General features: G+C 70.8%; 48 protein-coding genes (2 of these 48 only partly in view). 27 read left to right on the plus strand and 21 right to left on the minus strand.

What is annotated here, in order from left to right; all coding sequences use genetic code 11:
* From ACQQ2N_RS08830 to ACQQ2N_RS08845, 4 genes are all read left to right on the plus strand, one after another.
* Window positions 1-181: the 3' portion of an acyl-CoA dehydrogenase gene (locus ACQQ2N_RS08830; protein WP_440225344.1), read on the plus strand. It extends 2,234 nt beyond the left edge of the window; only the last 181 of its 2,415 coding nucleotides appear in the window; its start codon lies beyond the left edge, outside the window; it ends in the stop codon at window positions 179-181.
* Window positions 181-828, plus strand: a complete 648-nt coding sequence (locus ACQQ2N_RS08835) for a 2-hydroxychromene-2-carboxylate isomerase (protein ID WP_440225345.1) — start codon at window positions 181-183, stop codon at window positions 826-828. The genes ACQQ2N_RS08830 and ACQQ2N_RS08835 overlap by 1 nt, the downstream gene beginning before the upstream one ends.
* Window positions 829-941: 113 nt before the next feature.
* Entirely contained in the window at window positions 942-1,454 is a 513-nt protein-coding gene (locus ACQQ2N_RS08840) for a hypothetical protein (RefSeq protein ID WP_440225346.1), read from the plus strand.
* A gap of 175 nt (window positions 1,455-1,629) precedes the next feature.
* Entirely contained in the window at window positions 1,630-2,274 is a 645-nt protein-coding gene (locus tag ACQQ2N_RS08845) for a DUF4124 domain-containing protein (RefSeq protein ID WP_440225347.1), read from the plus strand.
* A gap of 3 nt (window positions 2,275-2,277) precedes the next feature.
* Here ACQQ2N_RS08845 and ACQQ2N_RS08850 read toward each other — a convergent pair whose 3' ends face one another.
* The 3 genes from ACQQ2N_RS08850 to ACQQ2N_RS08860 all read right to left on the minus strand — a co-directional run bounded on the left by ACQQ2N_RS08850 (window position 2,278) and on the right by ACQQ2N_RS08860 (window position 5,090).
* Window positions 2,278-2,775, minus strand: coding sequence for a methylated-DNA--[protein]-cysteine S-methyltransferase (locus tag ACQQ2N_RS08850; RefSeq protein WP_440225348.1), 498 nt, complete (start codon window positions 2,773-2,775; stop codon window positions 2,278-2,280).
* 8 nt (window positions 2,776-2,783) lie between these two features.
* Complete coding sequence (locus tag ACQQ2N_RS08855; RefSeq protein ID WP_440225349.1) at window positions 2,784-4,247, minus strand: DNA-3-methyladenine glycosylase 2 family protein; 1,464 nt, start codon at window positions 4,245-4,247, stop codon at window positions 2,784-2,786.
* Between the two features lie 66 nt (window positions 4,248-4,313).
* The gene (locus ACQQ2N_RS08860; protein ID WP_440225350.1) at window positions 4,314-5,090 is read right to left on the minus strand and encodes an SDR family oxidoreductase; all 777 of its coding nucleotides are present in this window, start codon (window positions 5,088-5,090) and stop codon (window positions 4,314-4,316) included.
* A 74-nt stretch (window positions 5,091-5,164) separates the two neighbouring features.
* Between ACQQ2N_RS08860 and ACQQ2N_RS08865 the strand changes: the two genes are divergently transcribed.
* Window positions 5,165-5,383 (plus strand): hypothetical protein, encoded by a 219-nt coding sequence (locus ACQQ2N_RS08865; protein ID WP_440225351.1) that lies wholly within the window; start codon window positions 5,165-5,167, stop codon window positions 5,381-5,383.
* A gap of 25 nt (window positions 5,384-5,408) precedes the next feature.
* Here the strand turns inward: ACQQ2N_RS08865 and sppA are convergent, their stop codons facing one another.
* Window positions 5,409-7,259 carry a signal peptide peptidase SppA gene (gene sppA, locus ACQQ2N_RS08870; RefSeq protein WP_440225352.1) on the minus strand — a complete coding sequence of 617 codons (1,851 nt, stop codon included), beginning with the start codon at window positions 7,257-7,259 and terminating at the stop codon, window positions 5,409-5,411.
* A 97-nt stretch (window positions 7,260-7,356) separates the two neighbouring features.
* On the minus strand, window positions 7,357-8,724 hold the full coding sequence (locus tag ACQQ2N_RS08875; protein WP_440225353.1) for an MATE family efflux transporter: 1,368 nt from the start codon (window positions 8,722-8,724) through the stop codon (window positions 7,357-7,359).
* A 48-nt stretch (window positions 8,725-8,772) separates the two neighbouring features.
* Here ACQQ2N_RS08875 and ACQQ2N_RS08880 point away from each other — a divergent pair, with 48 nt between their 5' ends.
* Both ACQQ2N_RS08880 and ACQQ2N_RS08885 read left to right on the plus strand, forming a co-directional pair.
* Window positions 8,773-9,783 carry an NAD-dependent epimerase/dehydratase family protein gene (locus ACQQ2N_RS08880; RefSeq protein ID WP_440225354.1) on the plus strand — a complete coding sequence of 337 codons (1,011 nt, stop codon included), beginning with the start codon at window positions 8,773-8,775 and terminating at the stop codon, window positions 9,781-9,783.
* Window positions 9,780-11,000 (plus strand): DUF3667 domain-containing protein, encoded by a 1,221-nt coding sequence (locus ACQQ2N_RS08885; RefSeq protein WP_440225355.1) that lies wholly within the window; start codon window positions 9,780-9,782, stop codon window positions 10,998-11,000. The genes ACQQ2N_RS08880 and ACQQ2N_RS08885 overlap by 4 nt, the downstream gene beginning before the upstream one ends.
* Here the strand turns inward: ACQQ2N_RS08885 and ACQQ2N_RS08890 are convergent.
* From ACQQ2N_RS08890 to ACQQ2N_RS08900, 3 genes are read right to left on the minus strand one after another with little or no spacing between them, the layout of a single operon-like run.
* Window positions 10,981-11,454 carry a DUF3106 domain-containing protein gene (locus ACQQ2N_RS08890; protein WP_440225356.1) on the minus strand — a complete coding sequence of 158 codons (474 nt, stop codon included), beginning with the start codon at window positions 11,452-11,454 and terminating at the stop codon, window positions 10,981-10,983. The genes ACQQ2N_RS08885 and ACQQ2N_RS08890 overlap by 20 nt on opposite strands.
* A gap of 8 nt (window positions 11,455-11,462) precedes the next feature.
* Window positions 11,463-11,837, minus strand: a complete 375-nt coding sequence (locus ACQQ2N_RS08895) for a DUF3619 family protein (RefSeq protein WP_440225357.1) — start codon at window positions 11,835-11,837, stop codon at window positions 11,463-11,465.
* Entirely contained in the window at window positions 11,834-12,400 is a 567-nt protein-coding gene (locus tag ACQQ2N_RS08900; protein ID WP_440225358.1) for an RNA polymerase sigma factor, read from the minus strand. The genes ACQQ2N_RS08895 and ACQQ2N_RS08900 overlap by 4 nt, the downstream gene beginning before the upstream one ends.
* A 468-nt stretch (window positions 12,401-12,868) precedes the next feature.
* Between ACQQ2N_RS08900 and ACQQ2N_RS08905 the strand changes: the two genes are divergently transcribed.
* The 4 genes from ACQQ2N_RS08905 to ACQQ2N_RS08920 all read left to right on the plus strand — a co-directional run bounded on the left by ACQQ2N_RS08905 (window position 12,869) and on the right by ACQQ2N_RS08920 (window position 17,647).
* A complete protein-coding gene (locus tag ACQQ2N_RS08905) occupies window positions 12,869-15,052 on the plus strand; it encodes a primosomal protein N' (protein WP_440225359.1) in 2,184 nt (727 codons plus the stop codon).
* 169 nt (window positions 15,053-15,221) lie between these two features.
* Entirely contained in the window at window positions 15,222-15,509 is a 288-nt protein-coding gene (gene groES, locus ACQQ2N_RS08910; RefSeq protein WP_440225360.1) for a co-chaperone GroES, read from the plus strand.
* A 117-nt stretch (window positions 15,510-15,626) separates the two neighbouring features.
* A complete protein-coding gene (groL, locus tag ACQQ2N_RS08915) occupies window positions 15,627-17,273 on the plus strand; it encodes a chaperonin GroEL (protein ID WP_440225361.1) in 1,647 nt (548 codons plus the stop codon).
* A gap of 146 nt (window positions 17,274-17,419) precedes the next feature.
* The gene (locus ACQQ2N_RS08920) at window positions 17,420-17,647 is read left to right on the plus strand and encodes a hypothetical protein (protein ID WP_440225362.1); all 228 of its coding nucleotides are present in this window, start codon (window positions 17,420-17,422) and stop codon (window positions 17,645-17,647) included.
* A 40-nt stretch (window positions 17,648-17,687) separates the two neighbouring features.
* On the opposite strand, the gene ACQQ2N_RS08925 is transcribed toward ACQQ2N_RS08920, so the two are convergent.
* Window positions 17,688-19,085 (minus strand): delta-60 repeat domain-containing protein, encoded by a 1,398-nt coding sequence (locus tag ACQQ2N_RS08925; protein ID WP_440225363.1) that lies wholly within the window; start codon window positions 19,083-19,085, stop codon window positions 17,688-17,690.
* A 127-nt stretch (window positions 19,086-19,212) separates the two neighbouring features.
* Here ACQQ2N_RS08925 and ACQQ2N_RS08930 point away from each other — a divergent pair, with 127 nt between their 5' ends.
* Both ACQQ2N_RS08930 and ACQQ2N_RS08935 read left to right on the plus strand, forming a co-directional pair.
* Entirely contained in the window at window positions 19,213-19,542 is a 330-nt protein-coding gene (locus ACQQ2N_RS08930; protein ID WP_440225364.1) for a hypothetical protein, read from the plus strand.
* 308 nt (window positions 19,543-19,850) lie between these two features.
* On the plus strand, window positions 19,851-21,161 hold the full coding sequence (locus ACQQ2N_RS08935; protein ID WP_440225365.1) for a choice-of-anchor Q domain-containing protein: 1,311 nt from the start codon (window positions 19,851-19,853) through the stop codon (window positions 21,159-21,161).
* A 55-nt stretch (window positions 21,162-21,216) separates the two neighbouring features.
* Here the strand turns inward: ACQQ2N_RS08935 and ACQQ2N_RS08940 are convergent, their stop codons facing one another.
* Window positions 21,217-22,515, minus strand: coding sequence for a M36 family metallopeptidase (locus ACQQ2N_RS08940; RefSeq protein ID WP_440225366.1), 1,299 nt, complete (start codon window positions 22,513-22,515; stop codon window positions 21,217-21,219).
* Between the two features lie 263 nt (window positions 22,516-22,778).
* Here ACQQ2N_RS08940 and ACQQ2N_RS08945 point away from each other — a divergent pair, with 263 nt between their 5' ends.
* The 5 genes from ACQQ2N_RS08945 to ACQQ2N_RS08965 all read left to right on the plus strand — a co-directional run bounded on the left by ACQQ2N_RS08945 (window position 22,779) and on the right by ACQQ2N_RS08965 (window position 32,901).
* Entirely contained in the window at window positions 22,779-24,407 is a 1,629-nt protein-coding gene (locus tag ACQQ2N_RS08945) for a flavin monoamine oxidase family protein (RefSeq protein WP_440225367.1), read from the plus strand.
* A gap of 115 nt (window positions 24,408-24,522) precedes the next feature.
* Window positions 24,523-27,111, plus strand: a complete 2,589-nt coding sequence (mprF, locus tag ACQQ2N_RS08950; protein ID WP_440225368.1) for a bifunctional lysylphosphatidylglycerol flippase/synthetase MprF — start codon at window positions 24,523-24,525, stop codon at window positions 27,109-27,111.
* Entirely contained in the window at window positions 27,108-28,601 is a 1,494-nt protein-coding gene (locus tag ACQQ2N_RS08955; RefSeq protein WP_440225369.1) for an AcvB/VirJ family lysyl-phosphatidylglycerol hydrolase, read from the plus strand. Before mprF ends, ACQQ2N_RS08955 begins: the two co-directional genes overlap by 4 nt.
* Before the next feature lie 56 nt (window positions 28,602-28,657).
* Window positions 28,658-30,811 carry a hypothetical protein gene (locus ACQQ2N_RS08960; RefSeq protein WP_440225370.1) on the plus strand — a complete coding sequence of 718 codons (2,154 nt, stop codon included), beginning with the start codon at window positions 28,658-28,660 and terminating at the stop codon, window positions 30,809-30,811.
* 65 nt (window positions 30,812-30,876) lie between these two features.
* Window positions 30,877-32,901 carry a prolyl oligopeptidase family serine peptidase gene (locus tag ACQQ2N_RS08965; protein ID WP_440225371.1) on the plus strand — a complete coding sequence of 675 codons (2,025 nt, stop codon included), beginning with the start codon at window positions 30,877-30,879 and terminating at the stop codon, window positions 32,899-32,901.
* 233 nt (window positions 32,902-33,134) lie between these two features.
* Here ACQQ2N_RS08965 and ACQQ2N_RS08970 read toward each other — a convergent pair whose 3' ends face one another.
* The gene (locus tag ACQQ2N_RS08970) at window positions 33,135-33,623 is read right to left on the minus strand and encodes a MarR family winged helix-turn-helix transcriptional regulator (RefSeq protein ID WP_440225372.1); all 489 of its coding nucleotides are present in this window, start codon (window positions 33,621-33,623) and stop codon (window positions 33,135-33,137) included.
* 95 nt (window positions 33,624-33,718) lie between these two features.
* On the opposite strand from ACQQ2N_RS08970, the gene ACQQ2N_RS08975 reads away from it, so the two are divergent.
* Complete coding sequence (locus tag ACQQ2N_RS08975; protein ID WP_440225373.1) at window positions 33,719-35,089, plus strand: alpha/beta hydrolase family protein; 1,371 nt, start codon at window positions 33,719-33,721, stop codon at window positions 35,087-35,089.
* Between the two features lie 70 nt (window positions 35,090-35,159).
* Here the strand turns inward: ACQQ2N_RS08975 and ACQQ2N_RS08980 are convergent, their stop codons facing one another.
* A complete protein-coding gene (locus tag ACQQ2N_RS08980; protein ID WP_440225374.1) occupies window positions 35,160-37,007 on the minus strand; it encodes an LTA synthase family protein in 1,848 nt (615 codons plus the stop codon).
* Window positions 37,008-37,144: 137 nt separating this feature from the next.
* Between ACQQ2N_RS08980 and glnE the strand changes: the two genes are divergently transcribed.
* On the plus strand, window positions 37,145-40,003 hold the full coding sequence (glnE, locus tag ACQQ2N_RS08985; RefSeq protein WP_440225375.1) for a bifunctional [glutamate--ammonia ligase]-adenylyl-L-tyrosine phosphorylase/[glutamate--ammonia-ligase] adenylyltransferase: 2,859 nt from the start codon (window positions 37,145-37,147) through the stop codon (window positions 40,001-40,003).
* Window positions 40,004-40,009: 6 nt separating this feature from the next.
* Here the strand turns inward: glnE and ACQQ2N_RS08990 are convergent, their stop codons facing one another.
* A complete protein-coding gene (locus ACQQ2N_RS08990) occupies window positions 40,010-41,023 on the minus strand; it encodes a mitochondrial fission ELM1 family protein (protein ID WP_440225376.1) in 1,014 nt (337 codons plus the stop codon).
* 153 nt (window positions 41,024-41,176) lie between these two features.
* Between ACQQ2N_RS08990 and ACQQ2N_RS08995 the strand changes: the two genes are divergently transcribed.
* The 3 genes from ACQQ2N_RS08995 (at window position 41,177) to ACQQ2N_RS09005 (ending at window position 43,150) form a co-directional block, all read left to right on the plus strand.
* Entirely contained in the window at window positions 41,177-41,779 is a 603-nt protein-coding gene (locus ACQQ2N_RS08995; RefSeq protein WP_440225377.1) for a malonic semialdehyde reductase, read from the plus strand.
* Window positions 41,780-41,802: 23 nt separating this feature from the next.
* The gene (locus ACQQ2N_RS09000) at window positions 41,803-42,390 is read left to right on the plus strand and encodes a YceI family protein (protein ID WP_440225378.1); all 588 of its coding nucleotides are present in this window, start codon (window positions 41,803-41,805) and stop codon (window positions 42,388-42,390) included.
* Window positions 42,391-42,457: 67 nt separating this feature from the next.
* Window positions 42,458-43,150 (plus strand): pirin family protein, encoded by a 693-nt coding sequence (locus ACQQ2N_RS09005; RefSeq protein ID WP_440225379.1) that lies wholly within the window; start codon window positions 42,458-42,460, stop codon window positions 43,148-43,150.
* Between the two features lie 33 nt (window positions 43,151-43,183).
* Here the strand turns inward: ACQQ2N_RS09005 and ACQQ2N_RS09010 are convergent, their stop codons facing one another.
* Window positions 43,184-44,437: a Yip1 family protein gene (locus ACQQ2N_RS09010; protein WP_440225380.1), complete on the minus strand. Its 1,254-nt coding sequence runs from the start codon at window positions 44,435-44,437 to the stop codon at window positions 43,184-43,186.
* Between the two features lie 185 nt (window positions 44,438-44,622).
* On the opposite strand from ACQQ2N_RS09010, the gene ACQQ2N_RS09015 reads away from it, so the two are divergent.
* From ACQQ2N_RS09015 to ACQQ2N_RS09025, 3 genes are all read left to right on the plus strand, one after another.
* The gene (locus ACQQ2N_RS09015; protein WP_440225381.1) at window positions 44,623-44,832 is read left to right on the plus strand and encodes a zinc-finger domain-containing protein; all 210 of its coding nucleotides are present in this window, start codon (window positions 44,623-44,625) and stop codon (window positions 44,830-44,832) included.
* Between the two features lie 66 nt (window positions 44,833-44,898).
* Complete coding sequence (locus ACQQ2N_RS09020; protein ID WP_440225382.1) at window positions 44,899-46,014, plus strand: glycosyltransferase; 1,116 nt, start codon at window positions 44,899-44,901, stop codon at window positions 46,012-46,014.
* Entirely contained in the window at window positions 46,011-47,273 is a 1,263-nt protein-coding gene (locus ACQQ2N_RS09025; RefSeq protein WP_440225383.1) for an O-antigen ligase family protein, read from the plus strand. The genes ACQQ2N_RS09020 and ACQQ2N_RS09025 overlap by 4 nt, the downstream gene beginning before the upstream one ends.
* Here ACQQ2N_RS09025 and ACQQ2N_RS09030 read toward each other — a convergent pair.
* Genes ACQQ2N_RS09030 through lpxL form a run of 3 tightly spaced genes read right to left on the minus strand, consistent with a single transcriptional unit; the run spans window position 47,270 to window position 52,404 of the window.
* Complete coding sequence (locus ACQQ2N_RS09030; RefSeq protein ID WP_440225384.1) at window positions 47,270-48,721, minus strand: DUF3999 family protein; 1,452 nt, start codon at window positions 48,719-48,721, stop codon at window positions 47,270-47,272. The genes ACQQ2N_RS09025 and ACQQ2N_RS09030 overlap by 4 nt on opposite strands.
* On the minus strand, window positions 48,718-51,456 hold the full coding sequence (locus tag ACQQ2N_RS09035) for a DUF2339 domain-containing protein (protein ID WP_440225385.1): 2,739 nt from the start codon (window positions 51,454-51,456) through the stop codon (window positions 48,718-48,720). Before ACQQ2N_RS09035 ends, ACQQ2N_RS09030 begins: the two co-directional genes overlap by 4 nt.
* A 21-nt stretch (window positions 51,457-51,477) precedes the next feature.
* Window positions 51,478-52,404 carry an LpxL/LpxP family Kdo(2)-lipid IV(A) lauroyl/palmitoleoyl acyltransferase gene (gene lpxL, locus ACQQ2N_RS09040; RefSeq protein WP_440225386.1) on the minus strand — a complete coding sequence of 309 codons (927 nt, stop codon included), beginning with the start codon at window positions 52,402-52,404 and terminating at the stop codon, window positions 51,478-51,480.
* Window positions 52,405-52,490: 86 nt separating this feature from the next.
* On the opposite strand from lpxL, the gene waaA reads away from it, so the two are divergent.
* Entirely contained in the window at window positions 52,491-53,774 is a 1,284-nt protein-coding gene (gene waaA / locus ACQQ2N_RS09045; protein WP_440225387.1) for a lipid IV(A) 3-deoxy-D-manno-octulosonic acid transferase, read from the plus strand.
* Between the two features lie 22 nt (window positions 53,775-53,796).
* Here the strand turns inward: waaA and ACQQ2N_RS09050 are convergent, their stop codons facing one another.
* The 4 genes from ACQQ2N_RS09050 to ACQQ2N_RS09065 all read right to left on the minus strand — a co-directional run.
* Window positions 53,797-55,182 carry a TolC family outer membrane protein gene (locus tag ACQQ2N_RS09050; protein WP_440225388.1) on the minus strand — a complete coding sequence of 462 codons (1,386 nt, stop codon included), beginning with the start codon at window positions 55,180-55,182 and terminating at the stop codon, window positions 53,797-53,799.
* 45 nt (window positions 55,183-55,227) lie between these two features.
* Window positions 55,228-55,887, minus strand: coding sequence for a protein-L-isoaspartate O-methyltransferase family protein (locus tag ACQQ2N_RS09055; RefSeq protein WP_440225389.1), 660 nt, complete (start codon window positions 55,885-55,887; stop codon window positions 55,228-55,230).
* Between the two features lie 120 nt (window positions 55,888-56,007).
* Window positions 56,008-56,313 carry a hypothetical protein gene (locus ACQQ2N_RS09060; protein ID WP_440225390.1) on the minus strand — a complete coding sequence of 102 codons (306 nt, stop codon included), beginning with the start codon at window positions 56,311-56,313 and terminating at the stop codon, window positions 56,008-56,010.
* 127 nt (window positions 56,314-56,440) lie between these two features.
* Window positions 56,441-56,511 carry the end of an efflux RND transporter permease subunit gene (locus tag ACQQ2N_RS09065; protein WP_440225391.1) on the minus strand. The gene runs 3,106 nt beyond the window's last position, so only the last 71 of its 3,177 coding nucleotides appear in the window; the start codon falls outside the window, past its right edge — the gene reads right to left on this strand; the stop codon is at window positions 56,441-56,443.

Below are 56,511 nucleotides of genomic sequence, written 5' to 3' on the forward strand. Positions count from 1 at the left end.
CGACGCGGTGCGCGAAGGTCGCCTCGACCGCGCGCCGGGCCACGTGCTCGACGATCACGGCCTCGCTGCGGGTGTCATCTCGCAGGCCGAGTACGACCTGCTCAACGATGCACGCGACGCACGCGACGAGGTGATCCAGGTCGACGCCTTCGATGCCGCCACGTACCGGACGCTGCACTGATGGACGCGACCTGGCATTTCGACGTGGTCTCGCCGTTCGCGTACCTGCAGCTGCAGCGTCTCGGTCCTTTGCGCGAACGCACCGCCCTGCGGCCGCGCCCGATCGTGTTCGGTGCGGTGCTCGCCCATCTCGGCCAGCGTGGTCCGGCCGAGATCGACGCGAAGCGCGGTTTCACGTACCTCAGCGCGCAGTGGCGTGCCGAACGCGACGGCATCGCACTGCGCTTCCCGCCCGCGCATCCGTTCAACCCGCTCGCGGCGTTGCGCCTGATCGTGGCCAGCGGCTCGTCGTGGGAATCGGTCGAGGCGGTGTTCGCGCACGTCTGGCGCGACGGTCGTCCCGGTGACACACCGGCGTCACTCGCCGACGTCGGCGCACGGCTCGGCGTCGCCGACATCGAGGCCGCGCTCGCTTCGGCGTCGGTCAAGGAGGAACTGCGCGCCAACACGGAAGAGGCGATCGCGGCCGGCGTGTTCGGCGTGCCGACGCTGCGTTTCGGCGAGGCCTTGTTCTGGGGTGACGATGCGACGTCGCTCGCGGGAGCCTGGGTCAAGGATCCAGCGCGCTTCGAGCGCGGCGAATACGCGCGCCTCCGCACGCTTCCGGTCGGTATCTCGCGCGCGACGCCGAAAGCGTCCGGCGCCTGAACGGGCTTCGCGGCGATCACAACGCGTTCATGAACGCGGCGCTCCAATGCGCGCAGTGATCGCCAGTGCCGTTGCGGACCCGCAGGCGTCACACCCTCATCAGGAGAGACCGAATGAAGAACACGTTGCTCGTGGCCGCGCTCGCGGCCGTTCTGGGGCTCAGCGCGTGCAGTCAGCAGGGTGATGTCGAACAGGCGCGCCAGAAGGCCGCCGAAGATGTCGCCAAGGCCCAGGCCAAGGCCGCCGAAGAGGCTGCGGAAGCGAGCCGCAAGCTCGACGCCGCCCGCGAAGAGGCGAATGCCAAGGTCGCGAGTGCCGAAGCCAGCGCGAACGAGAAGATCAACGCCGCGACCAGCGACGCGATGGACGTCGCCAAGGACGCCAATGCCGATGTCGCTTCGGTCGAGGCCGACACGATCCGCAAGCAGGCGCAGGCCGATCACGATCTCGCGATCGCCAAGGCCGATGCCGACCTCAAGGTCGCCAAGGAGCGTTGCGAGGCGCTGCCTGCGGGCCAGTCGGGTCCGTGCAAGGATCAGGCGGATGCTGCACACGAAGCCGCGAAGGCGGCCGCCAAGCGCGCGCTCGACGACGCCGAGACGGCGGCGAAGGACGCCAAGCGCTGATCGTCGCCTCCCGGCGGCAATCCTTGGGGGCGGCCGCGAGGCCGCCCTTTTTTTGTGGCCGCGCGCGACACGTGCAACGGACGTGCGATCGTGACACCGTGGCGGGATGGGAAGTGCGAAGAATGAACCCGGCGGCGTCACGCTATCGAGCATCGACACATGCGGAGTCGTCGGCATGGCGCTGGCACTCGGACTGGCGTGGAGCACGACCGCCCACGCCGCGGAGGCATGGCGCTGCACCGCGTCCGACGGCAGCGTGAGTTTCCAGGACAGGCCGTGTGCGTCCGACCAACGCAGCACGCGCATCGCGATCGCGCAGGATCCTGCGCCGCCGCCACGATCGGCCGATGCCGATCGTGGCGATGGTGACGCCGACGATACCGCGCGATCGGCTGCGGCACCGCCTGCATCATCCGCGCGCGAACCTTCGTCGTCGTGGCTGTGCACGCGTGGCGAGGACGGTGCGCGTTACCTCAGTGACGACGGCATCGGCCAGCAGCGAGCGGTACCGCTCGCGATGCTCGGCGCACCGTCGCGATCGCTGGCCGACACCTACGGCCGTGGCGGCGTCGGTATCTCGGCACCCGGTGCGGGAAGACCGCCTCCGGTGCTGTCCGGTGGTGCCGATGGACTCGGTGCGGCCTACGTCTGGGTGCAGGACACGTGCGAGCCCGTGCGCGGTGCGGCGCTGTGTGCATTCCTCGGCCAGGAGCTCGAGGCATCGGAGCAACGTCTGCGCTACGCGTTCAGCGACATCCAGGCGCAGGCACGCCGCGAACGCGACGCGTGGCGCGCGCGCCTCGACACCTGCGTGCGCTGAGGCTCACGCGCTCAGCGCGAACGGCTTGTGGCGCTGCTCGAGATCGAGCAGGTGGCGCTTCGCGTCGAGCCCGCCGCCGTAACCGGTGAGACTGCCGTTCGCGCCGATCACGCGATGGCAGGGCACGATGATCGCGATCGGATTCGCGCCGTTGGCGAGGCCGACCGCGCGGCTCGCCTTCGGGTTGCCGATGCGCCGCGAGAGTTCGGCGTAGCTGATCGTCTCGCCATACGGGATGTCGAGCAGGGCCTCCCACACGCCGCGCTGGAACGGCGTGCCGCGCGGTGCGAGCGGCAACTCGAAGCACGTGCGCGTGCCGGCGAAATAGGCGAGCAGCTGCGTGCGTGCCTCGGCGAGTGCATCGGCGTCACGGCGCCAGTCCGGTGCGATCGCGAGCGGGCGGCGCGCCTCGGGCAGGTCGATGTGGACGACGGCATCGTCGTCGCCGACGACGAGCATGCGTCCGATCGGGGTGTCGAAACGGTCATAGAACATGGTCATCTCCAGGGTCAGTCCGCGCTGTGCCAGAGCAGGAACACGGTGTAGGCGCGCCACGGGCGCCAGGCTTCGGCGCGTTCGCGCAGCGCGCGCTCGGTGAGGGTCGTGCCCGCGCCGGCCTGGCGACGCAGGATGAGATCGCCCGCGGGGAACGCATCGGGGTGCGAGAGCGCGCGCATCGCGATGTAGTGCGCCGTCCACGGCCCGATCCCGGGCAGGGCGCAGAGCCGGTCGACGAACGTGTCGAGGCCTTCGTGCACGCCGAAACCGATGTCGCCGGCTGCGCATGCGGCGGCATAGGCGCGGATCGTCGCGGCGCGCGCGCGCGTGATGCCGAGCGCCTCGAGCGGCGCATCGACGAGGCGTTGCGGCGACGGGAAGCGCCGACCGAGGCCGATCGCGGCGCTGGCCGGATCCTCGTCACCGTGGTGTTCGACGACGCGCGCAGCGAGCGTGCGTGCCGCGGCGACGCTGACCTGCTGGCCGAGCACCGCGCGCACGCCGAGTTCGAAACCGTCCCAGGCGCCGGGCAGACGCTGTCCGGGCCAGCGTGCGGCGAGCGGCGCGAGTGCCGCGTCGGCACCGAGCGTGCGCATGATCGCGAGCGGATCGGCATCCACATCGAACATGCGCCGCACGCGTGCGACGACCGGCCCGAGCGCCTGCGCGCGCACGCCGTGCACGCGCAGCGCGAGGGCGTCGTCGCCGTCGATCGGCGTGACCGACAGCCAGCCCGGTTCGCCGTCGACGACGATCGTGCGGCGGTAGCCCGATGCGTCGGCGTGCTCGACGCCCGGGATCGCGCGGCGCGCGTAGAACGCGGCCAGCGCGGCGAAGTCGTAGGGCGGGCGGTACGGCAGGCGCAGCACGAGCGGCTCATCGGCCGCGATCGCGCCGCGCGCACGCCGGAACGTGCGCGGCGCCTTGCCGTAGGCCTCGAGGAACGCCGCGTTGAAGCGACGCAGGCTCGCGTAGCCCGCAGCCTCGGCGACCTGCGTGACCGGCAGCGTGGTCTCGGTGAGCAGCTGCTTGGCGAACAGCAGGCGGCGCGTCGCCGCGACGTCGAGCGGGCTCGCGCCCAGTTCACTCGCGAACAGGCGGCGCAGGTGGCGCTCGCCGACACCGACCGATTCGGCGAGCGCGGCGAGCGGTCGGCGATCGAGCGCGCCCTGTTCGATGAGGCGCAGCGCGCCCGCGACGAGGCCGCTCGCGGCATGGTGCAGCGGCGAGCCGGGCGCGGCTTCGGGACGGCAGCGCAGGCAGGGGCGGAAACCCGCCGCCGCTGCCGCCGCGGCGCTCGCGTAGTAGACGATGTTGCGCGGCTTCGGCGTCGGTGCCGGGCACAGCGGCCGGCAGTAGATGCCGGTCGTGCGCACCGCGGTGTAGAACACGCCGTCGAAGCGCGCGTCGCGCGTCAGGCGGGCCTGTTCGCAGACCGCGGGATCGAGCGTCGAGAGGGCGGAGGTGTCGTCCATGGCGTCAATCTAGCAGCCTGCCGCCCACGAGACTCGCCGTTTCCGGACCTCGATGCCGGGCGTGCCTCAAGCGCCGTGGCGCAGGATGCCGCCGTCTGCGGCCACGCACTGGCCGGTCACGTAGGACGCGGCCGGCAGGCACAGGAACGCGACAAGCGCGGCAATCTCCTCGGGCTCGCCGACGCGGCCCATCGGCGTGCGCTCGAGCACGTCGTCGAGCAATTCGGGATCGGCCAGGATCGATTCGGCGCCGCGCGTGCGCGCATGCCACGGCGCGACAGCGTTGATGCGGATGCCGTCGGCGGCCCATTCGGCCGCGAGTTCGCGCGTGAGCTGGTGCAGCGCGGCGCGGCTCACGCCGAGCGCGATGCCCGCGCGTGTCGATGCCATGCCGGCGACCGTACCGACGTTGACGATCGCCGCGTGGGCGTGGCGCGCGAGCTGCGGGTGGGCGAGGCGGCACATCTCGTAGGTGCCGACGAGGCTGGTCTCGAGCAGGCTGCGCAGGTCGTCGGGGGCGAGGTCGAGTGCGGGGCGTGCATCGTGCACGCCGACCGCGTTGACGAGCAGCGACACGCCGAGCTCGAGGTCGGCGATCCAGTCGAACACCTCGAGGCGCTGCTCGGAGTCGGCGAGGTCGGCCGCGAACGCGCGCACGTCGCGGTCCGGGAATTCGTCGCCGAGATCTGCGGCGGCGTGCTGCAGGTGCTCCTCGTCGCGTGCGACGAGCAGGACATCCGCGCCGAGGCCGGCGAGTTCGCGTGCGATCGCGAGGCCGATGCCGCGGCTCGCCCCCGTCACGAGGGCGCGATGGCCGTCGAGTCGCCAGCGTGATGCCTGCATGCCCGTCTCCTGCGCTTGCCCGGTGCGTCGCGCGCGGCGCAGACTGCGGCATCCCCGCCACGCGAGCACGTGCCATGGTACGCCAACCCCGCGCGCTGTCCCTGCTGGTGCTGTGTGTCGCGATCGCGGCGTGCTCGAAGCCCGAGCCCGATCCGCCGACGACACCGCCTGCACCGACCTCGACCGTGCTCGACGATCAGCTCAAGGCGCTCGACAAGGCCAGGGCCGCGCAGGCCGAGGTCGAGAAGAAGGCGCAGGAGACGAAGAAGGCGATCGACGACGCCGGCGGCTGAGCCGGCGCCGCGATCGCGTGGCCGCTCAGCGGCCGATCGTGCAGAAGCAGTGCGCGACGACGCCGTAGCGTTCGCTGCCGAGCGTGCGCAGCAGGCCGAGGGTCTGCTCGAGTTCGGCCTTCGGCAGCAGATGCACGGGCAAGCCGGTGAAGCCGCCCATCGCGGCGAGCGAGGCCGTCGCGCTGCTGTTGCTGAGGTTGAGCGCGAAGCGTTCCCACGCGGTCATCTCGCGTTCGACGTAACGCGTGCGCCAGGTGTCGCCGAGGCCGGCCAGCGCGGCGGCCGATGCGGCCGCCTGGGTCAGCCCGCCGAGCTTGTCGACGAGGCCGCGCTCCTTGGCCTGCGCGCCGCTCCACACGCGGCCGCGCGCGATCTCGTCGATCTGCTCGCTGCTGCGGCCACGCGCCTTGGCGACCTTGCCGATGAAGTCGCGGTAGCCCTTCTCGATCACGCTCGTGATGACGCTCTCGAGCTGCGGATTGAACGGACGACGGATGTCGAGCGCGCCGGCGATCGGCGTCGTGCCGACGCCGTCGGTATGGATGCCGAGCCGCTCGAGTGTCTGCGGGATCGTCACGAACAGGCCGAAGATGCCGATCGAGCCCGTGATCGTGGTCGGCTGCGCCCAGATCTCGTTCGCGTTCATCGAGATCCAGTAGCCGCCGCTCGCGGCGACGTCGCCCATCGACACGACGACCGGCTTGCCGGCCGCCTGGGTCTGCTCGATCTCGCGGCGGATCACCTCGGAGGCGTAGACGTCGCCGCCGGGCGAGTCGACGCGCAGCACCAGCGCCTTGACGTTGTCGTCCTCGCGCGCGCTGCGGATCAGGCGCGCGGTCGTGACCGCGCCGACCGAACCCGGCGTCTGCTCGCCCTGCACGATCGCGCCCTGGGCAACGACGACCGCGACCTGCGGGCGCGGATCGAGCGCCTCGGGCGGCTGCGTGCCGAGGTAGTCGCTCCAGTTGACCTGGCGGAACGTCTCGCCGGTCGTATCGGCAACGCCGCGTGCCTTGAGCAGTTCGCGCACCTGCGAACGCGTGGCGAGCTTGTCGACGAGCTTGCGCTCGAGCGCGAGCTTGCCGAAATCGCCCTTGTAGGACGCGACGAGGCGGTCGATGCCGGCGATGTCGGCGTTGATCGTGGCGACGTCGAGCTTACGCAGTGCGGCGATCTCGCCGAGCATCTCGTTCCAGATGCCGTCCATCCAGAACTGCTCGGCCTGCTTGGCCTCGTCCGACGCACGGTTGAGGATCAGCGGCTCGGCCGCCGACTTGTACTCGCCGACCTTGATCAGGTGCACGTTCACGCCGAGCTTGTCGAGCGCGTCGCGGTAATAGCTGCGGTAGCTCGACAGGCCTTCGAGCAGCACCGCGCCGTCTGGATCGAGCAGGATCTCGTTGGCGTGCGCGGCGAGGTAGTAGCCGCCCTGGCCCATGCCTTCGGAGACCGCGACGACTTCCTTGCCGGCCGCACGGAAGCGGTCGAGCGCCTGGCCGAGTTCGCGCAGCGTCGAGATGCCCGCGCCGAGGCCGTCCGGGATCAGCACGATGCGCTCGATACGTGCGTCCTGTGCGGCCGCGTCGATGACGCGCAGCAGGTCGCGCAGCTGGATCTCGCGCACGTTGTCGCCGCTGAGGTTGGCGAATGCGCGCTGGGTCGGGTCGGCGCTGAACTGCTCGACGACCACGCCTTGCGGGTCGAGCACGAGCGCCGTGCGCGACTCGATGCCGAGGCCGGGCTTGAGCATCGCGGCGACGATCGCGATCACGATCACAACGAACACGACGTTCAGCACGAGCCGTCGCGTGAAGTTGAGCGTGTTCCAGATCGCGAGGAAGAAGCGGCGGATCACGCCGGGCCTGTTGTCCGACATCGGAAAGCTCCTGGGGGAACGGGTGGGCCGCGGCGGCCGGCCATTGCAGTGCAGCGTAGCCGAACGCGCGTGCACGGGCACGCGCCGGAAGTCCCTGTCAGGCGACGGCGCGGCGCACCGTGGCGTGGCGCCAGAAGCGCCAGTTCAGCAGCACCGCGGCCACGCTGAGGCCGGCGATGAGGCCGATCCACATGCCGTGCGCGCCCATGCCGGCGCGGAACGCGAGCCACGCGCCGACCGGCATGCCGACGCCCCAGTACGCGACCATCGTGTAGAGCATCGGCACGCGCGTGTCCTTGATGCCGCGCAGCGCGCCGTTGCCGGCCGCCTGCAGGCCGTCGGAGACCTGGAAGATCGCCGCGAGCACGAGCAACTGCGCGGCCAGCGCGATGATCGCCTCGTCGCCCGTATAGAGCGCGGCGATGCCGTGCGGCACGCCGGCCAGCAGCGAGGCCGAGACGATCTGCATCGCGAACACGAGGATCAGGCCCGCGCGCGCGGCGAGGCGCACGCCGTCGCGGTCGCCGCGTCCGGCGGCGTGGCCGACGCGCACGGTGGTCGCCATCGCGATGCCGAGCGGAATCATGAACGCGACCGACGACACGTTGATCGCGATCTGGTGGCTGGCCATCGTCGCGGTGCCGAGGCGGCCTATCGCGAGCGCGACCGCGACGAACAGGCCCGCCTCCATGAGCAGGGTCACCGCGATCGGCGCACCGACGCGCAGCAGTTCGCCGATCGCGTGGCGGTCGGGGCGTTCGAGGCGCGCGAACAGGTGCAGCCCGCGGTAGGCCGGCCGCGTGCGCAGCCACACCGCGAACGCCGCGCACTGCAGCCACAGCACGAGCGCGGTCGCGAGGCCGCAGCCGAACGCGCCGAGGCGCGGCAGGCCGAACGGGCCGTACATGAAGACGTAGCCGAGCGGCGCGAGCACGGCGAGGCCGAGCAGGCCGAAGTACATCGTCGGTTTCGTCAGGCCGATGCCTTCGCTGACGCCGCGCATCGCGAACGTCGTCGCGAGCGCCGGCGCGCCGAACGCGACCGCATGCAGGAAGCCCGTCGCGTCGCCGACCAGCTCGGGCTCGACGCCGATCAGCGGGTAGAGCAGCGGCCCGGCCAGCGCGACGAGCAGGCCGAGGACGATGCCCAGCGGCAGCGCGATCCACAGCGACTGGCGGAACAGCGAGCCGATGTCGCCGTCGCGGCCGGCGCCGTGCAGCTGTGCGACCGACGGCTGCATCGCCATCATCGTGCCGATGATCGCGACGAGCGCGAGCACCCACACGTTCGTGCCGACCGCGACCGCGCCGAGCGTGTGGCGGTCGAGGTGGCCGGCCAGCACGGTGTCGATCACGTTCATGCCGACCGCGGACAGCTGGCCGAGCACGAGCGGAGCCGCCAGCCACGCGGTGGCGGACAGCTCGCGTGCAAGCGGCGAGCGTTCGGTGGGTAGAATGGCGGGCATCGGGGGTGTTCCTGCGGGCGCGGAGTATAGCGGCGCCGGACGGACGTCATGGGCGAAGGAGGGAAGGACGACATGCGGGTCATGCTGACCGGTGCGAGCGGGTTCCTCGGCGCGCACCTGCTCGCGCAGCTGCGCGCGGCGGGCGTGCCTGTCGTCGCGCTCGTGCGCTCGCCCGACGCGGCGTCGCGCCTCGCCGGACCCGGCGTCGAGACGATCGTCGGCGCGCTCGACGATGCCCAGGCGCTGCGCCGTGCGCTGGCCACGCCGACCGACGCGATCTTCCACCTCGCCGCCGACACGAGTCCGTGGCGCGGCCACGCCGCGCGCCAGTTGCGCACCAACGTCGACGGCACGCGCGCCGTGCTCGAGGCTGCGCTGCGTCATGGCGTGCGCCGTTTCGTGCACACCTCGTCGGTCGCGGCCTACGGCGGGCAGGAGGGCGTCATCGACGAGACCTCGCCGCTGCTCGGCCGCGACTCGTGGATCAGCTACGAGCGCACCAAGGCGGCCGCCGAGGACCTCGTGCGCGAGGCCGGTTCGGGGCATGGCCTCGAAACCGTCGTGCTCAATCCGGCCCACATCCTCGGTCCCGGCGACACCCACAACTGGGCGCGCCTGTTCCTGCTCGTCGACAGCGGCCGCCTGCCCGGCGCACCACCGGGCTCGGGCGCGTTCGCCGACGTGCGCGAGGTCGCGCGTGCGCACGTGAACGCGTGGCGCTACGCGATCCCGGGCAGCCGCTACCTGCTCGGCGGCGAGCACGCCACGTTCCTCGAGCTCGTGCAGGCGATCGCGCGCGTGCTCGGGCGCGAGGCGCCGCAGCGTGCGCTGTCGGCCTCGCTGCTGCGCATGTACGCGCGCACGCTCGACATGGTCTCGTCGGTGACGCGCCGCGAACCCGACGTCACGCCGCAATCGGTCGCGCTGACCTGCCACCACCTGCGCGTGGATTCCTCGCTCGCGATGCGCGAGCTCGACTACCGCGTCACGCCGCTTGAGGTGCTCGTCGACGACACCTGTGCATGGCTGCGCGCCCAAGGACACCTGCAGGCCGCATGACGATCGGGATCGACCTTCCGCCGCCGCCCCCGCCGCCCTCGGGCGGCGCGATCGCCACGCCCGCGGCACGCCCCGACGCGACCTTCGAGGCGCCGCCGCCGCGCGCCTGCCCGAACTGCGGTGCGCCGATCCAGGGGCCGTACTGCTACGCCTGCGGCCAGTCCGAGAAAGGCATGATCCGCCACCTCTCGGCGGTCACGTCGGATCTCGCCGACATCGTCTTCAACGTCGATTCGCGCATCTTCCGTTCGCTGCGCGACGTGTACTTCCGCCCCGGCTTCATGACCACGGAGTACATCGCGGGCCGGCGCGCGCGTTACGTGACGCCGTTCCGGCTGTTCTTCTTCCTGTGCGTGTTCTCGTTCCTCGCGATGCAGATGAGCATGGACATGCCCGCGGCCGACCGCGCGATGGCCGGCAGCAACTTCGACATCGATACCGCGCCGACTCCCGAAGAGGTCAAGCGTCAGGTCGACGAGGCCCTTGCGCTCGTCAACATCAAGCGCAAGGAGAAGGCCGGAGACGTCGCGCAGATCGCCAAGCTCGAAGGCCGGGAAGCAGCCTTGCGCGAACGTGCCGACGAGCGCCTCAAGGAACTCGCCGAGGCACAGGCCAAGGGCGAGACCGGACCGGTACCGTCGAAGCACAACAACATCACGATGTTCGACGTGAACGGCAAGCCCTGGGACGCGGAGACCAACCCTCTCGTGGTGGGCTGGCTGCCCGATGCGCTCAACGCCAAGCTCAACGAGGCCATCGGCCGGACCAAGGAGAACCTGCGAGCGGGCATGAAGCAGCCGTCGCGCCTGCTCGCGGGCTTCATGAGCCTGCTGCCGCAGACCCTGTTCGTGATGATGCCGTTGTTCGCGGTGCTGCTTAAGCTCACCTACCTGTTCAAGCGCAGGCTCTACATGGAGCACCTGCTCGTCGCGCTGCACAGCCACGCCTTCATCTTCCTGTCGCTGCTCGTGCTGCTTGTCCTCGCGTGGATCGGCTCGTGGGCGGGGCCCGGCAGCGTCACTGCGGGCGTCACGGGGATCCTCTCGGCGGCGGCATGGATCTGGCTCTTCGTGTCGCTGTTCATCACGCAGAAGCGCGTCTACCGCCAAGGCTGGTTCTTCACGACGGTGAAGTACGTCTGGGTCGGCGTCTGCTACACGATCATGCTCAGCATCGCGATCACGTTCGCGGCGATCATCAGTCTCGCTGTGACCTGAGCTCGCGGTAGCGCTCGCGCAGCGCCTCGCGCTGCTGCGGCGGCAGGTTGCGGTAGCGGTCATAGGCCTCGATGAGGCGTTGCTGCTTCTCGGGCGGCAGGTCGCGGAACTCGCGCAGGCGCTCGCGTGCCTGGGCACGCTCGGCCGGCGTCATCTGCGCCCAGCGCGCGAGGCGCGCGCCGAAGCGTTCGCGATCCTCGGCCGGTGACGTCGCGTGGCGCGCGGCGGCGCGTGCGAAGCGGCGCTGCTGCAGCGGGCCGAGGTCGTTCCATTGCGAGGCCAGCGGTGCGAGCAGGGTCTGCTGGTCGGCGTCGAGGCTCGCCCACGGCGTCGCACGCGCGAGGCGCCCCTCGCCGGCGGGCGGGACCGGCTGCGCGAAGGCCTGCGGCGGCGGCAGCACGGCGGATGCCGCGGCCAGCGCGAACGCGGCGAGCAGGTGACGGAACGTGGTCATGACGGGCCTCACAAGTGTCCTGCCGGATTCGACGCGACCGCGTCCTGATCGCTGAGCCAGGCGTAGAAGTCGAGATCGGTGTAGAGGTCGGCGCGCGCGTCCTCGGCGAAGTCGTCGTCGAGGGTCGCGGCGAGTTCGGTCGATGGTGCAGGCGCCGGCGGCGCGACGCGCAGGTGCAGGCCGAGCGCGAACGCGATCGCGAAGCCGCCGGCCATCGTCGCGGCAAGCCCGCCCCACAGCCAGGTCCGCGCGGGTCGACGTCGCGAGGCGAGTGCGGCGTGGCGGGCCTGGGCGAGACGCGAGCGCGTGCCCGCATCGAGGCCGCCGACCGAGGCATCGAGCCGTCGCGTGACGGCGCGCGTGAAATCGTCGTGGTCGCTCATTGGAACGCTCCGAGGCGCTGGCGCAACGTGGCCAGCGCGCGTGAAAGATGGGTCTTGACGCTGCCCTCGCTGCAGCGCATCGCCCGGGCGGTCGCGGCGACGTCGAGGCCTTCCCACAGGCGCAGCAGGAACGCCTGGCGCTGGCGCGCAGGCAGCGCGCGCAACGCGGCGTCGAGCGCGCGCGTGGCCTCATCGTCCGAGGCGCGGCCGCCCGGTCCCGGTTCGGCCGGATCCGGCACGGCGGCGAGCAGGTCGGCCTCGTCGTCGTCCGCACCGCCGAAACCTAGCCGCGTGAACCAGCGCCCACGCACGCGCTGGCGGCGCTGCCAGTCGGTGATGCGGCTGTCGAGCACGCGGTGGAACAGGGGCGCCCAGTCCGCCGCAGGTTTGGTGGCGTAGCTGCGCACGAAGCCGAACATCGCGTCCTGGACGATGTCCAGCGCGACATCGCGGCTGCCGCAGCCGAGCTCGGCGATGCGCAGCGCGCGCCGTTCGACGTCACGCAGGAAGCGGTCCAGCGCGGCCTCCGTCGAGGATGTCGCGGGTTCGAGGGACGACGTCATCGTCGGCGCAGGGTCCATCAGGGCTAGGGCGGGCGCTCGCGGGGTCATGGGCACCACAACGCGCTCGTGGGCGAACGGTTGACGCAGGGCCTCGATGGCATCCCGGGTACGCCCTGTCAAGCGGTTTGTGCACAGCTACGGCGTCGCCGCACCAGACGGCTCCGTATGCTGCCGCCTGTTTGAACCGTGCCTTAAGCGGGTTTGCAGGTCATTGAAAATGAAAGTCTTTTCCGGGTGGTCAAAGTTTCACCAACGTGACAGAACGGGCTTTTGCAGGCGTTGCGGATGCCGATGCCGATGCGTGATCCACAAACTTATCCACAGCTTCTGTGGATAAAGCCAAATCTTCCCGGGTGGCAGTCACTTGGGGTGTTTTCCTCACCCCAGGGTTAGAAACGTGACGCAAGTCGACCGGCTGTCACATGGCGCGCCGGCGTACACTGCGGGCCGCGCTCCCGACTCGCTGCGATGACCGCCCTGATCCGCGTCGCGGTCCCCGTGCCGCTGCCCCGCCTGTTCGACTACGCCCTCGCCGACGCGGCCGTTCCGCCGGCGCCCGGATGCCGCGTGCTCGTGCCGTTCGGAAAGCGCGAGCTGGTCGGCGTCGTGGTCGGCCCCGGTGACGGCGGCGGCATGGACCTGTCGGCGATCAAGCCGGTGCTGCGCGTGCTCGACGACACGCCCTGGCTCACCGACGAGCTCGTCGCGACGCTGCACTGGGCCGCGCGCTACTACCAGCACCCGGTCGGCGAGGTGTTCGATGCGGCCTGGCCGTCGCTGCTGCGCACCGCGCGCGAGCTGCCCGATACCGGCGAACCCGGTCTCGCACTGACGCCCGATGGACAGGTGGGACTCGACGCACCGCGGAAGCGTGGCACCCACATCGACCACCTGCTCGAGCGCCTCGCCGCGGGGCCGGTCGCGAACGCGCTGCTCGACGACGATCTGCCGGGCTGGCGCAGCGCGGCGCGTACCTTGCGCAGCCGCGGCTGGCTGGCCGCCTGCGTGCTGCCGCGCGCCGAGGTGCGTGCGCCGACGCGACCCGGTCCGCCCCTGCACGACGAGCAGGCCGCCGCGGTCGCCGCGATCGAGGCCGCGGCGGGCACGTTCGCGCCGTTCCTGCTCGAAGGCGTCACCGGCAGCGGCAAGACCGAGGTCTACCTCGGCGCGATCGCGGCCACGATCGCACGTGGCCGCCAGGCGCTCGTGCTCGTGCCCGAGATCGCGCTGACGCCGCAGACGATGCAGCGCTTCCGCGAGCGCCTCGGCATCGACGTCGCGATCCTGCACTCGGGGCTCGGCGACGCCGAACGCGCCAAGGCCTGGGCCACGGCCGCGCGCGGCGAGGCGAAGGTCGTGCTCGGCACGCGCTCGGCGGTGTTCACGCCGCTGCCCGCGGCGGGCCTCGTCATCGTCGATGAGGAGCACGACGCCTCGTACAAGCAGCAGGACGGTTTCCGCTATCACGCGCGCGACCTCGCCGTCGTGCGCGCCCGCGCGCTCGGCGTGCCCGTGGTGCTCGGTTCGGCGACGCCGTCGCTCGAGAGCCTCGCCAACGTCGAGGCGGGACGCTACACGCGCCTGCGCCTGTCGCAGCGTGCGGGCGGCGCACAGCCGCCGTCGCTCAAGGTGCTCGACGTGCGGCGCAAGCGCGTCGACAACGGCCTCGCGGTCGAGACGCTGCAGGCGATCCGTGCCTGCGTCGACGACGGCGGCCAGGTGCTCGTGTTCCGCAACCGTCGCGGCTACGCGCCCGTACTGTTCTGCCAGGGCTGCGGCTGGACGGCGGCGTGCACGCGCTGCGACCGCCCGATGACCGTGCATCGCGGCGCGGCACGCCTGCGCTGCCACCATTGCGGTGCCGAGGAGCGCATGCCCGCGGCCTGTCCCGCCTGCGCGAGTCCGGCGCTCGCGCCGCAGGGGCAGGGCACCGAGCGCCTCGAGGAAACCCTGTCCGAGCGTTTCCCCGACGTGCCCGTCGTGCGCATCGACCGCGACAGCACCCGCAGCCGCAGCGGTCGCGACGCGCTGTTCGAGACGCTGCACGCCCCCGGTGCACGCATCCTCGTCGGCACCCAGATGCTGGCCAAGGGGCACGATCTTGCCGAGCTCGCGCTGGTCGTCGTGGTCGGTGTCGACGAAGGCCTCTACAGCGTCGACTTCCGCGCACCCGAGCGGCTCGGCCAGCTCATCGTGCAGGTGGCCGGTCGCGCCGGCCGCGCACGTCGCGCGGGTGCGGTACTGCTGCAGACGCACCATCCGCAGCACCCGCTGCTGGGCGCCCTGCTCGAGGGCGGCTACGCGAAGCTCGCCGCCGCCCTGCTCGAGGAGCGTCGCGCCGCGGCGCTGCCGCCGTTCGCACAGGTCGCGCTGCTGCGCGCCGAAGCGACGTCGCTGGCCGAGGCGCGCGCCTTCCTCGAGGCGGCCGTGGCCGCCGCGGCGCCTTACGCCGAAGAGGCGCAGGCACACGGCCCGATGCCGGCACCGATGCCGCGCCGTGCCGGCTACCAGCGCATGCAGGTGCTGGTCGAGGCGTCGAACCGCAGCGCGATGCAGCGTGTCCTGCCCGCGTGGCTCGACGCGGTGCGCGCGCTGCCCGGTGCGCGCCGCGTACGCTGGTCGATCGACGTCGATCCGGTCGAGATGGGCTGAAGCGGTACCGCGGGCCTTGAACCCCGGGGAGCGCCCCCCACTTGTCGGGTCACGCCCGAGGCCTCTTCCGCGTGTCATCATGCGCGGCTAGAATTGGCACTCACATGGCCCGAGTGCTAGCAGCTCGGAAGAATCCGTTCCCCATCAACCTGTTGAAGGAAGCATCATCATGGCACTTCGCCCGTTGCACGACCGCGTGATCATCAAGCGCCTCGAGGCCGAGACCAAGTCGGCCGGTGGCATCGTCATCCCCGACGCCGCGGCCGAGAAGCCGATCAAGGGCGAAGTCGTGGCCGTCGGCACCGGCAAGATCCTCGAGGACGGCAAGGTCCGCCCGCTCGCCGTCAAGGTCGGCGACAAGGTCCTGTTCGGCAAGTACTCGGGCACCGAGGTCAAGGTCGATGGTGACGAGCTGCTCGTCATGCGCGAAGAAGACCTCGTCGCCGTCATCGAGTAAAGCGACCCCCGCGCCGACGCGCGGACCGTCGAAGCCACGCGCTCCGGTCCGCCACGTCGACAGCGTGACGCACCGATCCGCCACCCCATTCCCGCATCACATCCTGGAGCTCCACACATGGCAGCCAAAGACATCCGTTTCTCCGAAGACGCGCGCGCGCGCATCCTGCGCGGCGTCAACACCCTGGCCAACGCGGTCAAGGCCACGCTCGGCCCGAAGGGCCGCAACGTCGTGCTCGAGAAGAGCTTCGGCGCGCCGACGATCACCAAGGACGGCGTGTCCGTCGCCAAGGAGATCGAACTCGCCGACAAGTTCGAGAACATGGGCGCGCAGATGGTCAAGGAAGTCGCTTCCAAGACCTCCGACGTCGCCGGTGACGGCACCACGACCGCGACCGTGCTCGCGCAGGCGCTGATCCGCGAAGGCCTCAAGGCCGTCGCCGCGGGCATGAACCCGATGGACCTCAAGCGCGGCATCGACAAGGCCGTCATCGCGGCCGTCGAGGAGCTCAAGAAGCTCTCCAAGCCGTCGGCCGATTCGAAGTCGATCGCGCAGGTCGGCACGATCTCGGCGAACGGCGACGAGCTGATCGGCAAGCTCATCGCCGAGGCGATGGACAAGGTCGGCAAGGAAGGCGTCATCACGGTCGAGGAAGGCTCGGGCCTGGACAACGAGCTCGACGTCGTCGAGGGCATGCAGTTCGACCGCGGCTACCTGTCGCCGTACTTCATCAACAACCAGCAGAGCCAGCAGGTCGAGCTGGAAGACCCGTACATCCTCCTGTACGACAAGAAGATCTCGAACGTGCGTGAGCTGCTGCCGGTGCTCGAGGGCGTCGCCAAGGCGGGCAAGCCGCTGCTGATCGTCGCCGAGGAAGTCGAGGGCGAGGCGCTCGCCACGCTCGTCGTCAACACGATCCGCGGCATCGTCAAGGTCGCCGCCGTCAAGGCGCCGGGCTTCGGTGACCGCCGCAAGGCGATGCTCGAGGACATGGCGATCCTGACGGGTGGCCAGGTCATCTCCGAGGAAGTCGGCCTGCAGCTCGAGAAGGCGACGCTGAAGGACCTCGGCCGCGCGAAGAAGGTCGTCATCTCCAAGGAGAACACGACGATCATCGACGGCGCCGGCGAGGCCGCCAACATCCAGTCGCGCATCAAGCAGATCAAGGCGCAGATCGAGGAGACCTCCTCGGACTACGACCGCGAGAAGCTGCAGGAGCGCGTGGCCAAGCTGGCCGGCGGCGTGGCCGTCATCAAGGTCGGCGCGGCGACGGAAGTCGAGATGAAGGAAAAGAAGGCGCGCGTCGAAGACGCCCTGCACGCCACGCGTGCGGCGGTCGAGGAAGGCGTGGTCCCGGGCGGCGGCGTCGCGCTGATCCGTGCGCTGTCGAACATCGGCAAGCTCAAGGGCGACAACGAAGACCAGAACCACGGCATCCAGATCGCCAAGCGCTCGATGGAAGCGCCGCTGCGCGAGATCGTCACGAACGCCGGTGAAGAAGCGTCCGTGATCCTCAACAAGGTCGCCGACGGCAAGGGCAACTTCGGCTACAACGCCGCGACGGGCGAGTACGGCGACATGGTCGAGCTCGGCATCCTGGACCCGACCAAGGTTACGCGCACCGCGCTGCAGAACGCCGCGTCGATCGCCGGCCTCGTCATCACGACGGAAGCCATGGTCGCCGAAGCGCCGAAGAAGGAAGAAGCCCACAGCCACGGCCCGGCCGGCGGCGGCATGGGTGGCATGGGCGGCATGGATTTCTGATCCTGCTTTCCAGCGTCGTGTTTCGAGAAAGGCCTGCGAAAGCAGGCCTTTCTTTTTATGGCGCGGTGGCGGGCCGGAGCGTGGTGCATGCGGCCAGCGGTCGACGCGTTGACGTGCCCGGCAGTAGCCAAGATGAAGGCTGCCTTGTGCAAGGCATCCTCGACGAGAACGCGATGCCGGCGCCGACGCTGCATCTCGTATCGGCGTTCACGAAGGCCAACAAGGACGTCGACCTGCTCTACCTCGCCAACCAGGACAACGAGCTGTTCCGCAACGACGCCTACTTCACGCGGCGCCTGTGGGACTACTTCGTCCAGCACCTCATGGGTGCGACGCCGCCGGCGTACCGCATCGCGCCGCCGCCCGGGCGCTGAGCGCGGCGCGCATGCCTGCGGTCGACCTCGTGGAACACCGTCACTCGAGCCCGTCGGCGAACACGAGGTCCGACTGCATGCGCACGACACCGATGTTCCGCCCCGGCGTATAGGCGTAGCCGGCGGCGACGGGCTTGCCGGCGACCAGCATCATCGCCTCGACACCGTCCTGGCCGGGCGCCGTGACCTGCACGCGCACGACGCCGTTGGCATCGAACGAGGTATCGAGTGCACCGTCGCGCATCACGCGTGCGAAGAAGAAGTCCTGCCCATTCGTGCCGTTCGGATCGATCCAGCCGGCCGCGATCACACGTCCGTCGCTGCGCAGCTCGAGCGCGAGCAGGCGCGTGCCTTCCTCGCGCGTGAGGTTGCGCAGACCCGTGCCGGCGTACGTCATGTCGCGCACGCCGTTTGCGCCGAGACGCACGAGCGCGCCGCGGTTCGGTGATCCCGCCTCCCAGTTGCCGACGGCGAGCACGAGGGAGCCGTCCGTGTCGGGCGCGACCGCGCGCGCCGCCCAGCCACCCTCGTTGGCGCTCGGCAGGTCGAGCAGGGTCACCACGCCTCCCGTGCCGAACGACGTGTCGGCGTTGCCGTTGGGCAGGACGCGCACGACGACGGGTCGCGGCGAACTTCCCGAATCCACGCCGGCCAGCACGATGCGGCCCTGGTGATCCAGCTTCATCGCCTCGATACGTGGCTGGCCGGTGACCGGGATCGAGGTCCAGCCGCCGGACCCGAACGTCGTGTCGACCGCGCCAGCGGCGGTCATGCGCAGCACGAACACGCGGTAGGTGCCCGGACAGTTCAGGCAGTAGCCGCCGAACAGCAGCTTGCCGTCGCGCTGCGCGATCGCGGCGGACAGGTAGAGCCTTCCGTTCGGCCACGGACTGCCGTCGACGACGATGCGCCCCTCCTCGCCGAACGTCGGATCCGCGTTGCCGGCGGCGGTGAGCCGCACGATCGCAGGCGGCGACGCGGCGACGATCTCGTCGGCGACTTCCGCGTATCCAAGCAGAAGCACCTTGCCGTCCGCCTGCGGAACGATGCCGTGGAGCTTGTCGTGGCCGAGCGGCACGGCGTCGACGCCGATCGTGCGCAGGCCCTGGAAGCCGAAGCCCGGATCGGGCGTGCCGTCGGGCCTGAGCTTGGCGATCGCGTAGTCGATGTTGTCGTCGGAACGGCGGATCGTGCCGCCGACGAAGGTGTTGCCTCGAGCGTCGGCGGCGATGCGTACGTCGTCGACGCCGCCGCCCGAGAACGTGACGGTGGTGATGCCGTCTGCCGAGAACGTCGGGTCAGGATCGCCGTCCGCAGCATGGACGCTTCCGGTCGCGAGGCAGGCGGCGGCGAGCATCATGCCGATGCGATGCGGGATGCGCCGGGTCCGCGGTGGCGCCGCATCGTCGGCGGTGATCGGGTTCGGCGTGATCGTCATGGCGGGTTGGTCATCGAGGGATTCACGACCCTCCACGTCGTGCCGCCGTGCGCGGGGCCATGATTCCGCACGGATGTGGGACGATGCGGCTCCATCGAGCGGGTTCGCCCCGCGACAGGCAGGATCCGTGCGCAGGAACGCAGCAGCGAAGCCCGATCTCGATGTCTCGGCCGACCGTCTGTCGCGCCTGTCGACGCGCGCGCTCGGTGCACGCTACGCCGAGCTGCATGCCGCGGTTTTCGCATGCTACGAGGACGAACCTTCGAAGCACGATCCGGCCGCGCGCCGCGCCGCGGCCGAGCAGCGTGCCGCGCCGATGATCGAGGCGGCGCGCGTCGTCCACGCCGAGCTTGTCCGACGGTTGCGGCGGCGCGCGCGCATCTGGTGGGGCGTGACGGTCTCGATCAGCTTGATCGGCGTCGCCGTGATCGCCTGGGTGCTCCTCGCCGCGCGCTGACGCGGGAGACAAGGACATGGACGGGCGTCTTTTCCCCGCGTGGCCCGCGCGCGGACCGTCCTGCGTGGACGTGGCGAACAGGGACACGCCATGCACACGACGCTCCGCACCATCCTGCCGCTCGGCCTTGCCTTCGTCATGCCCGCGCACGCGGCGACCTTCGTGGTCACGCGCGGCGATGATCCGGTCCCCGGTGCTTGTGCCGTGGGTGACTGCTCGCTGCGCAGGCGACGCCATCGGCCGACACGATCACGCTTGCCGCCGGCGTCTACAACGTCACGCGCGGCGCGCTCGTCACGGTCGGCGGCGTGACGATCGCCGGCGCAGGTCCCGACGCGACGCACATCGTCACGAGCACCGCGGCGAGTCGCTTCGAAGGCAGTGCCGCGCCCGATCTCGTGCTGCAGGACCTGCGCCTCACGACGGCGTCCGACGCCGTGCAACTCACCGCAGGTGCGCTCACGCTGCGCAACGTGACGATGCCGTCGGCGTCGAACTTCGTCGGCATCGGCGACGAGGATGGCAGCGTGTCGGTCACCCTCGAGGACTCGCGCATCGCGAGCGCGGTGGCGGGCAGTGGCGCCCATGTGGACGTGCGCGCGCGTGACAGCGTGCTGGCCGCGCTCGGCGTGGTCGGCGACACCGGCACGCTCGAGGTCGATCGTGTACGGCTCGAGGGCGCGGCGCCGGCCACGGCATTGACGCTGATCGGCGGCATCCGTGCGCGCGTGCGTGACAGCGTCGTGACCGGCTACGGCAAGCCGCTCGAAGTGATCGGCGTGTCGAATGCCGTGGATGCGCGCTTCACGCGCACGCGCTTCTCGGCCAACACGGGGCCGATGACCGGCAGCGGCGGGGGCATGGTGACGTTCGACGACAGCGAGTTCCGCAACCACGTCGTCGACAGCGCGCACCTCCAGCAGCCTGCCGTGCTGCGCGTGGACGACACCGTCGCCTGGCGCTTCAACCGCGTGCTGTTCGCGGGCCACCGCGGCGGCGGAGGCGGTGACGTCGACGGCGCAGTGATCGGCGTCCTGCCGGGTGGCAACCTCGCGATGACCAACGTGACCTTCGCCGACAACACGTTCCGCAGCGGCGTGTCCGGCGGCATCGGCCATGTCGTCGGCGTGCGTTCGACGGCGGCGGCTCCCGCGATCGCGTGGATCACCCACGCGACCATGCGACGCGCCACATCGTTGACCGCCGCGACGCCGGGCTCGCTCCTCACCGTCGACGGAGCGGGCTCGAGTGTGCGCCTGTTCAACACGATCCTTGACGGCACCTGTGCGTTCTCGTCGGGTGGCGGTGTGCTGCAGGCGGTCGGCAACCTCGAGTCGACCGGCAGCACCTGCGGCCTTTCCGCTGCCGACAACGACACGAGCGTGCCGGCCTCGCAGCTGCGAATCGGTTCGCTCGTCGACGTCGGCGGATTCGCGCAGGCGTTCCTGCCGGCCATCAGCAGCGTCGTGATCGACGCGGCGCATCCCACCTGGTGCCTGCTCGGCATGGGCCTGGACCAGCGGCGTCATGTGCGACCGTCCGGCGGAGCAGCCTGCGACATCGGTGCGATCGAGGCGGGCGCGCCCGCGGACACGATCTTCGCGTCCGTTTTCGACTGACGGCCGCGCCGCCTGTCCGGCGTCACGCGGCCGGGCGTTGTCGAAGCCGGCAGCCTCAGCCGGGATCGAAGCCGTTCCTGAAGATCGACACGCAGTCGACCGGCATGTCGGTGGCCGCGGTGCCGTCCGTGATGCTCGCGGGCGATCCCTCGTTCGCGCCGACGCCAAGGCCGCGCCTCGCGAAGGCCTGCCACACCAGGCAGCGGTCCTGTCCGCCATGCAGGGTCTGGTCGGCGAGGAGGATCGCGTCGCGCGCCGTGACGAAGCCGCCCGGGCACGGCATCGTGCGCATCGCTTCGATCAGGAGGCGCAGCATGCGGCTCTCGGCACGGTCGCCGACGCCGAGGTCGCCCTGCGCTCCGTGCGCGTCGGCCAGGTACAGCGTCAGGTCCCAGAGTGCGCTCGCCACGATCGCTCCCGTCGCGTGCGGTGGCGTGAGCGTCTGGCGCGAGGCGTAGCTCCTCGGGTTCATCGTCATGTCCACGGCGTAGGCCGTGCCGCGGAGTCCGCCGCCGCCCGGCGCCTGGTTCACGAGATAGGTGCCGAGTCCGCGCGGCGTCGTCGCGGTCACGCTGCGCAGGTCGGTCGTGGCGAGCAGCGCCAGCGTGTCGGCGAATCCCACATGCGGGGTTTCGGTGTGCTGGATGCAGTTCGAGGTCAGGCGTGCGTACATGAGCACGCCGTAGGCCCAGGTCGTGCCGGACGCGTCGAAGCTGCTCTCGCGGTTCGGCGTCATCGTGTTCCAGACGAACTGGCGCAACGAGGGCGACGTGCCGTCGGCCGCATAGGCGTAGCTGACGTTGTTGAACTGGCTGACCGCACTGCCGCGCGACACCTCCACGCGCAGCGGATCGCCGCCCATGCCGGCCTGGCCGTAGGTGTTGGCCTGCATGTTCCCGCGTGCCGGCGTGAAGCCGTGGCGCAGGAACACGTCGTGGAGGTGGTTGGTCCAGTAGAACGTGTTGACCGCGAGCGCGTCGTGGTACGCCGAAGGTGCCCACGAGGCGTCGTACGGCGCATCGAACGTCAGTGCCGGGCCGCCGTCGGGGCCCGGGCCGTCGGGCACGCCGTCGGCATTGGTATCGACGTAGACGTGAACGTTGTTGCCGCGCAAGGTCGTGTATTCGGGTCCGGCGATGCCGTCGGTGTCGTGCCAGCCGAAGGGCGAGGCGACGGGATCGTGCGGATCGCCGATCCACGCGCGGATGCCGTGGTTGGGGCTTTCGACCGGGGCAGGGAAGGCCCTGTAGCCTGCGGCATGGGCCGCCCCGGCGATGCACGCGAGTACCGGTGCAGCGAGCGCCATCACGGCGCGCGGCACGCCTGCGCAGGTCGGTTCGTCGATGGTCGGCATGCGTCTCACGGCAATCCTCCTGAGGGTCGCAGGGGAGAACGTCATCCGGTGGCGCTTCCGGCCATCGCGCATCCCGCGTACGTGGCCGCCGTGATCGTGATGCCGGACCGGCATGTGCCGGCCGCCGCACGGGGCCGCGTGCCGCGCTCGGCGGATGGCGTCGTGGTCCGCAGGAGGCGGGCGTGGCGGTGGCATGTCACCGCGCCGTTTTGCGTTCTGTCCTGCAGCGTTGTACACCTTGCACGACATCGGGAGGGAACGGCATGGCGAGGACACCGTGGGTGGGTTTGCTGCGCCGCGCGGCGCGGGTCGCGGCGATCGCGAGGACGACGGGACAGCCGCTCGACGAGATCGTCGCGCGCGAGCGCGAGGCACGCGTCGACCGCGCACGTCGGCGCTTCCTCGGCCAGTCGGCGGTCGCCGGCGCGGCCCTCGCCGCGGCGGCCTGCGCGCGCACACCCGTCAAGCCACATGGCGATGACGGCATCGTCGTCGTCGGCGCCGGCATCGCCGGGCTCATGTGCGCCTACCGGCTGCGCCAGGCCGGTCAGCGCGTGCGCGTCTACGAGGCGCAGGAACGCGTCGGCGGCCGCATGCTGAGCCTGCGTGGCCATTTCGCCGACGGCCAGGTCTGCGAGCTCGGTGGCGAACTCATCGACACCGGCCACGTGCGCATGCGCGCGCTCGCGGCCGAACTCGGCCTCGTCCTCGACGACCTCGCCACCGACCCGACCGCGTCGCTGGGCGAGGTCTGGTTCTGCGAGGGGCGCCGCCACGACGAGGACGAGATCCTGCGCGCGTTCGCGCCGATCGCCGACGCGATCGCGCGCGACGCGGCGACGCTGCCCGACGACGACATCACGCTCGACGCGCCGGGCGGCGCCGAAGCGCTCGACCGCGAGACGATCAGCGGCTGGCTCGATCGCCACGGCGCCTCGGGCTGGCTGCGCACGCTCATCGAGGTGGCCTACACGACCGAGATGGGACTCGAATGCGGCGAGCAGTCGGCACTGAACCTGCTCACGTTCATCGATCCGGGCCTCGAGCACTTCCGCATCTTCGGCGAGAGCGACGAGCGCTACCACGTGCGCGGCGGCAACGACCTCGTCGTGAGCACGCTCGGCGAACGCCTCGGCGGCGCGATCGAACTCGGCCAGGTGCTCGAGTCGGTGCGCGCGGATGCGGACGGCGGCTACACGCTCGGCTTCCTGCGCGGCGGCGCGGCCTCGCAGGTGCGTGCGCGGCGCGTCGTGCTCGCGATTCCGTTCACGACGCTGCGGCGCGTGCGACTCGACGTCGAACTGCCGCCGGCCAAGCGGCGAGCGATCGCCGAGCTCGGCTACGGTACCAACGCCAAGCTCATGATCGGCGTCAACGAGCGCGTCTGGCGCACGCGCCACGCGAGCGCCGCGAGCACCTTCACCGACCTGCCGCTGCAGACCACGTGGGAGACCAGCCGCCTGCAGGACGGCGCGGCCGGCATCCTCACCAACTTCGTCGGCGGTCGCCACGGCCTCGCCATCGGCGAGGGCTCGCCACGCGAGCAGGCCGACACCGCGGCTGCGCAGCTCGACGCGGTGTTCCCGGGCTTGTCGTCGGCGCGTGCCGGCGCGCGCGAGGCGCGATTCCATTGGCCGACGCATCCGTGGACGCTCGGCAGCTACGCCTGCTTCCGGCCGGGTCAGTGGACGACGCTGCGTGGCGCGATCCAGGCCTCGGTCGGCGAGCTGCATTTCGCCGGTGAGCACTGTTCGCCCGACAACCAGGGCTTCATGGAGGGCGGCTGCGAATCGGGCGAGGAGACGGCGAAGCGCCTGCTCGGCGGCGACGCCACGACGGCGATGCCGCTCGAGGCGTGGCGCCGCCGCGTGGCCGGCGTGCGCGTCGCGTGAGGCATCGCGCGAGCGCCTGAACCGTGACCGGCCCGTGCCGGGCCGGTGGCTGCCCGGAACACGGGCCGCGCAGTAGCATGCGCGCTACCCCACGGGACGAAGGATCGGGTCGCGGATGAGCTCATCGACAGGACAGCGCGCGCGCTGGCTGCCGTCGCCGGCGCGGCTGCGCGCCCTGCTCGGCGTCGCCGTCGTCGCGCTCGCGCTGGTCGCGCTCGAGCGCGAGTTCCGCACCACGAGCTGGAACGAACTGGTCGGCGAGTTGCGTGCACTGCCGTGGACGGCGCTGGCGATGAGCCTCGCCGCGGCGCTGTCGAGCTACGCGCTGCTGGTCGTGTTCGACTGGCAGGGCCTGCGCCTCGTCGAGAAGCACGTCGCCTGGCCACGCCTCGCGACCACCTCGTTCATCGCCAACGCACTCGGCCACAGCCTCGGCATGGCGCCGCTGACCGGCGGCACGGTCCGCCTCAAGGGCTACGGTGACGCCGGCGTCGGTCTCGCCGACATCGGACGCATCGCGTTCCAGGTCAGCCTCGGTTTCGCGCTCGGTGCGTGGACACTGACCGGTCTCACCCTCGCGTTCGCGCCCGCGCATCTCGGTGACGTGCTGCCCGGGCCGGTACGCCTGTGGCAAGGCGTCGGCATCGGCGGTCTCGCCGTGCTCGCCGCGGGCCTGCTCGCGCTGCGGGCGCAGCCGCGGCGTCTCGCGCTCGGGCGCTTCTCGCTGCGCCTGCCGACGCGACGCGACGGCTGGCTCGCGCTCGTGGTCAGCGTCGCGGAACTGTCGTGCGCGGCGGCGGCGCTGTACGTGCTGCTTCCGAACGATGCGGACGTGTCGTTCCCGGCGTTCGTAGGCGCCTACGTGCTCGCGATCCTCGCCGGCGTGATCTCGACCGTGCCGGCCGGCCTCGGCGTGTTCGAGTGGACGCTGATCCAGCTGCTGCCGCAACTCGACAACCACGCGCTGCTCGCGTCGATCGTCGCCTACCGGCTCGTCTACTACGTCGTGCCGCTCGCGATGGCGCTCGCCGCGCTCGGCGCGGTCGCGGTGCGCGGGCCCGCGCGGCGGCTGAGCTCGATCGCCGGTGCGACCGTGCCGGCGATCGCCGCGGCCGCCGTGTTCGCGGCCGGTGCGTGGCTGCTCGTGGTCGGTTCGCTGCCGGTGCCGCGCGATGCGGTCGCCGCGCCGCTGCCGCTGCTCGAGTTCTCGCACCTGCTCGGCAGCCTGCTTGGCGTGCTGCTGCTGATCCTCGCGATCGGCATCCAGCGCTGCAGCCGCGGTGCCTGGCTGGTCACGCTCGGCGTGCTCGTGCTCGGCATCGCGACCTCGCTGATCCGCGGCGACCCGACCCTGCTGACGATCGGCATGGCCGTGCTCGGCGTGCTGCTGGTGCTCGCGCGACGTCACTTCGCTCGCCCTGCGGCGATCCTCGAATCGCGCTTCAGCCCGTTCTGGTGGCGCAACGTCGCGCTGGTCGTGCTCGGCGCGGGTTGGCTCATGCTGTTCGCGTACCGCAACGTGCCGTACCGCAATCACCTGTGGTGGCAGTTCGAACTCTCCGGCGATGCGCCACGCGCGCTGCGTGCGCTGCTCGCCGTGGTCGTCGTGCTGATCATCGTGGCGTTGTGGCAGCTGCTGCGGCCGGCACAGCGCCGCGACACGCTGCCCGCCGCGAACGAGCTCGATGCGCTGCAGCCGCTCGTCGACGCGGCGACGCAGACGCAGGCCAACCTCGTGCACCTCGGCGACAAGGCGATCCTGCGCTCGCCCGACGGGCTCGGCTTCCTCATGTATCGCCGCACCGGACTGTCGCTCATCGCGATGGGCGATCCGGTCGGACCGCCGGCGAGCCGCGAGGCCTTGCGCTGGCAGTTCCGCGAGCTCGCCGACCAGCGCGACCTGCGCTGCGTGTTCTACCAGGTCGGTCGCACGGACCTCGAGGCCTACCTCGACCTCGGTCTCGCGCTGATCAAGCTCGGCGAAGAGGCGATCGTCGACCTCGCCACGTTCTCGCTCGAAGGGCCCACGCGTGCCGACCAGCGTCAGGCGCGCAACCGTGGCCTTCGCGACGGCTTGCGCATCGAGCACGTGCCGCTCGGTGCCGTCGACGCGTGGCTGCCTGCACTGCGCGCCATCTCGGACCGCTGGCTCGGCGGCAAGGCCGGCACCGAGAAGGGCTTCTCGCTGGGCTGGTTCGACGAGGACTACCTGCGGCGCTTCCCGGTCTCGATCGTGTTCGACAAGGACGGCCAGCCGCTCGCGTTCGCGAACCTGTGGCTCGCGCCGGCCGGCGGCGAACTGTCGATCGACCTCATGCGGCACACGCCCGATGCGCCGCGCGGCGTCATGGATGTCCTGTTCATCGAGCTCATGCTGTGGGGCCGCGAGCACGGCTACCGCAGCTTCAACCTCGGCATGGCGCCACTGTCGGGCATGTCGCGGCACCGGCTCGCCGCGCGCTCGCAGCGCGTGCTCGGCTTCGTCGCGGGTCACGGCGAGCGCCTCTACGGTTTCGAAGGCCTGCGCCGCTACAAGAACAAGTTCGCGCCGACCTGGCAGCCGCGCTACCTCGCCTCGCCGGGCGGCATGCACCTGCCCGGCGTGTTCCTCGACCTCACGCGCCTGATCAATCGCGGCCCCGAGTCGCGCGTGCCGGCTGGCCTGATCACGCGCACGCTGCGTAAGCTCCGCGCATGGGCATGATCCGTACACGCCACTGGTTGCCGCTCGCCACGCTCGCCGTCGCGTTCATCGTCGTGCTGGCGTGGCCGCGCCACGTCGAGACGCCGCCGGCTGCGCCGCCGACGCCGTCGATCGAGCCCTTGCCGCTGCCCGAGCCGGTCGCGGTCGACGAGAAGCGCGGCGACTTCTCGTTCGGCCGTTTCGGCGACCTTGTCGTGCTGATGCCCGCGGGTACGCCGAGCAGCGTCGTGCTGTTCGTCTCCGGTGCGAACGGTTGGGATGCGCAGGCCGACGCGCTCGCGCGGCCGCTCGCGCAACGCGGAGCACTGGTGGCCGGCATCGATTTCGCGCACTTCAAGCGCGTCGTCGAGTACGACCACGGTCCCTGCGTGTACCTGTCGTCGGATTTCGAGGACCTCGGCCGCGCGATCCAGTCGCACTACAAGCTGCCGAGCTTCCATTCGCCGCTGCTCGCCGGCGTCGGCGACGGTGCCGCGCTGGCCTACGCGATCCTCGTGCAGCAGCCTCCCGGCACGTATGCGGGCGGCGTCGGCGTCGGCTTCATCTCCGAGCTGAACATCGCGACCTCGCTGTGCCCGGCGTACAGCATGCAGAGCCATGCGATCGCCGGGCGCAAGGGCGTGTTCGCGCTCGAACCGGCCGACGCGCTCCCGGCGCCCTGGATCGTGTTCCATGCCGACGGCGACCTGCGTGCCGGCATCGACGACGCGAAGGCGTTCATGGCCTTGATGCACGACGGCGAGCGCGTGATCGTGCAGGGCGTCGATGCCTCGTACGCGCTGACGCCGGCGTGGGAGCCGGCGTGGCTGGCCGCGTTCGCGCGCCTGCGCACGGTCGCGCTGCAGGCGACCGCGCCGGCCGCGCAGCAGTCGCTGGCCGACCTGCAGCTCGTCGAGGTCGCCGCGACGCAGGGCAGCGACGACCGCTTCGCCGTGATCCTGACCGGCGACGGCGGCTGGGCCGGCATCGATCGCGAGATCGCGGCCGAGCTCGCCTCGCGCGGCATCCCCGTGGTCGGCCTGTCGACGCTGCAGTACTTCTGGACCGAGAAGACACCCGAACAGACCGCGAACGACCTCGACCGCATCGTGCGCTACTACCTCGCGCACTGGAACAAGCGCTCGGCCATGATCATCGGCTACTCGTTCGGTGCCGACGTGCTGCCGTTCGCGATCAACCGCCTGCCCGACACGACGCGCGCGCGCATCGACCGCGCCGCGGCGATCGCGCCGGGCACGACGGCCGAGTTCGAGTTCCATCCGGCGAGCTGGGTCTCCGACGGCGACACCGGCCTGCCGATCGCGCCCGAGATCAAGCGCCTGCAGGTGCCGTTCGTGTGCATCCAGGACGACAGCGGCGAGGATGCCTGCGACGAGGCGGACCGCACGAAGCAGCGCGTGCTGCGCCTTCCGGGCGGTCATCACTTCAACGGCGACTACGCGACGCTCGCGCGCACCGTGCTCGAGCCGCTGCCGGGGCGAAAGCCATGACCGGCCCAGGCACGCACGGCACCATGCCGTGTGTCGCGCCGCGGGTGCGCTGAGGCATGCGCGCGCTGCGGCGGCTGCTCGTCGTCCTCGTCGTCGTTGCGGTCGCGTATCTCGCGGTCGTCAATCTCGTGCTCAACACTGGGCTTGGTCCGTCGCTGGCCAACCGAAAGCCCGAGAAGTTCACGCTGCACTGGACGCATGGCGTCACCTGGTGGCCCGGTCGCGTGACGCTGTGGGGCGTCGAGGCGCGCGGTCATGTGCGCCACGTGCGCTGGCAGGCCCATGCGCGTCGCGCGAGCGGGCAGATCGCGCTCGGCGCGCTGCTGCGGCGTGAGCTGCACGTCCCCGATCTCGTCGCCGACGACGTGCACGGTGAGGTCGCGCGGGCCGACACCGACATGCCGCCACCGCCGTCGGAACCCGGCGGCTGGACGCTGCGCTTCGACCGCATCGCGACGACCTCGCTGACCGCGGCGCGCATCGTCGGCGTGGACCTCGCGATGCACGGCGAGGCGACCTTCGGCTTCGTCAAGCAGCTGCGCGGCGGCCCGCTCGAGATCCTGCCGTCGCATGTGCTGCTGCGCGATCTCGAGGCACGCCACGACGGCACGGCGTGGCTGCAGCGGGGCGAGCTCGAGTCGGACTTCTCGCTGCCGTCGCACCTTCGCGAGGACGCGCCGGGCCTGCAGCGCCTGAAGCTCGCGGACGTCACGCTGCGCCTCGCCGGTGCCGTGCCCGCGCTCGCGGTCGACCTCGATGCGCAAGGGCATCTCGACGGCGTCGTCGTCGCCGGCAGCGGCGAGCATGGCACGCTCGACGCGAAGCTCGCGCTGCGTGGCGGCGAGCTCGCCGACGGTGGCGTGCTCGACCTGCGCGTGCCGCTCGCGGCGACGCGCGGGCAGGCGCGCAGCGACGCCGAAGCGATGGCCCACATCGCGGTCGTGTCCGACGCGATCCGCGTCACCGTCGATCTGCCGCCGCCGCCCGAAGGCAAGGGCTCGGTGCGCGCTGATCTCAGCCTTTCGGGACGCGCGTTGCCGATCGCCGCGGAGGCCGCCGAGGTGCTCGCACGCACGCATGGCGAGGTCGCGCTCGACTGGCATTTCGATTCGCTCGAATGGCTGGGGCCGCTGCTCGTGCGCACGCCGTGGCTCGCGCTGCAGGGCGCCGGCCAGCTCGAGGCGCAGCTGCGTGTCGAGCACGGCCGCCTCGTCGCGGGCAGTCGTGCGGCGGTTCCGGCCGTCGAGCTCGTCGCGACCGTCGCCGAACATCGCTTCCACGGCAGCGCACGCGCCGAAGGGCGCCTCGACGACAAGGGCGACCTCGTGCTCGGCCTCGGTCTCGCCGCGTTCGAGGCCGCGGCCGGCGACGCGCCGGGCAAGGCCTTGCTGCGCGGCAAGGACCTGCGCATCGACGCGACCGCGCGCGCCGACCAGGGCTTCCGCGATTCGCTGCAGGCGCACATGCGCTTCAGCGGTGCCGAGGTGCCGGACCTGCGTGCGATCAATGCGTACCTGCCGCGCAAGGCCTTCGCGATCCTCGCCGGCAGCGCGCGCCTGGACGGCGACCTGCAGCTCGACGCGGGCGGCCGCATCTCGGGTGGCCGCGTCGGCATCGCCGCGCGCGGTGCACGCGCATCGTTCGCGGCGATCGAACTCGGCGGCGATTTCGATCTCGATGCGCGCCTCGGCGGCACCGATCTCGCCGCGCGCCATTTCGATCTCGGCGGCACGACGCTGACGATGCGCGGCCTGCGCATCGCCGGCGACGAGCGCACGGCAGGGCAGCGCTGGTGGGCCAACGTCGCATTGCCGCGCGGGCGCGTCGAAGGCTTCCGCCCGCTGCAGATCGACGCCGATGCGCGGCTCGAACTCGAGAACCTCGGTCTGCTGCTCGCGCTCTACGCGCGCCATCGCGACTACCCGCGCTGGGCCATGAAGCTCGCCGATGCCGGCGTGCTGCGTGCCGACGGCACGATGCGCGTGCGCGGCGACGCGCTCGTGCTCGATCGCGTCGAGGCCGCCAACGACCGTTTCGCGCTCAAGGCGCGCCTGCGCGTGGCCGATCGCGAGCCGAGCGGCGACCTGCTGCTGACCTGGGGCGTGCTCGGCATGGGACTCGAACTGCACGGCGATGCACACGAGTTCCACTGGGTCGGCGCGCGCAAATGGTACGAGGCACGCCCGGACCTCATCGCGCGCGGACGCTGAGCGCGGGCTAGACTCGGAGACCCGCGGCCGCGCCGCGGATTCCCGTTGTCCAGCAAGGAGACGCCATGCGCCTGATCCTTCCCGTCGCGCTGTTGTTCGCGACCGGCCTCTGCGAGGCCGCCAAGCCGATCGATGTCGACACCATGTGGTCGCTCAAGCGCCTCGGTGCACCGACCATCGCACCCGACGGCAGCGCCGCGGTCGCGCCGGTGACCACGTTCGACACCAAGGAGAACAAGGGGCGCACCGTGCTGTGGCGGTTCCCGATCCCGGCCGGCGAGGCGCGTGCGCTGACGTCGGAAGGTGCCGATGCGGGCGCGCCGTCGTACAGCCCGGACGGTCGCTGGCTCGCCTTCACGTCCAAGCGCGAGGGCGACGACGTCGGCCAGCTCTACGTGCTGCCGCTCGAAGGCGGCGGCGAGGCGCGTCGCCTCACGCGCGTGCCGACCGGTGTCGGCGGCATCAAGTGGTACCCCGATTCGAGCCGCGTTGCGTTCGTGACGCGCGTGTGGCCCGGCAAGGACTGGAAGGCTGCCGCCGAGGAGCTCAAGAAGCGCAAGGAGACCAAGGTCAGCGCGCGTACCTGGGACAAGGCGCCGATCCGCCATTGGGACCAGTGGCTCGACGATCGCGAAGCGCACGTCTACAGCGTCGGCCTCGACGGCGGCGAGCCGGTCGCGCTGACCCTGCCGTCGGGTCGTCCGCTGCCACCGCAGGAACCCGGCGCGGGCTCGTACGACATCGCGCCGGACGGGAAGTCGATCGCGTTCGTGTCCGACACGGCACGCGACGGCGTCGATTCGAACCCCGACATCTGGTTCCAGCCGATCGGCGGCGGGCAGGCGCGCAACCTCACACCCGAGAATCCCGGCAACGACTTCTCGCCGCGCTTCAGCCCGGACGGCCGCTCGCTCGCGTTCGCGCGCCAGACCATCAAGGGTTTCTACGGCGATACCCAGCGCCTGTTCGTGCACGACCTGCGCCGCGGCGCGAACCGCGCGATCGCGGCCGATTGGGACCGTTCCGCGGGCGGCCTGCAATGGTCACGCGACGGCAAGTCGCTCGTCGGTGCGATCGACGACGCCGGCACGTCGCGCCTGTACGAGGTGTACCTCGACGGCCGCAAGCCGCGTGCGATCACCGGCAAGGGTGACGTCGGCGCGCCCGATCTCGCGCGCGACGGTTCGATCGTCGCGCTCCAGCAGAGCTTCGTGTCGCCGCCGCGGCTCGTCAGCATCGATCGCCGCAGCGGCAAGGCCAGCGTGCTCGACCGCATCAACGACGACGTGCTCGCCGGCATCGAATGGGGCAGCTACGAGAGCGTCACCGTGAAGGGCGCGCGCGGCGACGACGTGCAGATGTGGATCAACTACCCGCCCGGCTTCGACCGCAGCCGCAAGTACCCGCTGTTCGTGCTGATCCACGGCGGCCCGCACAACGGCATCACCGATGCGTTCGCGTGGCGCTGGAACGCGCAGGTGTTCAGTGCCTGGGGCTATGTCACGGCGTGGCCGAACTTCCATGGATCGAGCGGCTTCGGCCAGGCGTACACCGATTCGATCAACCCCGACCAGGACACGCTGCCGTACGAGGACGTGATCAAGGCGACCGAATGGATGGCCGCTCAGCCGTACATCGACTCGAGCCGCATGGTCGCGGGAGGCGGCAGCTACGGCGGTTACCTCACCTCGATCATCCTGGGCCGCGAGCACCCGTTCAAGGCGCTGGTCGCGCATGCCGCGGTGTACAACTGGTTCACCCAGGTCGCGGCCGACTACGGCGCGAGCAAGCGCCGCGACGGCCAGGAGTTCTGGAAGGCGCCCGAACTGTTCGCGAAGAGCTCGCCGCACTTCGGTGCAGGGAACTTCAAGACGCCGACGCTGGTGATCCACGGCGAGCAGGATTTCCGCGTGCCCGTGAACCACGGCATCGAGCTGTTCAACACGCTGCAGAACCAGGGCGTCGAGAGCCGGCTCGTGTATTACCCCGACGAGAACCACTGGGTGCTAAAGCCGGCCAATTCGCTGCACTGGTACGGCGAGGTGAAGGCCTGGATCGAGAAGTTCGCGAAGCCTGGCGTGACGCCGTAAACCCCTCGCGCGGCGCGTCGCAGGACGGGGCGCCGTCGGTTCGCCGGCGTATCGATGCAGTGCAGCAAGGCCATGCTGCATTGCCGCGTGGCAAATGCCGCCGAATGATTAAAATGGCGTTAGCGAGCGCACAGTCTCGTGGGGAGGGAGAACCCGCCGCGGCAGCAATGCCCGGCGGGTTTTTTTATGCCTGCCGTTCGGGCGACCCGGTACCTCGTGGCCCGTCTCCGCGCTCAGGCGTCGGCCGCGGCCTGCGTACGCAGGCGTTCGAGGAAGGGCTGTTCGCGGCAGGCTCGTTCCAACGTCCACAATGCGGCCCAGAGGTCGCCTCCGCCTGTCGCGAGCAGGCCGGCCGAAGCCTTCTCCATCGTCGCGAGCGCTGCGCGCACGCGGGCGACTTCGTTGCGCCCCTGGGCGGTCAGCACGATCAGCGTGCGTCGCCCGTCCGCGGGATCGGCTTCCGACGACACGAACGCGAGCCGCGTGAGTTCGCGGATCCAGGTGATCACGAGCGGGTGCGACTGATGCAGCAGGGCGGCGAGTTCGGTGACGCCGAGCGCACCTTTCCCGTCGAGGGCGAGCAGGGTCGAGATCGTGCGCGGCGGGGCGCCGACGCCGGCCTCGGGATACCAGGCCGCGGCACCGTCGACGAGTTCGTCGGCGAGCCGGCGCAGCAGATGGGCGAGGAAGGCGGGGCCTTGCGCGTGGATGAAGTCGTGCACGGGATCGCGTGGCCATGGACCGGGACTGGCAAGGCATGTTGCCGGCCGGCGGCATATGCATCAATATTTACGTAAATGTTGACGGGATTTCCGCCATGATCCGATACGCACGTGCCGTCGCCGTTCTGGCGGCGATGCTCGCCGGCGCGAACGCGACGGTCGCCGAGGAAGGTCCGACGCCAGCCGTCTCGCGACCTTGTGCGGTCGGCAGCTATGCGATGGCCGACGGGACGGCGTTCGACATCGGTCCCGGTGCAGGACAAGGCGAACTGCGCTGGCGCCGTCCCGATGGTCGCACCGGTGCGCTCGCGCCCGCTGCGGAAGGCGGCTGGACCAGCACGCTCGGCTGGACCGGCAAGGCCGATGGCGTGAGCGTCGACACCACGGCGTGCGCGAGCGGCCGCATCGTCGTCGACGGCGTAGCCGGTGAGCGCATCGCGCTGCGCGAGGTCGACACGCGCTTCCGCGGCAGCGGCATCATGCTGCAGGGACGGCTGACCATGCCGCCGGGCGAGCGGCGTGTCCCGATCGTCGTGCTCGTGCACGGCGCCGAACGCGACTCGGCGCTCGAGCGCTACGCGCTGCAACGCCAGTTCGCGGCAGCCGGCATCGGCGTGTTCGCCTACGACAAGCGCGGCACCGGTCGATCGGAGGGCCGCTACACGCAGGATTACCTCACCCTCGCGACCGATCTCGTCGCGGCGACGCGCGAAGCACGCCGCATCGCCGGCGGGCGCGCCGGACGCATCGCCTATCAAGCCGGCAGCCAGGGGGGCTGGGTCGCTCCGCTCGCCGCACGCATCGCGCCGGTCGACGTCGTGATCGTGTCGTTCGGTCTCGCCGTCTCGCCGCTCGACGAGGACCGCGAGGCGATCGCGTTCGACATGCAGCGCGCAGGTCACGGTCCCGAGGTTCTCGCCAAGGCGATGCAGGTCGCCGATGCGATCGCGACGATCGTGCGCAGCGGCTTCCGCGAGGGCTACGACACGCTCGCCGGGATCAAGACGCGCTACGGGCGCGAGGGCTGGTTCGCCGACGTGCGCGGCAACATCGCGGGCTACATGCTCGCCTCGACCGAGGCGACGATGCGCGCCGAAGGCCCGGTCCTGCTCGCGGGTGTGCCGGCCGACTACGATCCGATGCCCGTGCTCGCGCACCTCGATGTGCCGCAGGTGTGGATCTTCGGCGGGCAGGACCGCGATGCACCGCCGTTCGAGACGCTGCGCAGGCTGGCTTCGCTGCAGCGCGAAGGGCGGCCGATCACGACGGTGCTTTTCCAGGAGGCCGATCACGGCCTCTACGACTTCGCGATCGACGCCAACGGCGAGCGCGTGTCGACACGCCAGCCCGATGGCTACTTCGACCTCATGGTCGACGCGATCCACGGAAGGGCGCTCGCGGCGCGTTACGGCGCGGCGCGGATCGAACGCGCCGCGTCACATGCCGGCGCCTCGCGAGGACGATGAGCGAGGGCAGCGGTTGCCGCGCTCGCGCGTGGAAGGGCATGGCATGCACGACGAGCGCGCAGGCCTGCCGTCACGGCGCGATCGTCGCGCTCCAGTCCTCGGCCTGCGGCGTCAATGCCGCGTCGATGACGTCGTCGAACTCGCCGCGGTAGCGCAGCTGGCCGAGTGCCGTGAGCGCGCGGGCGAGGTCGGTGGTGCCGTCGGTCTCCGACGGAATCATCGTGCGCAGCGCCTCGAGCGTCGCGAAATAGCGGTCGCCGCCGATGCCGGCCGCTTCGAGCAGGATGCTCGGCAGCAGCCACGACGTCGTCTCGGCCGTCATCGTGTTGCGCAGCGGGCGGCCGTTGTCGAGGATCAGCCACGGTACCGGCTGCTGCTTCGCGTCGCGGCCGTCCGTGAAGCCGATCTGGTGGTAGACCGGCGGCAGCGCGGGCAGATGATCACCGTAGAACAGCAGCAGCGTGCGGCGCTCGCGCTTGAGCAGCGCGTCGGCGAGGCGACCGAGTTCGTGGTCGGCATCCTCGAGCATGTAGAGGTAGTTGCGCAGCCAGAACTTGCCGCCGTCGTCGAGGCCGGGCGGCACGGGCTGGCCGGCGAGACGCTTCTCGTCGAGGCCCGGGCGCCAGTCGAACGGTCCGTGGTTCTGCATGCTGATCGCGAAGATCATCTGCGGCGGGCCGTCTTCGGCGAGTTCGCCGAGGATGTGGTCGGTCAGGGCTGCGTCGCCCGTGAACAGGCCGACGATGTCGTCCTTCGAGAACGCGCTCTCGTCGATGAAGCGATCGAAGCCGATCTGCTCGAACGCCTGGTTGCGGTTCCAGAACACGCCCGTGTTCGGATGGATCGCGGTCGTGCGGTAGCCGTGGCGGCCCAGCGTGCGCACGATGCCCGGGATCGGGCGATCGGCGATCTCGAAGTACGGATACTGCACGCCGGGGAAGAAGCCCAGCGACAGGCCGGTCAGCACCTCGAACTCGGTGCGGATCGTGCCGCCTGCGTACGTCGGCACCTGCATGTCGCCCGACAGCGAGCGCTTGGCGAGGCGGTGGAAGTTCGGCAGGTAGGTCTTCGCGTCGGCGCCGGTCAGGCGCGCCGGATCGAACAGCGACTCGCTCTGCACGATGACGATGTCGGGCAGCGTGCCGGCCGGCATCGCGATCGGCGAGCTGTTCGGCGCGAGCGTCGTGCGCACGGCGTCGGCATTGTCGCGCAGCAGCGCGGTCGCGGCGTCGCGGTCCGGCTTGAGTTCCTGGCGGCGTGCGAGTTCCCACTGGTAGAGCACGAGATTGCCGATCGTGCCGGCACGCGCCGCGCTGTCGACGACCGACCACGGCTCGAAATGCAGGCGCTCGGCGTTGTAGACCGCACGCCACGGCGCCCAGCCCTGCACGAGGCCGACCGAGAGGATGCCGACGCCGAGCGCGACCGCAGGACCGCGCCAGCTGCGCAGCGCGGCCAGCGACGGTTCGCGCCATGCGAGCAGGGCGGTCACGCCGATCACCACGAGCGCGATCGCGGTCGTCGTCGCCGACAGGCCGCCGAGGTAGTGACCGAACAGCGGCAGCACGGCGCCGAGGTCGGCGAGGAAACGGAAATCACCCGGCAGCAACGGCATCTGCAGCTGCTCGAACTTGGCCGCGCTCGAGAGGTAGGTCGCGACGAGCAGCAACACGCCGATCCAGCTCGCGAGCAGCACGCGCTTCGTCAGCGCGACGAGCAGCACCACGACGAGCAGGAACGGCAGCGTGTTGATCGCGACGACTTCCCACGCGAGCGGCTCCGGGCCGATCACGGGCCACGCGAGCGCCGGATCGAGCCACGACACGAGCAGGCCCATGCCGAGCGCGAGCACGACGAACCAGACCAGCGAGGTGGCCAGGGGTCGGGGCGTCGCCGCAGCGGATGTGCGTTCGCGCATGGCAGGGTTCCGTGACAGAGGCATGACAGCCTAGTATGCGCGACTATTGGCGGGTTGCGCTGAGTGGGTCGTGAACCCGCGCGAAGCCGCGCCAGGCCTGGCTTTGCGGCGGCCGCGCACGCTGCCATGATCGGCCGATGCCCACCGAATCCTGGTCAGGCGACCTGGTCGCCCTCGTCGATGCGCGCGTGGCGCGCCTCGAAGCCGCCTGCCGCACCGCCGGCGTGCCGTTCTACGATGACGCGGGCGTCGACCGCGGCCTCGCGCGCGTCCTGCTCGCGAGCGATTACGCATTCGAATGCCTGCTCGCCGAGCCGCAGCTGCTCGGGCTGGAGCTCTCGAGGCTCATGAACGACCCGCGCCACGCCGATGCGCGCGGCGCCGGGCTGGCGGCGATCGTCGACGATGCCGAGTTCCGCGCGGAGCTGCGCCGGTTCCGGCGCCGCGAGTCGCTGCGGCTGATCTGGCGCGACGTCAACGACGTCGACAAGGTCGAGACGACACTGACCGGCGCGAGCGTGCTCGCCGAAGTCTGCCTCGAGGCCGCGCTGCGTCACGCCGAGCGCACCCTCGCCGGACGCCACGGCGTCGTGCGCTCGCCCGACGGCACGCCGCAGCGCCTCGTCGTGCTCGCGCTCGGCAAGCTCGGCGGTGGCGAACTCAACTTCTCGTCCGACGTCGACCTCGTGCTCGCCTACGACGAGCCCGGCACGAGCGACGGCGCGCGCCCGCTCGAGGCCGAGACGTTCTACTCGCGTCTGAGCCAGCATCTCGTCGCGCTGCTCGCCGACCGCACGCCGGACGGTTACGTCTACCGTGTCGACCTGCGCCTGCGCCCGTTCGGCAACGCCGGGCGTGTCGCGCTGTCGTTCGGCGCGATGGAACAGTACTACCAGCGCGAGGGGCGCGACTGGGAGCGCTACGCCTGGATCAAGGCGCGCCCCGTCGCGGGCGACAAGGCGGCCGGTGCGCGCCTGCTCGCGACGCTGCGCCCGTTCGTGTTCCGCAGGTACCTCGACTACACCGCGTTCGCGGGCCTGCGCGAGATGAAGGCGCTGATCGATGCCGAGGTCGCGCGCAAGGATCTCGCCGCGCACCTCAAGCTCGGCCCCGGCGGCATCCGTGAGATCGAGTTCATCGTGCAGCTCGTGCAGCTGATCCGCGGCGGACGCGAGCCCTCGCTGCGCGTGCGTGGCCTGCTCGCCGCGCTGTCGGCGAGCGAGCAGCTCGGCCTGATCCCGGCCGCGCGCGCGAAGAAGCTGGCCGAGGCGTACCGCTTCCTGCGCCGGCTCGAGAACCGCGTGCAGATGTTCGCCGACCAGCAGACCCACGACCTGCCCGACGATCCGCTGCAGCGCCGGCGCATCGCGCGTGCTCTCGGCTTCGCCGACTGGGATGCGCTCGTCGCACGCCTCGAGCAGCACCGCGAGGCGGTCAGCGCCGAGTTCGACACGCAGATGGCGCCGGTGCAGCGGCGCGCCGCCGCGCCGAAGCAGGCGTCATGGGCCGAGGCATGGCGACGCTTCGCCGACTCGGGTGTGGAAGCCGACGTGCTCGTCGACGCGGGATTCGTGCCGGTCGAGCCGGTCGTCGCGGCGCTCGAAGGCCTGCTGGGCAGCCCGATCCTGCGCGCCGCATCGGCGCGCTCGCGCGAACGTCTCGATCGCGTGCTGCCGGCGCTGCTCGCCGCGGCGGCCGGCAGCACGGCGCCGTCGGCCTGCCTCGTGCGCATGATCGGCCTCGTGCAGGCGGTCGCGCGTCGTTCGGCCTACCTCGCCCTGCTCGACGAACAGCCCGTCGCGTTGCGCCGCCTGACCGCCGTGTTCGCCACGAGCGCGTTGCTCGCCGAGCGCATCATCGCGCACCCGTTGCTGCTCGACGAACTGCTCGACGACCGCAATGCCGACGCGCCACCCGACCGCACGTCGGTCGAAGCCGAGATCACGCGTCGCCTCGAGGTACTCGTCGACCACGATCCCGAGCGCGAGATCGACCTGATCCACGAGATCCGCCACGCCGCGCAGTTCCGCGTCGGCCTCGCCTTCCTCGGCCGTGCGATCGATGCGGTCACCTGCGCACGTGCGCTGGCCGGCGTCGCCGAAGGTGTGCTCGCCGGCGTGCTGCGCCTCGCCGAACGTGACCTCGCGGTCGCGCACGGACGCATTCCGGGCCTCGCCGGCGATACCGCGGGCATGGGTGTGGTCGGCTACGGCAGCCTCGGCGGCGTCGAACTCGGCTTCGGCTCCGACCTCGACCTCGTCTTCCTCTACGACGGCGCCCACACGCAGCACGAGTCCGATGGCCCCAAGCCGCTCGACGGTGCGCGCTACTACGCGCGCCTCGCGCAGCGCTTCGTGCACCTGCTGACGATGCTCACTCGCTCGGGACGCCTCTACGACGTCGACATCCGCCTGCGGCCCGACGGCGGCAAGGGGCTCCTCGTGACGAGTCTCGAGGCCTACGTGCGCTACCAGAACGAGCGCGCGTGGACCTGGGAGCATCAGGCGCTCGTGCGCGCGCGCGCGGTGGCCGGCGACGTCGCGCTCGGTCGCCGCTATGCCGAGGCGCGTGCGCTGGCGCTCGCGCGCGAGGTCGACGCGGCGATGTTGCGCAAGCAGGTGTCCGACATGCGCGTGCGCTGGCGCCAGGAGCGCGACCGCTCCGACGCGCGCCAGCTCGACCTCAAGCAGGGCCCGGGTGCGCTCGTCGACATCGAGTTCCTGCTGCAGGCGCTCGTGCTCGAGCATGGCGCGCGTTGTCCGCGTCTGCTCGCGACGACCAACAGCGCGCAGCTGATCGAGATCGCCCACGTCGCCGGCCTGCTCGACGACGTCCAGGCCGCCACGCTGCGCGACGCGCACGCGACCCTGCTCGAATGTTCGCTTGCGACCAAGCTCGATGCGCGCCCGCGCGTCGTGCCGCGCAGCGAGGCGCTCGATGCGACCGTCGCGGGCGTGCAGCGCGTCGCAGCCGAGCTCGGCCTCGCGTTCGGTTGAACCGGGTCAGGCGCGCGCGGCGCGCCATGCGTTCCAGCGTCGCGTGACCTCGGCCGCGACGCTGGCGGTCTCGACCAGCGCGGGGGCCGGCGTGAAGTCCTGCGAGGTGGCGAGGTCGGCGAGATGGCCTTCGGCGACGAGCGCGTCATGGAAGCGCGCGAGCTTGCCGCGCGCGACCTGCGTGCGCAGCGTGTAGACGGGTTGCCCGGTCGCGCAGGCTTCCGACAGCATGTTGACCGAGTCGGGCGTCACGACGAGGCGATCCGCCCACGCGAGCAGGCCCGGGTAGGGGTTCTCGCCGTCGTCCGGGCCCGACCAGAACGTGCCCGGCCATGCCGCGAAGCGTTCGCGCAGGCGCTCGGCGAGTGCGGGCGGCGTGCGCCGCGAGGTCGTCACGAGGAAGCTTCCGGGGCGGTCGCGCTGCCAGGTGGCCAGCCGCGTGAACAGCGCGTCCTGCCACGCCGCATCGAGCGGTTGCACGCGGTGCGGTCCGCCGACCAGCACGGCCGTGCGCGGCGAGGGCAGGGCAGCGAATGACGCGAAGCGTACGCGCGCCGCCTCGAGCGAGGCCGCATCGACGCCGTGCAGCGCGCCGAGCGTGCTCACGACGTTGTCGCCGTGAACGTCGTCATGGCGTGGCGCGACGACGACATCCCAGGCACGCGTGTCGACGCGCGGATCGAGGATCTGCACCGTGAAGCAGCGCCCGTTGCTCCAGCGGCGCAGTGCGCGCGTGAAAAGCGCGGCGGCACGCCCGCAGCCGATCGCGAGGTCGGGCCAGGGCGGCGTGAACGTGCCGCCGTCGCGGTCACGCATCGCGAAGCGGGCACCCGCGACGAGGCGCGGCGCGAGCCACGACCACGGCGGCGCGACGTCGAGACGCACGATGCGCGGCACGAGACCCAGCGCCGTCGCGAGCGCGAGGGCCTGGCGTTCGTTGCCGGCGGCGCCGTCGCTGGCGATCCAGCAGGAACTCGGCGGGCCGTCGCGGGTCGGCATCGGGGGCGGGGTGGTCGACATGCGTCTCGGCGATGTGCGTACAGGCGGGTTCGGCGACAATTGTCTCTCGCACGGCACCAATCCGTTGTGCCGCACGCCGTTGATCGTCCGTCACGCGTCCCTAGACTGTCCATTGTCGGTTGGGGTGCGTTCCACCCTGCCGCAGGAGATGCCATGACCACCCCGCTCGCCGACGCCGCCCTCGACACGCTCTTCCGCACTGCGCGCACCTACCGCGGTTCCGCCGAGGCCTGGCGCGACGAGCCGGTCGACGATGCCCTGCTGCGCGCGGCATACGACCTCGCCAGGCTCGCGCCGACCAGCGCGAACTGCCAGCCGATGCGCGTCGTGTTCGTGCGCTCGGCCGAGGCCAAGGCGACGCTGCGCAAGGCGTTGTCCGAGGACAACGTGCCGCAGACGATGGCCGCGCCCGTGACCGCGATCGTCGGTGCCGACCACGCGTTCCACGAGCATCTGCCGCGCCTCTACAAGGAGGCCGACGCGGTGCCGTGGTTCGCGGGCCGTCCTGAGGTGATTGCCGCGACCGCGTTCCGCAACTCGAGCCTGCAGGGTGCGTACCTGATCCTCGCGCTGCGTGCGCTGGGCCTGGACTGCGGCCCGATGTCGGGCTTCGACAACGCGCGTGTCGATGCCGATTTCTTCGCCGGCACGCAGGTTCGCTCCAACTTCATCATCAACATCGGATACGGCAATCCGGCCGTTCTGTCACCGCGCGACGACCGCTTCGGTTTCGACGAAGCGTGCCGCATCGCCTGAGCCCCCGCCCCAAGGAGATCCCCATGTTGCGTCGTACCGTCCTCGCCAGCGCGCTCGCGTTCGCCTCCGCCGCGGCCGTCGCCGCGCCCGTCACCTACACGATCGACCCGGGCCACACGCAGACGGTGTTCTCGTGGAGCCACTTCGGCCTCTCCAACCCGACCGCGAACTTCGACAAGATCGAGGGCACGCTCACGTACGACGCCGCCGACCCGACCAAGTCGTCGGTCGACGTGACGATCGCCGTCGACAGCATCAACAGCCACGTCAAGAAGTTCGACGAGCACCTCAAGTCGGACGATTTCTTCGATGCGGCCAAGTTCCCGACCATCACGTTCAAGAGCACGAAGGTCGAGAAGGGCAGCGCCGCCGACACGTTCAAGGTGACCGGTGACGTGACCCTCAAGGGCATCAAGAAGAGCGTCACGATCGACGCCAAGCTCAACAGCGCCGGCGAGCATCCGATGAAGAAGGTCCCGGCGATCGGCTTCGACGGCACGCTGCACCTCAAGCGCAGCGACTTCGGCGTCGACAAGTATGTGCCGAACGTCAGCGACGAGGTGCTCGTGCGCATCACGACCGAAGCGACGGTGCCGAAGAAGACCCCGTGATCCCCGCGCCACGGCCGCGCTTTCGCGCGGTCGTGGCGTTCCCTCCGCGTCATCCCCTCGTCCCGCCATGATCGCCGTCCGCCCTGCCGCCTCGCGCGGAGAGAGCCGCGACGCGTGCGCGCGCATGCGCCACACGTTCTCGTTCCGCGACTATTTCGAACCCGCGCATATGGGCTTCGGCGCGCTGCGCGTGCTCAACGACATCGTCGTCGAGCCCGGCGCGACACTCGGTGCCGAGCGGCTCGCCAACATGGAGCGCCTGACCTGGGTCGTCGCCGGGATCCTGCGCCTGCGTGCCGGCGACCACGAACGCGTGCTGCACGCGGGCGACGTGCACGTGCTCGGTGCCGGGCGGGGCATCGACATCATGGAAGCCAACGCCTCGATGTCGGATCCCGTGCACGTCGTGCAGGCTTGGCTGCAGCCCGAGCGCGTGAACGCGCAGGTTTCCCCGGGTGGCGTGCTCGCGACACGTGCGCAGGGCACGACGCTCGTGGCGTCGGCCGACGCGCGTGAAGGATCGCTCGCGGTTCGCGGGGACGCCGCGATATACCTGCTGCGCCCGTCCGCAGGTGTGCCGTGCACGCGGACGATCGGCGCCGGTCGGCGCGCATGGCTTCAGGTCGTCGGGGGAGCGGTGCGGGCCAACGGCGTGCGCCTGGAGGCCGGGGACGGGGTGGCGGTGCTGCAGGAGCGCCGCATCGAGATCACGGGATGCGCGGGTGCGCAGGTCCTGATGGTCGATCTCGCGGACCGGTGAAGCGGAAGAGCGGGTGGATCGCGAACGGGTGGATCAACCGCGCTTGACGCCCTTGTTCTTGAGCGATTCGAGCCCGGCGAGGTCGATCGAGGTCAGTGCGGCCTTGAGGCGTCCCGCATCGAGTGCATCGCCGTAACCCGTGAGCTTCACCGCGAAGCGGTCGCCCAGCACGATGCCGAATTCGCCGTGGTGACCGGCGTTGTCCCACTTCTCGTGGACGAGGCGACCCGCAGCCTTGTAGGTCTTCTCGTAGCCCGTGTCGGTCTCGCTCTCCGACTCGATGTTGGCGAACCCGGCCAGCGCCATGATGCCCTTGGCCGTGCCCATGTCGGTGATCTCGAGCTCGAGGCGGCTTCCGTTGCCGTCCTCGTAGCTCGCGCGACCGGTGCTGACCTGCACGCCCATCGCGCCGGTACGCTCGGCGGAAACCGCCGAGCGCTTGAAGCCGTCGAGCCTTTCCGGAAGGAAAGGCTTGATCGCGTCGGGTGACAGCGCCTCCACGCTGTCACCGCCACCGAGCATCGCGCCGAGCATCTGGCCCGCCGCGGCGGCTTGCGCATCGGCATCGCCGGTGCGCTGTGCCGCCTCGAGCTTGCGGGCCTGCGCTTCCATGCGCTGGTTGAAGGCCTCGACCTTGGCCAGCGGACTGTCCTGCTCGATCGTGATCGTGCTGCCGGTCTGCTGGATCATCGCCGCACCGCCCATGCCTGCCGCCGTGATGCCGGCGAGGACGAGGCCGATGATGAGCGAGAGGATGAAGCCGATGACGGCGACGACGACCGTGTAGAGCACCGACTTCTCGGGCGCGGCGCGCATCGTGTGCGGCAGGCCGAGGTACATGAGGTAGAAGCCGTAGAACGTGCCGGCGAGCACGATCAGCCAGCCGATGAACGGCACGATCACCGCGATGCTGGCGACCCAGCCGGCCGTGTAGGCGTAGGCCGAGGTCTTGAGCGCCTGGATCGGATCCTTCTGGCCGCCGAAGTTCGGTGCGAGCGCGTTGATGATGATGCCGACGAGGTAGACCACGCCGAGGGTCAGCACGTAGCCGAGGATCGCGCCGATGATGCCGCTCACGATCGGGGTGCGCACCGTCACGCCGAACACGGTCGTGCCGATCAGGCTGCCCTTGAGGAAATTGAATACGGCCGGGATCGCCGCGAGGATCAGGATGTAGTTCGTGTAGAGCCTGGCGACCGTCTCCGGTTCGGCCGCGATGACCGGCCATTCGGTCTTGGGCTTGAGCAGGATGTTCTGTACGCGCGCGAGAAGCTTGGCGAAATCCATGGTCCGGGGTTCCCCTCTCAGGTGGTGTGGGCGCAACGGCCATCGATTCTAGGCCGTTCCGGTGGCAATGGAGTGTCGCCCGGATCGCGGCCCGCCGGCGACCCGGTCGACGCCTGCAGTGTGATCCCCTTGGCACATTCCATGCTGCTAGACTTGCAGGCCGTACCCCTTCCGGAACCCAGCGCATGTCGCTTCGCAACCCGGCCGCGGAAGCCCGCGTGCCCGCCAATGCGGAAAACCGCTACCGGGTCACGCCCGCGGACTTGCCGCTGAGCTGCCCGATGCCCGCGATGTCGCTGTGGAATTCGCACCCGAAGGTGTATCTGCCGATCGAACAGCAAGGCGGCCACGCCAAGTGCCCGTACTGCGGCGCCGAGTACGTGCTGGAAGCCTGAAGCCGTCTCCAGGGGCCGGCGCCGCGGGCGCCGCCATCGTCAGGATCGTTCGCGCAGGGTACGAATTTGACGCAGCGCCGACTCACCGTCGTCCAGATCCTCCCCGCCCTGCGCGCGGGCGGCGCCGAGCGCTCGACGCTCGAGGTCGGCGAGGCGCTCGTGGCCGCGGGCCACCGTTCGGTGGTGATCTCGGGCGGTGGTGCACTCGTTGCGCCGCTCGTGGCGGCTGGCAGTGAACACATCGAGCTTCCCGTCGGGCGCAAGTCGCTGTGGAGCCTCGCCCTCGTGCCGCGCCTGCGCGCATGCTTCACCGAACTGGGTGCCGATGTCGTGCACGTGCGCTCGCGCCTGCCGGCCTGGCTCGCGTGGCGCGCGCTGCGCGGGATGCCGGCACCCCGGCCGCATTTCATCACCACGGCCCACGGCCTCAATTCGCCGGGCTGGTACAGCAGCATCATGGCGCGCGGCGAGCGCGTCATCTGCGTGTCCAACATGGTCCGCGACCACATCCTGCGGCACTACCCCGATACCGATCCCGCGCGCCTCGTACTGATCCCGCGCGGCGTCGACGTGCGGGAGTTCCCGTTCGGGCATCAGCCCGACGACGACTGGCGCACGCGTTTCTTCGCCGACTTCCCGCAGCTCGCAGGGGCTCCGCTGATGACGCTGCCCGGGCGTGGCACGCGGCTCAAGGGCCACGCCGACGCGATCGAACTGCTCGCCGACCTCGGCGCGCGCGGCGTCGACGTGCGCCTGCTGCTGCTCGGCGTGATCGAGCCGGGGCGCGAGGCCTACGTGGCCGAACTCGAGGCGCTGGCGCGTTCGCGCGGCGTGGCCGATCGCCTCGCCATGAGCGCACCGCGGGCCGACGTCGCCGACGTGCTCGCGGTGTCGACACTGGTGTTGCAGCTCAGCAATCCGCCCGAATCGTTCGGCCGCACCGTCATCGAAGCCCTGTCGCTGTGCCGCCCCGTGCTTGGCTACGCGCACGGCGGCGTCGACGAGCTGCTGACCGACCTCTACCCGGCGGGCCGCGTGCCGCCCGGCGATCGTGCGCGGCTGACCGAGCGCGCGGCGGAACTGCTGCGTGCCGCGCCCGCGATCGCGCCGCTGACGCGTTATCGCCTCGCCGACATGAAGGCCAACACGCTCGCGCTGTACGAGCAGGTCGCCGGCGCGTGAGTGCATCCGCGGTCGAGGCGGCCGCGTCGACGCGCGCCGAACGAGCGGCGCTCGTCGTCGTGCTTGCCGTGCTCGTGCTTTTGCCGGTGGGGCGCACGTCCGAGCTGCCGATCCTCGTCGGTGCGATCGCCGGCCTCGTCCTGCTCGCGCGCGGCGTGCTCGCGGCGTCGATGCGCGATGGCGCGGCGCGCCTCGCGACACTGCTGTTCGCGTGCTACTGGTTGCCGGTGGTCGCATCGGGCATCGCTGCGGTCGACCCCGGCAAGACCTGGAGCACGGCCGCGTCGACACTGCGCTTCCTGCCGTTCGCGTGGTTCGTCGCGTGGACGATGCGCAAGCCGTCGACCTCGCCGCCGATGCTGCTCGCGACGGCGGCCGTGGTCGGCCTCTGGCTCGTCGATGCATGGGTCCAGTGGATCTTCGGCTACAGCCTCGGAGGTGCGCCCGAGGTCGAGCGGCTGTCGGGCATCTTCGGCGCCGACAACCTCAAGCTCGGTCCCGTGCTCGCCGTGCTGTCGCCGTTCGTGTTCGTCGTCGCGCGCAGCCTCGGCGGGCGACTCGGCCTGCTCGGCGCGTTCGCCGCGATGCTCGTGCCCGTGCTGTTGTCGGGTTCGCGCGCGGCATGGTTGTGCTTCGCGCTCGTCGTCGTCGTGTTCGCGTGGCGCGAGACGCGCAGTCTCAAGCGCTTCCTGCCGTTCGTCGCCGGTGCGCTCGTCGCGGCGGTCTTCGCCGTGGTCGGGGCGTGGCATGCGGACACGGGCTTCGAGGCGCGCATCGACAAGAGCCTGCAGGCCTTGCAGGGTACCGAGCAGTCGCTGGACGAAGCGTCCGCGGGACGCATCAGCATCTGGCGCACCTCGGCGACGATGATCGCGCAGAATCCGTTGACCGGCGTCGGTGCACGCGGCTACCGCCACGCCTACCTCGAGTACGCGCGCGAGGGCGACCGTTTCGCCTGGGAGGGCGCCGAAGTCGGTGCCTACCATGCGCACCAGATCGTGCTCGAAGTGCTCAGCGAGACCGGCCTCGTCGGCCTCGCGTTCTGGATCGCCGGCGTCGTGATCGCCGTGCGCGCATGGAGGCGCGCCGATCGCGCCGCGCGCGGTCGCGCGTTCGCTCCGGGCCTCGCCCTCGTCGCGATGACGTTCCCGCTCAACACCCACCTCGCGTTCTACTCCGCATGGTGGGGCCTGCTGTTCTGGTGGCTGCTCGCGCTCTTCGTCGCGGCGCTCGGCGACCGCGACGTGCGCGACACCTAGTCCTTGCGCCGCGCCGAGCGCAGCAGCGACAACGAAAGTCCGGCCACGAGCGCCGCGCCCGCCACCAGCACGATCCACAGCGCGAGCTTGCGCGCACTGCCGTCGTCGACCGGGGCGGCTTCGAGTGCGCGCTTGCCGGCGGCTTCGACGACGGCACCGGCTGCCGCGAGGGGCGGTTGCCAGTCCGCACCGGAACGGGCGCGCAGCGTCGCGAGCACGGCCTCGAGCGCGGCATCGTTGCGCTTTTCGCGGACGCTGCCGACGGCAAGCCGGTAAGGCGCAGGGCCTTCGGCGAGGAACACCAGGTAGGCAGGGCGATAGCCGACCTCGAGTGTCGGAGCTGCCGCGACCGCCGAAGTCGCTTCGAGTCTCAGGCGTGCGGTACGTGGCAGGGGCCCTACCGGGATCTCGCCGCTGTCGACCGCGACATCGTCGATGCGCAGGCGATAGGCGACGAAGCGCTTGCGTGGTTGCCATGGGGCATCGATGCCGGTGCGCGTGGCCTGAGTCGACAAGGTGAAATCCGCGAAAGCGTTGTCCTGGGCGAAACCCACGCGCATGGCTTCGATCGGCACGCCGCCCACCAGCGTGTAGTCGACATGGCGCGAGGCTGCGGCAAGCGCGGCGGGCTGCGCGGGAATCCAGTGCAGGACAGGGGGCACTGCGCCGCGAGGCGGCAGGCTGACCTCGACGCTGAGCGACTCGAGGACGGGGCCCGCGTCGAGGCGGCGCAGCCGCAGGTAGGTCGCCTGCACGCGCTCGAACGGAATCGTGCGGTGTTCGATCCGTACGTCCCCCTCGCGGAGCACGACGATGGTGGCATCGTTGCGCATGCTCCGCCACTGCTGCAGGTCGTCGCTGGCCTCGACCGCGAAGCGCGCGACGACACCGTCGGTCGGCGCGTGCCAGGCGAGTACGAGGCCGTTGACCCCGTGCTTGAATGCTGCGAGATCGACGAGCCATTCGCGCGACCCGGACGGTGGGGCAGGGGCTTCGACGGGAGGCGGCGCCGGCTCCGTGCGAGGCGTCGACCATCCGCGCTTCGGGACCGTCGCCGTTGACCAGACGACGTCGCGAGCCTCGAAACTGCGCAGCCTGCCTTCGGCGTCGCGCTCGACGACGACGGCGAGGTCACGCGCAGGCTTCCCGGCAGGCGCGGGCGGCAACGCAAGCAGTGGCGCCCCCGCGAACGTCGAATGGCTCGGCCACCGCGGCGAGGGAGACCATGCCATCGCCGGTACGGCATGGCCGTCAGCATTGAAGACGAAGACGTCGCGCAGCTGCTCGTCGATCGACCATGCGTGCACCGCGTCGCCAAGTTCGACCTGCCACGCCGCGGAGCGCGCGGCGTCCGCGTCGAGGGGCAGGGTCACGGCGAAGTCGTCGACGCCCGTCGCGTGCAAGGCGGTGGCCGTGAGGGACAGCGCCAGCGTGGCGATCGTCTTCATGGCGACGGCTCCACTGCGGGTTCGACGTCGTGTTCGCGCGGCGGTGCCGGTGCGAGGTAGCCGATCAGCGTGCAGAGCAGGCCGTAGGCGATGAACGAGGCGATGCCGAACAGGTTGCCGAGGTGCTGGCGATCGATCAGCAGCAGCTTGAGCAGCACGATGCCCATCAGGACGGCCGCCGCGATCCATAGCGGGCGGCTGCCGCGGCGCGAGCCGATCACCCAGCCCGCGACACCGAGCACGCTCCAGACCACCGACAGGCTCATCTGCGACACGCTCGCGGTGAGCAGGCCGTCGGTCCAGCCGATGCCGGCGAGATGGTGCACGCCGCGCAGCGTGGCCGAGGTGACGAGCACGAAGCCGGCCACGCCGAGCAGCATCGCGCGGTGCTCGCGGAACGTCGCCGGCGCATCGTCGTCGTGGATCCACAGGACGAGTGCAGTGAGCGCGACGAGTTGGGCTAGCTCGAGCGGATTGAGCAGCGGGATGAAGGCGAGTGGCGTGCTCGCACCGGCGTTGAACACGCTGCCCGCGAGCAGCAGCGCGAGCGCGCCGGCCTGGGTCGCGAGGATCGCCGCGCGGTACTCGTGCAGGCGCGCGACGAGCGGTATGCCGACGAGTCGCGGCGCACGCAGCACGAGCAGGAACGCCGCGATCAGCGGCAGCCATGCGGCCGCCGTGACCCAGCCCGAGCCGAGCGTGGCGTCGCGTGCGAAGCGCGCGAGCGCGAGTGCCGCGATCGCGGTCCATGTCCACAGCCACACGAGGTGCGCGAACGCGACCGGTTCGCGGACCTGGGTCCGCACGCAGGCGAGCGAGCGGGCGCCGAGCACGGCGTAGGCGGCCAGCGCGGCGAGGTTCCAGCCCGCGAACGGCTGCACGTCGACGCCGATCGCGATGCCGAGCACGAGAGCGAAGCCGTGCAGCACCGCGATCGTCCACGGCAGCGCGACGTCGGGCAGCCGGCGCGTCGCTTCGCCGAGCGTCCACGCCGTGAATGCGACGAGGGCGAGCATCGCCGCCATCTGCCATTCGCGCGGCACGAAGCGTTCGATGTCGCCGGCGACCGCCGCCATCCACCACGCAAGACCCCACAGGTAAAGCACGAGGGCCCAGCCGATCGGCTTCTGCGCGCGCTTGAACAGCCATGCGCTGGCGAGCGCGGCGGCGGCGATCAGCAACGCGCCCGCGAAGGTGCCGTTGAGGAACACGAGCGTGTCGTCGCGTGCGCCGGTCGAACCGATCACGAAGGCCGCTGCTGCGAGCAGCTGCAGGCCGATGCCGATCCACTGCGGCAGGCGGCGTTGCTGGCGCAGGCCGAGCCACACGAGTGCCGCGCCTTCGAGCGCGAACACGCTCGCGGTCGCGCGCGCCGACAGCGCGAGCGGTACCGCCAGCGTCCCGAAGCCGAGTGCGAGGATCGCGAACGATTCGCCGAGCACGCGCGCGCGCGCGATCACGACGCGCGCGAGCGCGACGTAGAACACGCCGAGGCCGAGCGCGCAGGCCGCGAGCGGCATGCGCTCGCCGTCCAGCAGGGCCGCCTGCAGCGCGAAGGCGAACAGCGGATTGCCGAACACGAGCGTGCCGTCGATCGCGTCGCGAGCGGACGCGCTGCGACGCCAGGCGTAGAGGATCGGGATCGCGACGTAGAGCACGAAGAACAGCACGAGGAACGGCTGCGTCGTCGGCGCGAGCTCGGGGCTGTAGCGCAGCACGCCCCAGGCGGTCCCGATCGCGTAGGTGAAGAAGAAGCCGAGCAGGTTGAGTGCGCGCCAAGGCCGCACCCAGGCGATCGCGAAGATGCCGACGTTGAGCAGCGCGTAGTACGAGAACAGCGCGACGTGGTTGCCGCTGCCGGTCGAGATCAGGATCGGCGCGGCGAAGCCGGCGAGGATGCCGAGCACGGCCAGCGCGACGGCGTCCTGCAGCACGGCGAGCATGCCGATGCCGGCGACGAGGATCACGAGCAGCGCGAACGCCGCGAACGGTGGCAGCAGGCCGTACAGGCGGAACGCCGCGAACACGACGAGCATGAGCAGGCCGATCGCGCCGCCCTGCAGGCTCAGCGCGAACGCGCGCCGCTTCTCGCGCTGGCTCCAGCCGAACGCGAGCGCGGCGATCGAGGCGAGCGCGACGCCGGCGAGCCGGAACTCGATCGGCATCGTGAACCAGCCTTCGTCGGCGGCGTACTTGAGCAGCGCAGCGACGCCCGCGAACAGCACGAGCATGCCGACCTTGACCGGTACGTTGCCTTCCGTGAACCAGCGTTTGATCGCATCGATCGCGCGCTCGACGAGATCGGGTTGGGGCGGTTCGGAGGGAGGGAGCGGCGGCAACGGGCGTGCAGGCAACGGCGCGACGCGTGGCGGAACCGGAGGCGGCGCAGGTGCGAGCGTGGGGTCCGGCACCGGAGGAGGGGGTGGTATCGCCACGGGCGCGCCGGTGTCCGCGAACACGGGCGGAGGCGCCGGTGCGGCGACCGGGTCGTCGACGACGGTACCGGTTGTCAGGCCTGCGCCGGATACGCGCGCACCTTCGCGCACGACGACGAGCCGCTGCAGGCTCTCGACGCGCGATTCCGCGGTGTCGAGACGCTGGCCGAGGTCACGCTGGCGCGCGAGCAACCAGCCGAACAGCGCACCGCAGGCGACGGCGATCCAGCCGTCGCTGCCGAACGTTCCCGCGAACATGCCGCCGGCGATCATGCCGACGACGATCCACACGAAGGTCATCTTTCCCCTCCTTGCCGATGATCAGGTGACCGGCGCCTCGCCCGCCGGCCGCGTCTTGAAGCGCTGGTGGATCCAAAGGTACTGCGCAGGTGCCTCGCGGACCATGCGCTCGATCGCGGCATTGACGCGCGCCGTGTCGACGGCCACGTCGTCGCCGGGGAAATCCTCGAGCGGCGCCTCGAGGCGCAGCGCGTAACCGCCGCCGGGCAGGCGCCGGTGGAAGAACGGCACGACGGCCGCGCCGGACAGGCGGGCGAGGTGGTGCGTGGCCGTGATCGTCGACGCGGCGACGCCGAAGAACGGCACGAACACCGCGTCCTTGCCGCGCATGTCCTGGTCGGGTGCGTACCAGACGCGCCCGCCGTCGCGCATCCAGCGCACGCAGGCGCGCAACTCGTCCTTGCGGAACATCGTCGCCGCATAGCGCGCGCGGGCACGACGGATCACCCATTCGAACGCGGCGTCGCCGTGCACGCGGTACATGCCCGCGAGCGCGACGCCGGCGTGTTCGACGAGCAGCCGGCCGGCGAGCTCGAGGTGCGAGAAATGCGCGCCGGTCAGCAGCACGCCACGTCCGTCCGCGTGGGCCGCCTCGAGATGCTCGAGGCCTTCGATCGTGACCGGCACGCGCAGGATCGCGCGCCGCGAACCCATCCACGCGAGTGCGAACTCCACGAGCATGCGCCCGCTGTCGCGCAGGTTGGCGTCGAGCAGCTCGGCACGTTCGGCATCGGACAGGTCAGGGAAGCACAGCGCGAGGTTGCGCGCCGCGATGCGCTTGCGCGATCGCATCGCGCGCGCCGCGACCGCTCCGAACATGCCGCCGATGCGCATCAGCGCCCGGTACGGAACGCGCGCGAGCAGCCAGATCAGCCCTGCACCGAACCACGCCGGCCAGTGGCGCGGTGCGAGAAAGGCGGCACGGAACGGAGGCAGGTCGCGGGTCATCGCCACGATTATGGCGGCGTGGGGCCGATCTGCCTACGCGCGGGCGGGTCGTATACTGCTGCGTCCTGCCCGGCCCGCGCGTTGCGATGCTGCGATTCCTCTACACGTTGACCATGTACCTGCTGACGCCGGTGATCCTGTACCGGCTCGCGGCGCGAGGACTGCGCCAGCGCGGCTATTTCTCGCGCTGGCGCGAGCGCTTCGCGTTCTTCCCCGATCCCGGCATCCGTCGCAGCATCTGGGTGCACGCGGTGTCGATGGGCGAGGTCAACGCAGCCGCGCCGCTGATCGAGGCGCTCATGCGCGAGTACCCGTACGCGCCGTTCGTCGTCACGACGATGACGCCGACCGGGTCGGAGCGCGTGCGCAAGCTGTTCGGCGATCGCGTGTTCCACGTCTACCTGCCGTACGACCTGCCGGCCTCGGTGCGCCGCTTCTTCGACCGCGTCGATCCGCGCTTCGCGGTGATCCTCGAGACCGAGATCTGGCCGAACCTGTTCATCACGTGCCGCGAGCGTGGCATCCCGATCCTCGTCGCCAACGCGCGCCTTTCCGAGCGCAGCCTGCGCGGTTACGGGCCCGTGCGCGCGCTCGCACGGCGTGCGATCCGCTGCGCGAACTACGTCGCGGCGCAGTCGCCGATCGATGCCGAGCGCCTGCGCGCGCTCGGTGCCGCGGTGTCCCGCCTGTCGGTGGTGGGCAACCTCAAGTTCGACATCGAGCTGCCCGAAGGCCTGCCCGTCATCGGTGCGCGCCTGCGCGACAGTTGGGGTGGCAAGCGGCCCGTGTGGATCGCCGCGAGCACGCACGAGGGCGAGGAACTGCCCGTGCTCAAGGCGCACACGACGATCCTGCAGCGCTTTCCCGATGCGCTGCTCGTCATCGTTCCGCGTCATCCCGAGCGCTTCAAGCCGGTCGCGTCGGCCTGCCGTTCGCTCGGCTTCACGACGCGAACGCGCAGCGAGGACGGCAACGCCGACGAGCACTGCCAGTGCTTCGTGGTCGACACGATGGGCGAGCTGCTCGACTTCTACGCCGCGTCGGATCTCGCCTTCGTCGGCGGCAGCCTCGAGCCGATCGGCGGGCACAACCTGCTCGAGCCGGCCGCGCTCGGCATGCCGGTCGTGGTCGGTCCGCACATGTTCAATGCCGAGGAGGTGACCGAGGGCCTCGTCGAGGCCGGTGCCGCCGTGCGCGTGGAAGACGCGGACGGCCTCGCTGCGGTCGTCGTGAAACTGCTCGCCAACGATGCCGAGCGCATCGCGATGGGCGAGGCCGCGCGCAGCGTGGTCATGCGCGAGCGCGGCGCGGTGCAGCGCACGCTGCAGATCGTCGGGACGATGCTCGACGGTGCTCCCGCGCGCCCGTGAAGGAGCGCGGGAGCGGGAGGGATCACTCCAGCAGCGCGTTGACGGCTTCGAGGTCGCTGACCTGGATCACGCCGGCCGACTGCTTGAGCAGCAGGCCGCTCAGCACGAAGTTGTGACGCGCCTGCGAGTTGCTGCTCTGTGCCTGCAGCAGCTGCTGCTGGCTGATCAGCACGTCGACGATCGTGCGCGTGCCGACTTCGTAACCGGCCTGCGTCGCATCGAGCGAGCTCTGTGCCGACACGACGGCCTGGCCGGTCGCCTCGACCTGGCTCGCACCCGCGATCACCGCGCGGTAGTTGTTGCGCGTGCTGCGCTCGACGAGGCGACGCTGCAGTTCGAGCTGGTCCTGCGCGAAGTCGCGCTGGTGGATCGACTGGCGCACGCGCGACTGGGTCGCGCCGCCCGAGAAGATCGGCACCGTCAGCGAAACACCGATCGTGGTGCCCCAGCTCTCCCCGTTGGTGTGGAACTCGCCGGGAACGCGCGACGACGTCGAGTCGCCCCAGGTCGGCGTCTTCGAGTACAGCACCTGGCCGTTGAGGGTCGGCAGGTGGCCGGCGCGCGCCGTGTTGACGTTCGCGTTGGCGGCGTCGAGCTGGTAGGCGTAGGACTGCAGCGCCGGATTCTCGCGCGTCGCCACGCCGACCCACTCCTCGGGGTTCTCGGGCGTCGGCTTGTCGAGCGGGAGCTTCTGGCGCAGCTTCTTGAGATCTCCCGGCTCCTTGCCGGTGAGCTGGCGCAGTGCCTCGCGGTTGTCGTCGAGCGTGTTCTGCGCGCTGATCACGTTGGCCACGGCGGTGTCGTGCTGGGCCTTGGCGTCGTTGACGTCCGTGATCGCCGACAGGCCGACCTCGAAGCGCTGCTGGGCCTGCTCCATCTGGCGGTTCAGCGCGCTCTCGTTGGCCTGCGCGAACTTGAGCGCGTCCTGCGCGGTGAGCACGGCGAAATAGGCCGTCGACACGCGGATGAAGAGGTCCTGCTGGGCGGCCTCGTAGGTCGAATCACCGGCCTGCGCGCTCGCGCGCGCGGACTTGAGCGTGGTCCAGCGGCTGATGTCGAGGATGCTCTGCTGCAGGTTGCCGCTCAGTGTGCGCTTGTAGTCCGTGCTCGAACTGCTCACGTTGACGAGGCTCTGGCTGCCGTCCGCATTGTTGACGAACTGCGCGCCGCTGCTGTTGCCGCGCGTGCGGTCGTAGGAGAGGCTCGCGCCGATCTGCGGCAGCAGCGCTGCACGTGCCTGGTCGACGTTCTCGTCGGTCGCGTACTTGGTCGACTCGGCACCGGCGAGCTGCGGGTCCGACGCGCGGGCTTCGTGGTAGATCTGCACGAGGTCGTCGGCGTGCGCGAGCGGGGCGCCGCCCGCGATGGCCAGGGCCAGCGCGAAGGGCAGGGAGCGGGTGCGGGTCATCGGGATCATCCTCGGAGAAGAAGCGGGTTCCGGGGCAGCGTCGCGTCAGAGCGAGAAGCGTCGTGGCGGCGTCGCGTTGCCCAGGTAGGGAATATCGGTTTCGAACAGGCTCTCGGACTGCCAGCGCGTGTCGTCGATGCGCGTATGGAGCATCGCCTGCATCGCCGGCGACTCCCCGCTGATCGCGAAGAGGCGCCCGCCGGGCTTGACCCAGGCGCGCACGCGGTCGGGCAATGCATACACCGCGCCAGTCAATACGACGACATCGAAACGCTCGCGGGGTTCATAGGCGAGCAGGGCTTCCGCGGTGTCGACGCGGGCATTGGTGACGCCGGCATGCGCGAGCCTGGCGCGCGCGGCGTCGGCGAGGTCGGCATGCTGCTCGACGCTCGTCACCTGGCCGCCGAGGCGCGCGAGGCAGGCAGTCAGGAATCCGGATCCCGTGCCGATTTCGAGCACCGACTGTCCGGATTCGAGCGCCAGCGCCTGCAGCGTGCGGCCCTCGATGACGGGCTTCATCATGTACTCGCCGTGGCCGATCGGCAGCTCGATGTCGGCGAATGCGGTGGCACGGTAGCGCTCGGGGACGAAATCCTCGCGGCGCACGGAGCCGAGCACCTCGAGCACGCGGGCGTCGAGCACTTCCCAGGTGCGCACCTGGTTCTCGACCATGTTGTTGCGGGCCAGTTCGGGATTCATCGACATCACGGTTCCAGGATCGTTGGAAAAAAGGGGCGAAAGCATAGCGCTGGAACGTGTGCCGGCCTACCAACCTTCGTCGGCGGCGGCTCGCGCACCGAAGTGCCGGAAGTCACCGGCGCGCGGTCACGCCACGGGCTGCAGGCGGCCACCGGGGCGCGAGAACGCGGCTGCCGTGCGTGCAAGCTGCGCGCGCACGGCGGCGGTCAGCAGCGCGTCGACGCCCGCGAGCGCGGCCAGTGCGTCGCGCGCACGTTCCGCGGCTGCGGTGACGAGCTGCAGCGCGAGCCAGCGTTCGAGCGGTCCGCGGTCGTCCACGGACAGCGCGGACAGTGCCTGCCGTGCCGCCTGGCGACGCCCGGACGCAGCGAAACGGTCCAGTGCGGCCGGTGCCTCGATGACCTGCGCGAACGCCTGCTGGGCCAGACGCAACGGCCAGTCCGTCGCGGTGTGTGGGGCCGGTACGGCCAGATTCAACGCTGCATCACCCATCATCCACCTCGTCGTTTCCGCCGACCCACCGGAGATGCCGGAAGGGCGCGCGGGGTTGCCTCAGGAATCACGTCAGCAAGGGCCGGGCCAACCCGACCTTGCGGTCTTCACCCCGCCGCACCTTGAACCACGCCGCGT

The organism is Dokdonella aquatica, assembly GCF_051987395.1.
Classification (GTDB): domain Bacteria; phylum Pseudomonadota; class Gammaproteobacteria; order Xanthomonadales; family Rhodanobacteraceae; genus Dokdonella.

Coding starts and splice junctions, on each gene's coding strand:
- ACQQ2N_RS08835 (WP_440225345.1), top strand. CDS start 181: ATGGACGCGACCTGGCATTTCGACGTGGTCTCGCCGTTCGCGTACCTG.
- ACQQ2N_RS08840 (WP_440225346.1), top strand. CDS start 942: ATGAAGAACACGTTGCTCGTGGCCGCGCTCGCGGCCGTTCTGGGGCTC.
- ACQQ2N_RS08845 (WP_440225347.1), top strand. CDS start 1,630: ATGGCGCTGGCACTCGGACTGGCGTGGAGCACGACCGCCCACGCCGCG.
- ACQQ2N_RS08850 (WP_440225348.1), bottom strand. CDS start 2,775: ATGACCATGTTCTATGACCGTTTCGACACCCCGATCGGACGCATGCTC.
- ACQQ2N_RS08855 (WP_440225349.1), bottom strand. CDS start 4,247: ATGGACGACACCTCCGCCCTCTCGACGCTCGATCCCGCGGTCTGCGAA.
- ACQQ2N_RS08860 (WP_440225350.1), bottom strand. CDS start 5,090: ATGCAGGCATCACGCTGGCGACTCGACGGCCATCGCGCCCTCGTGACG.
- ACQQ2N_RS08865 (WP_440225351.1), top strand. CDS start 5,165: ATGGTACGCCAACCCCGCGCGCTGTCCCTGCTGGTGCTGTGTGTCGCG.
- sppA (WP_440225352.1), bottom strand. CDS start 7,259: ATGTCGGACAACAGGCCCGGCGTGATCCGCCGCTTCTTCCTCGCGATC.
- ACQQ2N_RS08875 (WP_440225353.1), bottom strand. CDS start 8,724: ATGCCCGCCATTCTACCCACCGAACGCTCGCCGCTTGCACGCGAGCTG.
- ACQQ2N_RS08880 (WP_440225354.1), top strand. CDS start 8,773: ATGGGCGAAGGAGGGAAGGACGACATGCGGGTCATGCTGACCGGTGCG.
- ACQQ2N_RS08885 (WP_440225355.1), top strand. CDS start 9,780: ATGACGATCGGGATCGACCTTCCGCCGCCGCCCCCGCCGCCCTCGGGC.
- ACQQ2N_RS08890 (WP_440225356.1), bottom strand. CDS start 11,454: ATGACCACGTTCCGTCACCTGCTCGCCGCGTTCGCGCTGGCCGCGGCA.
- ACQQ2N_RS08895 (WP_440225357.1), bottom strand. CDS start 11,837: ATGAGCGACCACGACGATTTCACGCGCGCCGTCACGCGACGGCTCGAT.
- ACQQ2N_RS08900 (WP_440225358.1), bottom strand. CDS start 12,400: ATGACGTCGTCCCTCGAACCCGCGACATCCTCGACGGAGGCCGCGCTG.
- ACQQ2N_RS08905 (WP_440225359.1), top strand. CDS start 12,869: ATGACCGCCCTGATCCGCGTCGCGGTCCCCGTGCCGCTGCCCCGCCTG.
- groES (WP_440225360.1), top strand. CDS start 15,222: ATGGCACTTCGCCCGTTGCACGACCGCGTGATCATCAAGCGCCTCGAG.
- groL (WP_440225361.1), top strand. CDS start 15,627: ATGGCAGCCAAAGACATCCGTTTCTCCGAAGACGCGCGCGCGCGCATC.
- ACQQ2N_RS08925 (WP_440225363.1), bottom strand. CDS start 19,085: ATGACGATCACGCCGAACCCGATCACCGCCGACGATGCGGCGCCACCG.
- ACQQ2N_RS08940 (WP_440225366.1), bottom strand. CDS start 22,515: ATGCCGACCATCGACGAACCGACCTGCGCAGGCGTGCCGCGCGCCGTG.
- ACQQ2N_RS08945 (WP_440225367.1), top strand. CDS start 22,779: ATGGCGAGGACACCGTGGGTGGGTTTGCTGCGCCGCGCGGCGCGGGTC.
- mprF (WP_440225368.1), top strand. CDS start 24,523: ATGAGCTCATCGACAGGACAGCGCGCGCGCTGGCTGCCGTCGCCGGCG.
- ACQQ2N_RS08955 (WP_440225369.1), top strand. CDS start 27,108: ATGATCCGTACACGCCACTGGTTGCCGCTCGCCACGCTCGCCGTCGCG.
- ACQQ2N_RS08960 (WP_440225370.1), top strand. CDS start 28,658: ATGCGCGCGCTGCGGCGGCTGCTCGTCGTCCTCGTCGTCGTTGCGGTC.
- ACQQ2N_RS08965 (WP_440225371.1), top strand. CDS start 30,877: ATGCGCCTGATCCTTCCCGTCGCGCTGTTGTTCGCGACCGGCCTCTGC.
- ACQQ2N_RS08975 (WP_440225373.1), top strand. CDS start 33,719: ATGATCCGATACGCACGTGCCGTCGCCGTTCTGGCGGCGATGCTCGCC.
- ACQQ2N_RS08980 (WP_440225374.1), bottom strand. CDS start 37,007: ATGCGCGAACGCACATCCGCTGCGGCGACGCCCCGACCCCTGGCCACC.
- glnE (WP_440225375.1), top strand. CDS start 37,145: ATGCCCACCGAATCCTGGTCAGGCGACCTGGTCGCCCTCGTCGATGCG.
- ACQQ2N_RS08990 (WP_440225376.1), bottom strand. CDS start 41,023: ATGTCGACCACCCCGCCCCCGATGCCGACCCGCGACGGCCCGCCGAGT.
- ACQQ2N_RS08995 (WP_440225377.1), top strand. CDS start 41,177: ATGACCACCCCGCTCGCCGACGCCGCCCTCGACACGCTCTTCCGCACT.
- ACQQ2N_RS09000 (WP_440225378.1), top strand. CDS start 41,803: ATGTTGCGTCGTACCGTCCTCGCCAGCGCGCTCGCGTTCGCCTCCGCC.
- ACQQ2N_RS09005 (WP_440225379.1), top strand. CDS start 42,458: ATGATCGCCGTCCGCCCTGCCGCCTCGCGCGGAGAGAGCCGCGACGCG.
- ACQQ2N_RS09010 (WP_440225380.1), bottom strand. CDS start 44,437: ATGGATTTCGCCAAGCTTCTCGCGCGCGTACAGAACATCCTGCTCAAG.
- ACQQ2N_RS09015 (WP_440225381.1), top strand. CDS start 44,623: ATGTCGCTTCGCAACCCGGCCGCGGAAGCCCGCGTGCCCGCCAATGCG.
- ACQQ2N_RS09030 (WP_440225384.1), bottom strand. CDS start 48,721: ATGAAGACGATCGCCACGCTGGCGCTGTCCCTCACGGCCACCGCCTTG.
- ACQQ2N_RS09035 (WP_440225385.1), bottom strand. CDS start 51,456: ATGACCTTCGTGTGGATCGTCGTCGGCATGATCGCCGGCGGCATGTTC.
- lpxL (WP_440225386.1), bottom strand. CDS start 52,404: ATGACCCGCGACCTGCCTCCGTTCCGTGCCGCCTTTCTCGCACCGCGC.
- waaA (WP_440225387.1), top strand. CDS start 52,491: ATGCTGCGATTCCTCTACACGTTGACCATGTACCTGCTGACGCCGGTG.
- ACQQ2N_RS09050 (WP_440225388.1), bottom strand. CDS start 55,182: ATGACCCGCACCCGCTCCCTGCCCTTCGCGCTGGCCCTGGCCATCGCG.
- ACQQ2N_RS09055 (WP_440225389.1), bottom strand. CDS start 55,887: ATGTCGATGAATCCCGAACTGGCCCGCAACAACATGGTCGAGAACCAG.